General features: G+C 42.4%; 48 protein-coding genes, 4 tRNA genes and 1 riboswitch (1 of these 53 running past the window's edge). Of the genes, 8 read left to right on the forward strand and 44 right to left on the reverse strand.

What is annotated here, in order from left to right:
- Positions 1-158: 158 nt before the first annotated feature.
- The 10 genes from KQI91_RS05355 to KQI91_RS05400 form a co-directional block, all read right to left on the reverse strand.
- The gene (locus tag KQI91_RS05355; RefSeq protein ID WP_216391836.1) at positions 159-1,343 is read right to left on the reverse strand and encodes a phosphoribosylaminoimidazolecarboxamide formyltransferase; all 1,185 of its coding nucleotides are present in this window, start codon (positions 1,341-1,343) and stop codon (positions 159-161) included.
- A 13-nt stretch (positions 1,344-1,356) separates the two neighbouring features.
- Positions 1,357-2,070, reverse strand: a complete 714-nt coding sequence (locus KQI91_RS05360; protein WP_216391837.1) for an IMP cyclohydrolase — start codon at positions 2,068-2,070, stop codon at positions 1,357-1,359.
- A gap of 82 nt (positions 2,071-2,152) precedes the next feature.
- Positions 2,153-2,233, reverse strand: a riboswitch (ZMP/ZTP riboswitch).
- A 62-nt stretch (positions 2,234-2,295) separates the two neighbouring features.
- Positions 2,296-3,750 carry an IMP dehydrogenase gene (gene guaB / locus KQI91_RS05365; RefSeq protein WP_216391838.1) on the reverse strand — a complete coding sequence of 485 codons (1,455 nt, stop codon included), beginning with the start codon at positions 3,748-3,750 and terminating at the stop codon, positions 2,296-2,298.
- A gap of 68 nt (positions 3,751-3,818) precedes the next feature.
- On the reverse strand, positions 3,819-4,322 hold the full coding sequence (locus tag KQI91_RS05370) for a DUF6106 family protein (protein WP_216391839.1): 504 nt from the start codon (positions 4,320-4,322) through the stop codon (positions 3,819-3,821).
- 95 nt (positions 4,323-4,417) lie between these two features.
- The gene (groL, locus tag KQI91_RS05375; protein ID WP_216391840.1) at positions 4,418-6,043 is read right to left on the reverse strand and encodes a chaperonin GroEL; all 1,626 of its coding nucleotides are present in this window, start codon (positions 6,041-6,043) and stop codon (positions 4,418-4,420) included.
- 26 nt (positions 6,044-6,069) lie between these two features.
- Positions 6,070-6,354 carry a co-chaperone GroES gene (gene groES, locus KQI91_RS05380; RefSeq protein ID WP_216391841.1) on the reverse strand — a complete coding sequence of 95 codons (285 nt, stop codon included), beginning with the start codon at positions 6,352-6,354 and terminating at the stop codon, positions 6,070-6,072.
- A gap of 253 nt (positions 6,355-6,607) precedes the next feature.
- Positions 6,608-7,393 (reverse strand): GTP-sensing pleiotropic transcriptional regulator CodY, encoded by a 786-nt coding sequence (gene codY, locus KQI91_RS05385; protein WP_216391842.1) that lies wholly within the window; start codon positions 7,391-7,393, stop codon positions 6,608-6,610.
- Between the two features lie 130 nt (positions 7,394-7,523).
- Entirely contained in the window at positions 7,524-9,593 is a 2,070-nt protein-coding gene (topA, locus tag KQI91_RS05390; RefSeq protein ID WP_216391843.1) for a type I DNA topoisomerase, read from the reverse strand.
- Between the two features lie 59 nt (positions 9,594-9,652).
- Positions 9,653-10,561, reverse strand: a complete 909-nt coding sequence (dprA, locus tag KQI91_RS05395) for a DNA-processing protein DprA (RefSeq protein WP_216391844.1) — start codon at positions 10,559-10,561, stop codon at positions 9,653-9,655.
- 37 nt (positions 10,562-10,598) lie between these two features.
- A complete protein-coding gene (locus tag KQI91_RS05400) occupies positions 10,599-12,119 on the reverse strand; it encodes a YifB family Mg chelatase-like AAA ATPase (protein ID WP_216391845.1) in 1,521 nt (506 codons plus the stop codon).
- A gap of 166 nt (positions 12,120-12,285) precedes the next feature.
- On the opposite strand from KQI91_RS05400, the gene KQI91_RS05405 reads away from it, so the two are divergent.
- Positions 12,286-12,501 carry a helix-turn-helix domain-containing protein gene (locus KQI91_RS05405; RefSeq protein ID WP_216391846.1) on the forward strand — a complete coding sequence of 72 codons (216 nt, stop codon included), beginning with the start codon at positions 12,286-12,288 and terminating at the stop codon, positions 12,499-12,501.
- A gap of 56 nt (positions 12,502-12,557) precedes the next feature.
- On the opposite strand, the gene KQI91_RS05410 is transcribed toward KQI91_RS05405, so the two are convergent.
- The 9 genes from KQI91_RS05410 to thyA all read right to left on the reverse strand — a co-directional run bounded on the left by KQI91_RS05410 (position 12,558) and on the right by thyA (position 26,260).
- A complete protein-coding gene (locus tag KQI91_RS05410) occupies positions 12,558-13,478 on the reverse strand; it encodes a YARHG domain-containing protein (RefSeq protein ID WP_216391847.1) in 921 nt (306 codons plus the stop codon).
- A 32-nt stretch (positions 13,479-13,510) separates the two neighbouring features.
- Complete coding sequence (locus KQI91_RS05415; RefSeq protein WP_216391848.1) at positions 13,511-15,466, reverse strand: fructose-1,6-bisphosphatase; 1,956 nt, start codon at positions 15,464-15,466, stop codon at positions 13,511-13,513.
- Between the two features lie 79 nt (positions 15,467-15,545).
- Entirely contained in the window at positions 15,546-20,021 is a 4,476-nt protein-coding gene (locus KQI91_RS05420; protein ID WP_216391849.1) for a PolC-type DNA polymerase III, read from the reverse strand.
- Positions 20,022-20,035: 14 nt separating this feature from the next.
- On the reverse strand, positions 20,036-21,157 hold the full coding sequence (ispG, locus tag KQI91_RS05425; protein ID WP_330654462.1) for a flavodoxin-dependent (E)-4-hydroxy-3-methylbut-2-enyl-diphosphate synthase: 1,122 nt from the start codon (positions 21,155-21,157) through the stop codon (positions 20,036-20,038).
- 4 nt (positions 21,158-21,161) lie between these two features.
- Positions 21,162-22,334, reverse strand: coding sequence for a toxic anion resistance protein (locus KQI91_RS05430; RefSeq protein ID WP_216391851.1), 1,173 nt, complete (start codon positions 22,332-22,334; stop codon positions 21,162-21,164).
- A 48-nt stretch (positions 22,335-22,382) separates the two neighbouring features.
- Positions 22,383-23,570, reverse strand: a complete 1,188-nt coding sequence (locus KQI91_RS05435; RefSeq protein ID WP_253288370.1) for a 5-bromo-4-chloroindolyl phosphate hydrolysis family protein — start codon at positions 23,568-23,570, stop codon at positions 22,383-22,385.
- Positions 23,571-23,735: 165 nt separating this feature from the next.
- Positions 23,736-24,761: a branched-chain amino acid aminotransferase gene (locus KQI91_RS05440; protein WP_216391853.1), complete on the reverse strand. Its 1,026-nt coding sequence runs from the start codon at positions 24,759-24,761 to the stop codon at positions 23,736-23,738.
- Between the two features lie 93 nt (positions 24,762-24,854).
- The gene (locus KQI91_RS05445; protein ID WP_216391854.1) at positions 24,855-25,346 is read right to left on the reverse strand and encodes a dihydrofolate reductase; all 492 of its coding nucleotides are present in this window, start codon (positions 25,344-25,346) and stop codon (positions 24,855-24,857) included.
- A 65-nt stretch (positions 25,347-25,411) separates the two neighbouring features.
- Positions 25,412-26,260 carry a thymidylate synthase gene (thyA, locus tag KQI91_RS05450; RefSeq protein ID WP_216391855.1) on the reverse strand — a complete coding sequence of 283 codons (849 nt, stop codon included), beginning with the start codon at positions 26,258-26,260 and terminating at the stop codon, positions 25,412-25,414.
- Positions 26,261-26,383: 123 nt separating this feature from the next.
- Between thyA and KQI91_RS05455 the strand changes: the two genes are divergently transcribed.
- On the forward strand, positions 26,384-26,917 hold the full coding sequence (locus tag KQI91_RS05455) for a VanZ family protein (protein WP_216391856.1): 534 nt from the start codon (positions 26,384-26,386) through the stop codon (positions 26,915-26,917).
- Between the two features lie 57 nt (positions 26,918-26,974).
- Here KQI91_RS05455 and KQI91_RS05460 read toward each other — a convergent pair whose 3' ends face one another.
- The 3 genes from KQI91_RS05460 to KQI91_RS05470 all read right to left on the reverse strand — a co-directional run bounded on the left by KQI91_RS05460 (position 26,975) and on the right by KQI91_RS05470 (position 30,020).
- The gene (locus KQI91_RS05460) at positions 26,975-27,421 is read right to left on the reverse strand and encodes a DUF308 domain-containing protein (RefSeq protein ID WP_216391857.1); all 447 of its coding nucleotides are present in this window, start codon (positions 27,419-27,421) and stop codon (positions 26,975-26,977) included.
- A gap of 21 nt (positions 27,422-27,442) precedes the next feature.
- Positions 27,443-29,026 carry a 4-alpha-glucanotransferase gene (malQ, locus tag KQI91_RS05465; protein WP_216391858.1) on the reverse strand — a complete coding sequence of 528 codons (1,584 nt, stop codon included), beginning with the start codon at positions 29,024-29,026 and terminating at the stop codon, positions 27,443-27,445.
- A gap of 61 nt (positions 29,027-29,087) precedes the next feature.
- Positions 29,088-30,020: an alpha/beta fold hydrolase gene (locus tag KQI91_RS05470; protein WP_216391859.1), complete on the reverse strand. Its 933-nt coding sequence runs from the start codon at positions 30,018-30,020 to the stop codon at positions 29,088-29,090.
- Between the two features lie 240 nt (positions 30,021-30,260).
- Here KQI91_RS05470 and KQI91_RS05475 point away from each other — a divergent pair, with 240 nt between their 5' ends.
- A complete protein-coding gene (locus tag KQI91_RS05475) occupies positions 30,261-31,355 on the forward strand; it encodes a DUF5067 domain-containing protein (RefSeq protein ID WP_216391860.1) in 1,095 nt (364 codons plus the stop codon).
- A gap of 82 nt (positions 31,356-31,437) precedes the next feature.
- Positions 31,438-31,653, forward strand: a complete 216-nt coding sequence (locus KQI91_RS05480) for a DUF378 domain-containing protein (protein WP_216391861.1) — start codon at positions 31,438-31,440, stop codon at positions 31,651-31,653.
- Between the two features lie 6 nt (positions 31,654-31,659).
- Here the strand turns inward: KQI91_RS05480 and deoD are convergent, their stop codons facing one another.
- From deoD to KQI91_RS05500, 4 genes are all read right to left on the reverse strand, one after another.
- Positions 31,660-32,373: a purine-nucleoside phosphorylase gene (gene deoD / locus KQI91_RS05485; protein WP_216391862.1), complete on the reverse strand. Its 714-nt coding sequence runs from the start codon at positions 32,371-32,373 to the stop codon at positions 31,660-31,662.
- Positions 32,374-32,441: 68 nt separating this feature from the next.
- A tRNA-Gly gene (locus KQI91_RS05490) sits at positions 32,442-32,514 on the reverse strand.
- A gap of 5 nt (positions 32,515-32,519) precedes the next feature.
- Positions 32,520-32,590, reverse strand: a tRNA-Gly gene (locus tag KQI91_RS05495).
- A 160-nt stretch (positions 32,591-32,750) separates the two neighbouring features.
- Positions 32,751-33,683 (reverse strand): serine O-acetyltransferase, encoded by a 933-nt coding sequence (locus tag KQI91_RS05500; RefSeq protein ID WP_216391863.1) that lies wholly within the window; start codon positions 33,681-33,683, stop codon positions 32,751-32,753.
- Positions 33,684-33,880: 197 nt separating this feature from the next.
- Here KQI91_RS05500 and KQI91_RS05505 point away from each other — a divergent pair.
- Together KQI91_RS05505 and KQI91_RS05510 are read left to right on the forward strand one after the other, a co-directional pair.
- Positions 33,881-33,968, forward strand: a tRNA-Ser gene (locus KQI91_RS05505).
- A gap of 73 nt (positions 33,969-34,041) precedes the next feature.
- A tRNA-Trp gene (locus KQI91_RS05510) sits at positions 34,042-34,112 on the forward strand.
- A gap of 121 nt (positions 34,113-34,233) precedes the next feature.
- On the opposite strand, the gene KQI91_RS05515 is transcribed toward KQI91_RS05510, so the two are convergent.
- The 9 genes from KQI91_RS05515 to ltrA all read right to left on the reverse strand — a co-directional run bounded on the left by KQI91_RS05515 (position 34,234) and on the right by ltrA (position 44,078).
- Entirely contained in the window at positions 34,234-34,710 is a 477-nt protein-coding gene (locus KQI91_RS05515) for a pyridoxamine 5'-phosphate oxidase family protein (protein WP_216391864.1), read from the reverse strand.
- Positions 34,711-34,751: 41 nt separating this feature from the next.
- Positions 34,752-35,369, reverse strand: coding sequence for a flavodoxin family protein (locus KQI91_RS05520; protein ID WP_216391911.1), 618 nt, complete (start codon positions 35,367-35,369; stop codon positions 34,752-34,754).
- Positions 35,370-35,452: 83 nt separating this feature from the next.
- Positions 35,453-36,145 (reverse strand): nicotinamide riboside transporter PnuC, encoded by a 693-nt coding sequence (gene pnuC, locus KQI91_RS05525; protein WP_216391865.1) that lies wholly within the window; start codon positions 36,143-36,145, stop codon positions 35,453-35,455.
- A gap of 90 nt (positions 36,146-36,235) precedes the next feature.
- Positions 36,236-37,057: a MerR family transcriptional regulator gene (locus tag KQI91_RS05530; RefSeq protein WP_216391866.1), complete on the reverse strand. Its 822-nt coding sequence runs from the start codon at positions 37,055-37,057 to the stop codon at positions 36,236-36,238.
- 4 nt (positions 37,058-37,061) lie between these two features.
- A complete protein-coding gene (locus KQI91_RS05535; RefSeq protein ID WP_216391867.1) occupies positions 37,062-38,420 on the reverse strand; it encodes an MATE family efflux transporter in 1,359 nt (452 codons plus the stop codon).
- Between the two features lie 148 nt (positions 38,421-38,568).
- Positions 38,569-39,747 (reverse strand): cation:proton antiporter, encoded by a 1,179-nt coding sequence (locus KQI91_RS05540; protein ID WP_216391868.1) that lies wholly within the window; start codon positions 39,745-39,747, stop codon positions 38,569-38,571.
- A gap of 180 nt (positions 39,748-39,927) precedes the next feature.
- The gene (locus KQI91_RS05545; RefSeq protein ID WP_216391869.1) at positions 39,928-41,520 is read right to left on the reverse strand and encodes an AAA family ATPase; all 1,593 of its coding nucleotides are present in this window, start codon (positions 41,518-41,520) and stop codon (positions 39,928-39,930) included.
- 123 nt (positions 41,521-41,643) lie between these two features.
- The gene (locus KQI91_RS05550; RefSeq protein ID WP_216391870.1) at positions 41,644-42,390 is read right to left on the reverse strand and encodes a class I SAM-dependent methyltransferase; all 747 of its coding nucleotides are present in this window, start codon (positions 42,388-42,390) and stop codon (positions 41,644-41,646) included.
- A gap of 371 nt (positions 42,391-42,761) precedes the next feature.
- On the reverse strand, positions 42,762-44,078 hold the full coding sequence (ltrA, locus tag KQI91_RS05555; RefSeq protein ID WP_216391871.1) for a group II intron reverse transcriptase/maturase: 1,317 nt from the start codon (positions 44,076-44,078) through the stop codon (positions 42,762-42,764).
- A gap of 660 nt (positions 44,079-44,738) precedes the next feature.
- Between ltrA and KQI91_RS05560 the strand changes: the two genes are divergently transcribed.
- Positions 44,739-45,020, forward strand: a complete 282-nt coding sequence (locus tag KQI91_RS05560) for a DUF6061 family protein (RefSeq protein WP_216391872.1) — start codon at positions 44,739-44,741, stop codon at positions 45,018-45,020.
- On the opposite strand, the gene KQI91_RS05565 is transcribed toward KQI91_RS05560, so the two are convergent.
- The 9 genes from KQI91_RS05565 to KQI91_RS05605 form a co-directional block, all read right to left on the reverse strand.
- Positions 45,017-45,781, reverse strand: a complete 765-nt coding sequence (locus KQI91_RS05565) for an SDR family NAD(P)-dependent oxidoreductase (RefSeq protein ID WP_216391873.1) — start codon at positions 45,779-45,781, stop codon at positions 45,017-45,019. The genes KQI91_RS05560 and KQI91_RS05565 overlap by 4 nt on opposite strands.
- A gap of 8 nt (positions 45,782-45,789) precedes the next feature.
- Positions 45,790-46,548 (reverse strand): EFR1 family ferrodoxin, encoded by a 759-nt coding sequence (locus KQI91_RS05570; RefSeq protein ID WP_216391874.1) that lies wholly within the window; start codon positions 46,546-46,548, stop codon positions 45,790-45,792.
- Positions 46,545-47,135, reverse strand: a complete 591-nt coding sequence (locus KQI91_RS05575) for a TetR/AcrR family transcriptional regulator (RefSeq protein ID WP_216391875.1) — start codon at positions 47,133-47,135, stop codon at positions 46,545-46,547. Before KQI91_RS05575 ends, KQI91_RS05570 begins: the two co-directional genes overlap by 4 nt.
- 190 nt (positions 47,136-47,325) lie before the next feature.
- Positions 47,326-47,859: a methylated-DNA--[protein]-cysteine S-methyltransferase gene (locus KQI91_RS05580; protein WP_216391912.1), complete on the reverse strand. Its 534-nt coding sequence runs from the start codon at positions 47,857-47,859 to the stop codon at positions 47,326-47,328.
- A gap of 311 nt (positions 47,860-48,170) precedes the next feature.
- Complete coding sequence (locus tag KQI91_RS05585) at positions 48,171-49,862, reverse strand: AAA family ATPase (RefSeq protein WP_216391876.1); 1,692 nt, start codon at positions 49,860-49,862, stop codon at positions 48,171-48,173.
- 411 nt (positions 49,863-50,273) lie between these two features.
- Entirely contained in the window at positions 50,274-52,025 is a 1,752-nt protein-coding gene (locus tag KQI91_RS05590) for an ABC transporter ATP-binding protein (protein ID WP_216391913.1), read from the reverse strand.
- On the reverse strand, positions 52,025-53,818 hold the full coding sequence (locus KQI91_RS05595; RefSeq protein ID WP_216391877.1) for an ABC transporter ATP-binding protein: 1,794 nt from the start codon (positions 53,816-53,818) through the stop codon (positions 52,025-52,027). The genes KQI91_RS05590 and KQI91_RS05595 overlap by 1 nt, the downstream gene beginning before the upstream one ends.
- Before the next feature lie 80 nt (positions 53,819-53,898).
- Positions 53,899-54,666 (reverse strand): hypothetical protein, encoded by a 768-nt coding sequence (locus KQI91_RS05600; RefSeq protein WP_253288372.1) that lies wholly within the window; start codon positions 54,664-54,666, stop codon positions 53,899-53,901.
- 192 nt (positions 54,667-54,858) lie between these two features.
- On the reverse strand, positions 54,859-56,922 hold the full coding sequence (locus KQI91_RS05605) for a hypothetical protein (RefSeq protein ID WP_216391878.1): 2,064 nt from the start codon (positions 56,920-56,922) through the stop codon (positions 54,859-54,861).
- A gap of 171 nt (positions 56,923-57,093) precedes the next feature.
- On the opposite strand from KQI91_RS05605, the gene KQI91_RS05610 reads away from it, so the two are divergent.
- Positions 57,094-57,671 carry the 5' portion of a LytR/AlgR family response regulator transcription factor gene (locus KQI91_RS05610; protein ID WP_216391879.1) on the forward strand. It continues 139 nt past the right edge of the window, so 578 of the gene's 717 nt are visible here — the first part of the coding sequence; it begins with the start codon at positions 57,094-57,096; the stop codon falls past the right edge of the window.

Consider the following 57,671-nt stretch of genomic DNA (forward strand, 5'->3'; position numbering starts at 1 on the left):
TTGTATTGTCTGAAAATAGGCGAACAATCTCCAAAACAAAAAAAGTAGGCAGAGATAGGAATTCCAATATCTCTGCCTAAAAAGGAACACCACGCCAATGCCTTAACTAAATGACATTGACTATTTTCCCCCCTTTTGTATATATTTCTGTTCAGTTTTTAGTGGTGGAACAGGCGAATTCCGGTAAATGCCATCGCCATTCCATATTTATTACAGGTTTCGATCACAGCATCATCTCTGACGGATCCTCCCGGCTGTGCAATAAATTTTACTCCACTCTTATGCGCTCTCTCAATGTTATCACTGAACGGGAAGAACGCATCAGATCCAAGCGTTACATCTGTCAGCTGATCCAGCCATGCACGTTTTTCTTCTCTGGTAAATACCTGCGGTTTCTCAGTAAATACATTCTCCCACGCGCCATCAGCCAGTACATCCATATATTCTTCCCCAATATAAACATCAATCGCATTGTCTCTTTCTGCACGACTGATCGTATCTTTAAACGGAAGGTTCAGAACCTTCGGGCTCTGACGCAGGAACCAGTTATCTGCTTTCTGTCCGGCAAGTCTTGTACAATGTACACGGGACTGCTGACCTGCCCCAACGCCGATTGCCTGGCCATCTTTAACGAAACATACAGAATTGGACTGTGTATACTTCAGAATGATCAGAGAAACCTTCAAATCTCTCTTAGCTTCTTCTGTGAGCTCCTTATTCTCTGTAACGATATTGGAGATCAGTTCATCATTGATCGCAAGCTCCTGCCGTCCCTGTTCAAAGGTTACTCCAAATACCTGTTTGTGTTCCAGTGGAGCCGGTACATAATCCGGATCGATTTCAATCACATTGTAGTTGCCCTTTTTCTTCTGTTTCAGAATCTCGAGTGCTTCTTCTGTATATCCCGGTGCAATTACACCGTCAGATACTTCTCTTTTGATCAGCATCGCTGTATCTTTGTCGCAGACATCAGAAAGAGAGATAAAATCACCAAAAGAAGACATTCTGTCTGCACCTCTGGCTCTTGCATAAGCACATGCAAGCGGTGAAAACTCTTTCCAGTTCATGTCATCTACCCAGTAGATCTTTGCCAGCGTCTCTGTAAGCGGAAGTCCTACTGCAGCACCTGCCGGTGAAACATGCTTGAAGGAAGTAGCTGCCGGAAGACCGGTTGCTTTTTTGAGATCACAAACCAACTGCCAGCCATTGAATGCATCAAGAAAATTGATATATCCAGGTTTGCCAGACAATACTTTAATTGGAAGATCCTGACCTTCTTCCATATAAATTCTGGAAGGTTTCTGATTTGGATTACATCCGTATTTTAACTGTAATTCTTTCATCTTTACACGCTCCTTACTGATTTTTGTTTACGATTTTTGTATTGTAAGTTCCAGTTGCGATGTCAATATAACGCACAAACAGTGAAACTTTGTTATCTGCATTCAGACTGTTCCAGAGAAGCTCTGTAAAAGCCTCCATATCATCTGGAATGTCCACCAGTTTTGGCTCTCCCTCAAAACTCGGAAGCGGATTTCCATCACATTTATATGTATGAATAAAACGTCCCTCGCCTGCAACTGCTTTTTCATATGCATAAGTATATCTCAGACAGGAATCCGGGTTCCCATTATCACTTTTGAGAATCGACATAGCATAACTGTAATTTCCATTTTCAATATGCATAACGCCGGAAATCCTTGGTGTATAATTCGGTCCATCCGGTTCAAATTCGCGGGATCTTAAGGACTGCTCAAAAGTAAGCTGTCTGTCCAAGCCTTCATAGATTGTATCTGTCTGATCCCCATTTGTCACGATCGTCTTATTTCCCAATACACGTACTGGTGCATAAATGATCAGGCTCGGATCTGTCAGTTTGGAAGGATCAAATGCCTGTGTGCGGATTCCTTCGCCTTCTGTAACAAATACACGATTTCTGCTGTTCTCGCTTCTTCCCATAATGAAATATGCTGCAACTGCTTTCGTTCCGTCTGCAGAACGTCCGATAATGATTCCTCTGCCCGGATAAGAATTGTTTTTCAGTTCATTTTCCAGTGAAATTTTTTCCATGATCATTCTCCTTTTTGTACGTAATAGAATCGGATGTGCTACCTCGATTTTAAATCGAAAAAACCGCCTGGGTAGTCTGTTTCCAGGCTGCCCAGGCGGTCGGCATGTTCTCTTACTGCACTCCCTGTAGTTCACTCTACTTCCGCCAGTCATGCAGTCGTTGTAATTATAATATACTAAATTATTTTATTTCGCAAGAACAAAAATAAATACAAAGGATAGATTTTATTCATCTACGCTGTAGTTCGGTGCTTCTTTCGTAATATGAATATCATGTGGATGAGACTCTTTCAGAGAAGCCGCTGAAATCTTGATAAATCTGCCGGTTGTCTTCAGCATCTCGATTGTTTCTGCTCCACAGTATCCCATACCGGAACGAAGGCCACCCATCAACTGGAATACGGTATCTTCTACATGTCCCTTGTAAGCAACTCGTCCTTCTACACCTTCCGGAACAAGTTTCTTTGCATTTTCCTGGAAATAGCGGTCCTTGCTGCCGTTTTCCATTGCTGCAATAGATCCCATACCACGGTATACTTTGTATTTACGTCCCTGATACAGTTCGAATGTTCCCGGGCTTTCATCACATCCGGCAAACATGCTTCCCATCATGCAGACATTAGCTCCCGCTGCAATTGCCTTGGTGATATCTCCGGAATATTTGATACCTCCATCTGCAATAATCGGGATTCCATAACGGTTTGCCACCTCATAGCAATCCATAACAGCTGTAATCTGCGGAACACCAATACCAGCTACCACACGTGTGGTACAGATGGAACCAGGTCCGATACCAACTTTAACTGCATCAACACCTGCATCGATCAGAGCCTTTGTAGCTGCTCCGGTCGCAACGTTTCCTGCAATCACCTGCAGATCCGGATATGCATCCTTGATCTGACGTACTGCACGGAGAATATTTTCAGAATGTCCGTGTGCAGAGTCAATTACTATAACATCAACATTTGCCTTCACAAGCGCCTCAACACGTGCCAGCACATTGGCAGTAATACCAACAGCAGCACCACAGAGCAGACGTCCCTGTGCGTCTTTAGCTGCAAGAGGATATTTGATCTGTTTCTCGATATCTTTGATCGTAATCAGACCCTTTAAATTAAAATCATCATCTACAATGGGTAATTTTTCTTTACGGGATTTGGCAAGAATTTTCTTTGCCTCTTCAAGTGTGATTCCCTCTTTGGCTGTGATCAGTCCCTCAGAAGTCATGCACTCTCTGATTTTCTTTGAAAAATCTGTTTCAAATTTCAGGTCACGGTTAGTGATAATACCAACAAGCTTTTTGCCTTCTGTAATCGGCACACCTGAGATACGGAATTTTGCCATCAGATTGTTGGCATCTTCCAGTGTATGATCTGCGGATAAAAAGAATGGATCTGTGATAACACCGTTCTCAGAACGTTTTACTTTATCTACTTCCTCAGCCTGTGCTTCGATGGACATGTTCTTGTGAATGATTCCGATACCACCCTGTCTTGCCATGGCAATCGCCATTCTGTGTTCTGTAACGGTGTCCATTCCTGCGCTCATCATAGGAATGTTCAGCTTGATTTTTTTCGTTAAGTGTGTTGTAACATCTACCTGATTCGGAATTACCTTTGAATATGCCGGAACTAACAGAACGTCATCAAAAGTAATGCCTTCACCAATGATAGTACCCATTGCATTTCCTCCCTTGTATTATGTTATTTTGATTTTGATTCAAAGTGTAACAAAAATAACTTACAGTGTCAATCCAAAAAAACTTTGCTCGGAGCTGAATTTTTGATAGCCTGTGCCATCTGTTCATCCGGTTCAATGATAACTCTGCGATTCTCTCCGCCACTCTTGATAATAACAGCAAAACGTTTGTGGTCCGGATTTCCAGAAGAATAATCTAAGGTTTTCATTCGGTCATTTCCATTGTAATAAGCCATTCTCTGCGAATCCAGAGGTGCAACCAGATCTGCTTCGCTGAGATTCATGGACATTACTTTTTTACGCTTGGATTTTGCCATGACCATATCAATGTCAAATTCTCCATTTACAAAAAGATACTCATACTCCAGGTCTGTTCTCGGAATCACAAAATAACATGCTACTCCAAGTGCAACTGCAACAATCAAAAGAAGCGGATTCATAAAAAGTCCTGCAAAAGCTGCCAGAACAGTCAGTACGATCATGCCGTATTTTACAACAGCATCTTTTGAAGTTGCCTCCTTCTTAACCAGCAATTCTGAATAAAGGTCACTCATATACACGCTCTCCTTAATATATTATTTGTTTTTAATTCTATCACAAAAAGGGATCAGCGTCTATGACGCCAATCCCTTAATTTGTGAAACTGTATTTACATCATGCCGCCCATTCCTGGTGCACCTGCCGGCATAGCCGGAGTATCTTCTTTGATTGTGGCAACTACAGATTCTGTAGTCAGAAGTGTGGATGCAACACTTGTAGCATTCTGAAGAGCACTTCTTGTAACCTTAACCGGATCAAGGATACCTGCTCCTACCATGTCTACATATCTTTCGTTCAGAGCATCAAAGCCGATTCCTGGCTCAGACTCTCTTACTTTGTTGATGATGACAGAGCCTTCCAGTCCTGCATTTGCAGAGATGTGGAATAACGGAGCTTCCAGAGCTTTGAGGATAACATTTGCACCGGTCTTCTCATCGCCTTCCAGAGTTGCAACCAGTTCAGCAACTTTCTTGGAAGCGTGGATATAAGCAGATCCGCCACCTGCGATGATTCCTTCTTCTACTGCTGCTCTTGTAGCTGCAAGAGCATCTTCCAGACGAAGTTTTGCTTCTTTCATTTCAGTTTCAGTTGCAGCTCCAACACGGATAACAGCTACGCCGCCTGCCAGTTTTGCAAGTCTTTCCTGTAATTTTTCTTTGTCGAATTCGGATTTTGTCTCTTCGATCTGTCCACGGATCTGTGCAACACGGTCTTCGATTGCTTTCTTGTCTCCAAGTCCGTCAACGATAACTGTGTTTTCTTTTGCAACTTTGACAGATTTTGCACGTCCAAGCTGCTGCATGGTAGCTTCTTTGAGATCCAGGCCAAGTTCATCAGAGATTACCTGTCCACCTGTCAGAATAGCGATATCCTGAAGCATTTCTTTTCTTCTGTCACCATATCCAGGAGCTTTGACAGCTACTACCTGGAAGGTTCCTCTTAATTTGTTTACGATCAGAGTTGTCAGAGCTTCACCCTCTACATCCTCAGCGATGATGAGAAGTTTGGCACCTGCCTGAACAACCTGCTCCAGTAACGGAAGGATTTCCTGAATGTTGCTGATCTTCTTGTCAGTGATCAGGATATATGGATCTTCCAGATTTGCTTCCATTTTTTCCATGTCTGTGGACATGTATGCGGAAATGTATCCACGGTCAAACTGCATACCTTCTACCAGGTCAAGTTCTGTATGCATGGTTTTGGATTCTTCTACAGTGATAACACCGTCGTTGGAAACTTTTTCCATTGCGTCTGCAACAAGCTGACCAACTTCTTCATCACTTGCAGAGATTGCAGCAACGTTTGCAATCTGAGCTTTGCCACTGATCTTCTGGCTCATCTCTTTGATAGCTTCTACTGCTGTATCAGTAGCTTTTTTCATTCCTTTTCTGAGAATGATCGGGTTAGCGCCTGCTGCCAGGTTTTTCATTCCTTCGTGAACCATTGCCTGTGCAAGGACAGTTGCTGTTGTAGTACCATCACCAGCTACATCGTTTGTCTTGGAAGCAACTTCTTTGATGAGCTGTGCGCCCATGTTTTCGAATCCGTCTTCCAGTTCGATTTCTTTTGCGATCGTCACACCATCGTTTGTGATGAGCGGAGCACCAAACTGTTTGTCAAGTACTACGTTTCTTCCTTTTGGTCCGATCGTTACTCTTACTGTATCTGCAAGTTTGTTTACACCAGCTTCAAGTGCAGCTCTTGCTTCTGCGCCAAATTTAATTTCTTTTGCCATGATGAATGTCCTCCTGAAATAATAAATTATTCAACGATTGCCAGAATATCGCTCTGTTTTACGATAATGTATTCTTCGCCGTCAAGTTTTACTTCTGTTCCTGCGTATTTGGAGTAGATAACTTTGTTTCCTACTTCAACTTCCATTTTGACTTCTTTACCATCAACAACTCCGCCAGGTCCTACAGCGATCACTTCTGCCTGCTGTGGTTTTTCCTGTGCCTGACCCGGAAGTACAATACCGGATTTTGTTGTTTCTTCTGCTTCTAACTGTTTTAATACAACTCTGTCGCCTAAAGGTACTAATTTCATGATCTATTTCCTCCTTTATTGTTGCCTTTCTTTGAATTACTAGCACTCATTTCGTATGAGTGCTAATCACTGTCCCTATATTATTGAAATTCATGATTTTCTGCAACTCTTTTCACAGTTATATATTGCTACATTTTATGTTTTTATCTCTTATTATCTCTTATTTACTCTTATTTTCTCATTTTATTATTTTTAGTAAATTTATGCAAAGAAAAAGCCCTCTCCCTCAGGAAAAGGCTTTTCATTATCAAGTTTAAGATTTCTTATTTCTCTGCGCCTTGATTTCTTCCAGTTCATCAAAGATCACTTCGTTTAGTACTTTGATATACGTTCCCTTCATACCGGAAGAACGTGACTCGATGACTCCTGCACTCTCAAACTTCCGGAGTGCATTAACAATCACGGATCTGGTAATACCAACACGGTCTGCAATTTTACTTGCAACCAGAATTCCCTCTTCTCCGTCAAGTTCATCAAAAATATGGATGATCGCTTCCAGCTCTGAGAAGGACAGTGTGTTAAAGGCAGACTTTACGACCTGCTGTTTACGGTCTTCTTCCGCATTTTCTTCATGAACTGCTCTCATCATTTCCAGTCCGACTACGGTCGTGCCATATTCACTGACGATAATGTCCTCAATATCATACGGCTTATCATTGCGATACATAAAGACTGTTCCAAGTCTCTCTCCTGCAATGTCGATCGGGTTGATGATTCCCTGACAGTTGCTGTTTACATGCTCAAATCCAAGTGTCTGAAGATTTACATTTTCCTTTGTAGACAAAACGCCCAGGAAACGTTCATTCAATAAGGAATCCACATGTCCACCCACATTGTCCTCGATCAGTTCCGTGATCTCTTCTACGCCCGGACATAAGCTGATTCCAAGTACCTTGCCTTTTTTGCTCAGCACCAGAATATTGGAACTTAATGTGTCCATCAATACCTGACAGATATCATTAAATACAACCTTGCTGGAACTGCTGTTGTGCAAAAGTTTATTAATTTTTCTGGTTTTATCCAACAACTGAACGCTCATTACGGCCTCCTTCTCTTGTTTTTTCGTTGTTTTCACTCTTATGGTATAATAGTACACGTTTTGCGACGAAAATACAAGATATTTTTATAACTTTTTCGATTTTGTCTGCATTTTCAGAAAATTCGTATATTTACTCTTCTTTCGCTTTTGGCTCTACATAACCGCAAGTTGTCTCACTGCAGACAAGCTTATTTCCTTTTTCGACCATATATTTGCCACAAACCGGACATTTCTTGGCTGATGGTTTCTGCCAGGACATAAAATCACACTCCGGATTGTCAATGCAGCCATAATATTTGCGTCCCTTCTGAGTCTTTTTCAGAACAATATCCTTACCACATTTTGGACATGCCACACCAATTTTTTCATAATAAGGTTTGGTATTCCGGCATTCCGGAAATCCCGGGCAGGCAAGGAATCTTCCGTGAGGCCCGTACTTGATCACCATATTGCGTCCACAGACATCACAGATCTCATCTGTTACTTCATCCTGAATTTCAACTTTCTCCAGTTCCTGCTCTGCAGCATCCACATCTTTTTTGAGATCCGGATAGAAATTTCTGACAACTGTCTTCCACTGTACAGTGCCTTCTTCCACGCAGTCAAGCAACCCTTCCATCATCGCTGTGAAACGAACATCCACAATGCTCGGAAATGCCTGCTTCATAATATTGTTAACCACTTCACCAAGCTCTGTCACATAAAGATTCTTCTGTTCCTTTGAAACATATCGACGACTGATAATCGTCGTGATCGTCGGTGCATAAGTACTCGGACGGCCAATCCCCTGCTCTTCCAGAGCTTTTACCAGAGAAGCCTCTGTGTAATGTGCCGGCGGCTGAGTGAAATGCTGTTCCGGCTTAAGCTCTGTAAGCTGCAGTTTCATGCCCTTTTCCAGGCTGTGGCTAAGAACATTTCCCTTCTGGTTGTCTTCCTCCTGCATATATACAGACATAAAACCGTCAAATACGATCTTGGATGCCGCCACTGTAAAGGTATACTCTCCGGCTCCGATCTTTACAGAAGTCGTTTCATATCTGGCCGCTGACATTCTGCTGGCAGTAAATCTTTTCCAGATCAGCTGATACAGGCGGAACTGGTCTCTGGAAAGAGACTCTTTGATCATGGCAGGTGTTCTGGTAATGTCTGTCGGACGGATTGCCTCATGCGCATCCTGAATCTTCTGTTCCTTCTTTACTGTCTTGCCACTGGTGGAAACATAATTCTCTCCATACTGTTCCCCGATATATGCTCTTGCTGCTTCATCTGCTTCCTGTGAGATTCGCGTAGAATCCGTACGCAGATAACTGATCACACCAACAGTACCGCTGCCTTTGATGTCAATACCTTCATACAGCTGCTGCGCAAGACGCATCGTCTTCTGTGTAGAAAAATTAAGTGTTTTTGCAGCTTCCTGCTGCAGTGTACTGGTCGTAAACGGGAGCGGTGCATTTTTAATACGTTCACCCTTTTTTACTTCTGTGATCTCATACTCTGCATTTTCCAGATTTTTGAGAAGTTCATCCATCTCTGCCTTATTATGAATCGGAATCTTCTTGTCCGTTCCATAAAACTTGGCCTGAAGCGGTTTCTTCTCTCCTTTTATACGAAATTCACCATCCAGACTCCAGTATTCTTCCGGAATAAAAGAATTGATCTCATCTTCTCTGTCACAGATGATGCGAAGTGCGACCGACTGTACTCGTCCTGCACTTAAGCCTCGTTTTACCTTCACCCAGAGAAGAGGGCTGATCGTATATCCTACCATACGGTCAAGCATTCTTCGTGCCTGCTGTGCATCTACCAGATTCATATCCAGATCTCGCGGCTGTTTGATTGAACTCTTGACAGCCGTCTTGGTAATCTCATTGAAGGAAATTCTGCGCATCTTTGCCGGATCTTCTTTTAAAGCCTGCATCAGATGCCAGGAAATTGCCTCTCCCTCACGGTCAGGGTCCGTTGCGAGATAAATCTTATCTGCTTTTTTTGCTGCTTTACGCAGATTGGCAAGCAGTTCACCCTTGCCCCTGATCGTAATATATTTTGGTTCAAAATCATGCTCTACGTCAATGCCGAACTGACTCTTCGGAAAATCACGTACATGTCCGTTTGACGCCTGCACATCATAATTACTCCCAAGAAATTTTTTAATGGTTTTTACTTTTGCAGGTGATTCCACTATCACCAGATATTTCGCCATGCTATCTCTCCTACTTCTCCAACTACTTGTTAACTTTCCCGGGAGTCATCATTTCCATGCTATGTTGCTTTTATATAATAGTGTCTTCCAACTTCCCGGGCTAACCCCGATAATTTTAATTCCAGTAGCAGCGTTCCTGTTTTTTCTGCAGAAAGCCCTGTTTTCTGGATCAAAAATTCCATAGATTTTGGTTGCAAATCGAGACAACTATACACCAATTTTAAATCTGTTGCAAGTCCTAACTCATTTTTTGTCTTTCTTTTAACGATTTTTTCACAATCTATTCCCAGCTCGCGCAAAAGAATTTCCGGTGCGTATGCTATTCCCGCTCCATCATAGATCAGCCGGTGACACCCCATACTCAGTTCCTCTGTGACTGGTCCTGGTATCGCAAAAACCGGCTTTCCCTGATCCAGTGCCCATTGTGCCGTGATCAGAGATCCGCTTTTTTCCCGTGCCTCCACAATCAGAACCAGATCTGCCATTCCACTGATGATTCTGTTTCTTGCTGGAAAGAAATAATTTCGCGCCCGCACTCCCGGCTTCTGTTCACTGAGAATCCCGCCTCCGCTGCGCAGAATTCTCTGATATAAATTTCTGTTTCCGGCAGGATAACAGATATCCACTCCATTTCCAAGTATGGCCCAGGTTCCTCCAATTCCTTCCAGTCCGCCGCGATGCGCTTCCGTGTCGATTCCATATGCCATGCCACTTAAAATCTGTACGCCCTCTTCACTCAGACGTTTCGCATATCGAAATGCCTGCATACGTCCATAAGGACTGGAAGCTCTGGCTCCCACGATTGCAACAGCAGGACGTTTTGGATCTGGCATGCTTCCCTTTATATAAAGTTTTTGTGGCATATTTTCATAAGGTTGAAGTTTTTCCGGATATCCCATGTTTCCAGCCGAAACTTCCCAGATTGGGAAAGCCTGCTTTTTCTGTATGAAATTCTGTGTTTCTTCCATATATAAATATCTCTCCTGTATCCGTTTTATACCTGATTCAATTCCAGTATTTTTTGTCAAATGCCCGATAAGATAATGCTTCCCCTATGTGATCCCGATGAATTGTTTCTGAAGCATCCATATCTGCAATCGTCCGTGCCACTTTCAGGATACGATGGTATGCCCTTGCACTGAACGGCATCTGCCGAAATGCCATCTTAAGAAGCCGGACTGCACTTTCTTCCAGCTGACAGTAAGTATCTATCTGACTGCCTTTTAATTCTCCGTTGAACTGAATTTCTTCCATACGATATCGTTCCCTCTGAATCGACTGTGCACAATCCACACGTTTCCGAATCTCTGCGGTAGTTTCGCCTTTTTTTCCATTGCTCAGTCCCTCAAAATCAACCGGAGCTACATCCGCACACAAATCCAGTCTGTCCAGAAGCGGCTGGCTGATCTTTCCCAGATAATGCATAACCTGTCCCTGTGTACAGCGGCACCGATTCATATCCGGATAATGTCCACAGGGACACGGGTTCATTGCTGCACATAACATAAAATCAGCCGGAAAATCATATGTTCCATATACCCTCGAAATGCGAATCACTTTGTCCTCCAGTGGCTGCCTCAGAATTTCCAGACTTCTTCGTGAAAACTCCGGCATCTCATCCAAAAACAGAACGCCTCTGTGCGCCAGTGTAATCTCTCCCGGTCTCGGATTGCGCCCTCCGCCTGCCAGTGCCTGTGCCGAACAGGTATGATGCGGACTTCGAAACGGACGAACTCGAATCAGTGGATCACCTGGTGCCAGCAAGCCCGCAATACTGTATATCTTTGTCAGTTCAAGACCTTCTTCAAATGTCAGCTCCGGCATAATTCCCGGAATCCTTCTTGCTATCATTGTTTTACCTGCTCCCGGCGGACCGATCATAAGCAGATTGTGAAAACCGCTGACTGCAATTTCTACTGCTCTTTTGAGGCTTTTCTGACCACGAATATCACTGAAATCCAGTTTTTCATTTTCCGGCTGTACAGATAGCTCTTCTGATTCTGCATTGTAGGACGCAGGTTCACGCACAAAGCGGATCATATCTCTAAGGTTTTTTACACCAATCACTTTCATATCCGGAATCAGCCTGGCTTCTCTTAAATTTTCAAAAGGAACGACACAGAAACGACATTTTTCTTCCCGTGCCCTGATGATCATCGGAAGAATACCGGAAATCGCATGTATCTCCCCATTCAGACTGATCTCTCCTGCCATCATAACCCGTTCCAGCTGTTCCGGTCTCAGAATATCCGAGGCCGCCAGGACTGCCGCCGCCAAAGGCAGATCAAACCCTGCCCCTTCTTTTTTTATATCTGCCGGAGCAAAATTTACCGTTATCTTCTTGGGCGGAAGTGCTATTCCATTGTTTTTGAGTGCTGTGCGCACCCGATCCTGAGCTTCCCTTACCTGTGCAGATGGAAATCCAACCATAATAAACGCCGGCAAGCCGTCGCTGACATCTGCTTCCACCTTGATCGGATGTACATCCATTCCTAAAATTGCTGCCGATAGTACACTTGCAAACATAAAACTCCTCCTGTATGCACCTGCACCCCGATCTGCATAGCTATATATAGTTTTGTTGTATTGGGAATAAAAAAGAAATGACTTTTATTATAGTCCATTTTGCTCCTAATTGCAATAGCACATTTCGGACTGTTCTATAATTGCAGAAAATAAAGGAGGTGAAGGCATGAAATTTCAGCGAATTCAGGATCTTCGTATAGATTCAGACCTGTCACAAAAACAGATCGGTGAAATTCTTCATATCAGTCAGCGTTCCTATTCTCACTATGAAACAGGCTCTCGGAACATTCCGGTTGAAATGTTGATCCGCCTGGCTGACTACTATGATACCACCATCGACTATCTGGTTGGCAGAACCGACAATAAAGCACCAATCAAATAGAAACTACAGGGACGAAGTTATTGAACATTTTGATCATCAACTTCGTCCCTGTTACTTTACTGGCTCGCCTTCTGTTCTTCCCACTGAGCGATTTTGGAAATATTGGCAAGTTCATATTCATTAAAAATTTCATTCTGCTGCGCATCAAAAACATCCGGATCAACCGTTCCCTGATACCAGGACTTGCTATTAAAATAATCCGAAATATAATCTGTCACAAACTTCCGTCCATGTCGTGCATAAATCTCATTTTTTGCAAGTTCCAGCTGTTCCGCACTGTAGACCGAAATTTCTTCATCCGTCAGATAACGACTGCTGCTCTCCGGGAAGAAATACTCTCCTGTCTCAGCCGTATTCTGAGCCTGCTCTGCCGGCGTCGGTGTCGCTGTCGGATCCGGCTGTGCCTGTGTCTGTGTTCTGGTCATAATGCAACTGACATTCGGATATACTGCTGACACAGGCTCTGCTGTGCTCACACGCAGATACAGTTGTCCATTATCAAATGTCAGATTTCCGGATGCCATATTTCCTGCACTGTCGCCAAATGAAAATGCTGCTGCTGTTCCAGCTACCTCTGCCGTCACATCTGCACTGACTGCCTGCGTCTGTCCGGCATCCGTCTGATAAAAACTAAATGTTACACTTTCCTGACTGATATCATAAATATTGATCGTAACAAGCCCGTCTTTGCTGTACCAGTAATTCCAGAAATCATCTGGATTGAAGCTTACCTTTTCTTTTGGAATCGGTGTTGGTGTTGCAGTAGGTCTTGGTGTCGGACTTGGAGACGGTGTTGCAGAAACTCCTGTCGGCGCAGCTGTCGGCAGATTTTCCAATGCCTCCAGTGCTTCCTTTTTGGCCCGGTCTTTCCGCTCACTCTCCCGAAAACCAGCCAGAAGAAGAACTGCCGCTCCAAATATGATAAATAAAGAAATCAGGATCATCAGCAGTACTTTCAGTCTGTTTTTTCTTTTCATTCGTTCACCTCTGTAATTGCCTTTGTTGCCATTTATTTCTTTTCTTTTATAATACCTTTGCGGTATGCATCAAGTAACTGTCGCAGTTCCTCAATACGTTCACGCAAAGCCCGCCCGGTATCGGTATCTCCTACCAGACGACGTTTGGATGTATAATGCACGGATACTCTGTTTGAGACAATATCGCTTTCTTTGGAAACCGCCTCCTCTTTAGATGTAAACGGTTCATGCGCCGTAAGAACCAGTCCATACGAGTTATAGATCAGCGTATAACCGGCTATACCTGTCACTTTCTGATATGCTTTACAGAAACCGCCATCAATGACGATCACCTTTCCATTGCATTTTACCGGACTTTCTCCATCTCCCTGATGTACCGGAACATGTCCATTGATAATATGTCCGGTTTCCGGATTCAATCCAAATTCATGAAGCATGCCATTCACCACTTCTTCATTTTCCAGAAGATGATAATAAGCACCCTTTGTTTCTTTGTGTGTATTTTTATCTGCAATAAAATATCTCTCAAATGTGGTCATTTTATCCTTGCCAAATAATGGAGATGACGGGCTCGCCCAGATAAACCACAGGATGTCTCTGCCCTTACGCTGCTCTTCGCTGTCTACCGCATAAAAAGCTCTTCTTACATAGGACTCCAGAACATCATAGAGTTCTCTTCCCTTGTAAGTCTTTCCATAAATCTGGATTTCTTTCAGACTTCCGTCTTCATTCAGCGGGATGCATCCATGGAACAGCAGATTTCCATTATAAATTTTATAAAGACCACCTTTATCCAACAGGAGACGCATATGATTCTGAAGTTTTTCACAGTTGCGAAAAGCGGTTTCCAGTCGTTCTATCACGTCCTTTTCTCCCGGAGTCAGCTCATACGGATGCTTCCAGTCTATTGTCGGAAAAGCTGTATCCAGCAGCGGATACTCCTTTCCATCTGCCAGTACGACTGTTCCCTTTTCCGGATTGATCCGATGGAGCAGACAACGATCCTCCATATGGAACTCCCTGTGCCTGCGCAGAAGCTGTCCTTCCAGTTTAAACTGAATGATTGCGATCGCCTTGTGCATTTTCTGCCCGAGTTCTTTTTCAAGTGCATTATAATTAGAAGTTCCCTTCATCTCAAATGCCGCACATGGATCATCTTTGTAGACTTCCATGGCAAACGTAGCCAACGGAAGCATATTGATCCCATATCCATCTTCCAGAATATCCAGATTACCATATCGAATACTGTTACGCAGAACAGTTGCTATACAGGCTCTCTGTCCGACTGCCGCTCCCATCCAGACTACGTCGTGATTTCCCCACTGAATATCCAGCGAATGATACTGCATCAGACGATCCATAATAAAATGCGGTCCCGGACCACGGTCAAAGATATCCCCAAGAATATGCAGATGGTCAACAACCAGTCGCTGAATCAGTTCTGCAAGTGCAATGATAAAATTTTCTGCACGCCCGATTTCAATGATCGTATTAACAATAGAATCATAATACGCTTCTTTGTCCAGAACTTCTGCCTTTTCTGTGATCAGTTCTTCGATCACATAGGCATAGTCCGGCGGCAGTGCCTTACGTACTTTAGATCGGGTATATTTAGATGCAGTTGTCTTGCACACTTCAATCAGGCGGTATAAAGTAATTTTGTACCAGTTCTCCATATCCTCTTCTGTCTTTTTGACAAGCTGGATTTTTTCTTTTGGGTAGTAGATCAATGTTGCCAGCGCTCGTTTGTCATTGTTACTCAGTGTATGTCCAAACACATCATCTATCTTCTTGCGCACCGCACCGGATCCATTGCGGAGCACATGTGAAAACGCTTCATATTCTCCATGCAGATCCGACATAAAATGTTCTGTTCCTTTTGGAAGGTTCAGAATAGACTGCAGGTTAATGATTTCTGTTGACGCCTTTCCAATCGTCGGATACAGCTCTGCAAGTCTTTGTAAATACCTTAACTCCTCTTTTTTCATAGTCCTCTCCTTTTTGTTATGGTAACACAAATAGATATTTCCTCAGTAATTATTATTTTTTGCTGCTTGCTTTTCCTGGTCAGGCAATCACATCATCAAAAAGTGAAAACTGATTCGACTGAGGAATATCTCCGAAAATCCCAAGATCATCCATTAAATCAATCACTGTCTTGCTGACTTTTGTTCTGTCGCGGAAATCATCCTTTGATAAAAATTTGCCCTGCTTTGCCGCATCAACTACCGCCTCTGCTGCCTTGTCCCCCATTCCGTCAATACAGTTCAGTGCCGGCATCAGTTTGCCGTCAATGATCTGAAAACGATTTGCCTTGGCACGGTAAAGATCGATCGGCATAAATTCCAGACCACGTGCATACATTTCCTGCACAATTCTCATATCTTTGATCGTATCCTGTTCTTTCTTAGATGCAGCATCTCCTTTTTTGCGAAGCTCTGCAAGATAAAAGTCCAGACGGTCACGCCCCATACACATCGTCTCATAGGAAAATGCGGTCGCACGGATACTGAAAAATGCCGCGTAATATGCCAGCGGTTTGAACACCTTGAACCAGGCGATACGCCATGCCATCATAACGTATGCCGCCGCATGTGCTTTAGGGAACATATACTTGATCTTTTTGCAGGACCAGATATACCACTCGGGAACATTGTGCTCACGCATGGTAGTCTCCCACTCATCGCGAAGACCTTTACCCTTACGTACAGCCTCCATGATCGTAAAGGCAAGGCTGCTTTCCACACCCATGCTGATCAGGTAGATCATAATATCATCTCGCGTACAGATCGCTGTGGAAATTGTTGCTTTTCCCTCTTCGATCAATGTCTGCGCATTGCCCAGCCATACGTCCGTACCATGCGACAGTCCCGCAATACGGACAAGATCTGAAAAATATTTTGGTTTTGTATCAATAAGCATCTGCATGGCAAAATCTGTACCAAACTCCGGCACACCCAGGCATCCCAGTTTGCAGCCCCCAATATCCTCTGGTTTGATTCCCAATGCATCCGTACTTGCAAATAAAGACATAACTTCTTTGCTGTCCAAAGGCACATCGCGGGCACTTAGCCCGGTCAGATCCTCCAACATACGGATCATGGTCGGATCATCGTGTCCGAGAATATCCAGTTTCAAAAGGTTTCCATCAATGGAATGATAGTCAAAATGGGTCGTAATGATATCACTGTTTTCGTCATTTGCCGGATGCTGGACCGGCGTAAATTTTTCAATCTCCACACCAACCGGAAGAACAATGATTCCTCCCGGATGCTGCCCGGTCGTTCGCCGGATGCCCGTACATCCCTGTACGATACGATTGATCTCACAGTAACGTTTGTGCTGTCCGCGCTCTTCATAATAATTCTTAACATAGCCGAATGCTGTTTTTTCTGCAAGCGTACCGATCGTTCCTGCCTTAAAGGTCTGTCCTTTTCCAAAGATAACCTCTGTATAACGATGGGCATTTGCCTGATATTCACCAGAAAAGTTCAGGTCAATATCCGGCTCTTTATCCCCCTTAAATCCAAGGAATGTTTCAAAAGGAATGTCAAATCCCTCTTTGTTCATCTTTGCTCCGCACTTCGGGCATACTTTATCCGGCATATCGCATCCTGCCATGCCACCGAATTTTTTAACTTCCGGCGAATCAAAATCGCTGTATTTACACTCCGGACACAGATAATGTGGCGGCAGTGGATTTACTTCCGTAATACCGGACATAGTTGCTGCCAGCGAAGAACCTACGGAGCCTCGGGAACCAACCAGATATCCATCTTCGTTTGACTTCCAGACCAGCTTCTGTGCAATGATATACATAACCGCGTATCCATTGGAAATAATTGAGTGCAGTTCCTTATTCAGTCGGTCTTCTACAATTTTTGGAAGTTCTTCCCCATACATTTCGTGTGCACGGTTAAAGCAGATATCCTTCAGATCCTGATCCGAATTCTCAATGACCGGAGGAAATTTGTCCGGATGGATCGGAGAAATTTTCTCGATCATATCTGCAATCTTATTGGTATTGGTAATAACAACTTCTTCTGCCTTTTCACTTCCCAGATAGGAAAATTCCTCCAGCATCTCCTCTGTTGTGCGCAGATACAAAGGTGCCTGATTATCCGCATCCGAAAACCCGTTTCCTGCCATAATGATCCGTCGATAGATTTCATCCTGCGGATCCATAAAATGTACGTCACAGGTAGCAACAACCGGCTTCTTAAACTGGTCTCCCAGCTTCACGATTTTTTTATTGATCTCAATCAGATCCTCATTAGATTTTACACGGTCATTTTTTTCATCTGCGATCATAAACGCATTATTACCAAGCGGCTGTATCTCCAGATAATCATAAAAATTGACCAGTCTGGCAATTTCCGGTTCCGGAGCATTGCGCAAAAGTGCCTGATACAGTTCTCCTGCTTCACAGGCACTTCCGATCAGAAGTCCGTCTCTGTGTTCAAGAAAAAGGCTTTTGGGCACACGTGGACGCCGCCTGTAATATTTAAGATGAGACTGGCTGACCAGTTTGTACAGATTGACGCGCCCTGTCTCATTTCTTGCCAGAATGATTGCATGATAAGTTGGGAGTTTCTTAATCGTATTTACTGATACATTTCCATGTTGATTTAATGCATCCATATCAAAGATATCCCGTTCTTTCAGCATTTCAACAAAACGTACAAAAATTTCTGCCGTACAGGCCGCATCATCTACTGCTCTGTGGTGATGATCCAGTGACACTCCAACCGCTTTTGCAACCGTATCCAGTTTAAATCGGTTCAATGCCGGCAGAAGGAAACGTGCCATACCTACTGTATCCACGTATGTATATTCCTGTGCCAGTCCCTGTCTTCTGCAGTTTTCAATGATAAAGCTCATATCAAAGTCCGCATTATGAGCCACCATAACTGCTCCTTTGCAAAATTCAAGAAACTGAGGAAGAATCGTCTCAATCTCCGGTGCATCCATGACCATGGAATCATTAATGCTGGTCAACTGCTCAATCCTGTATGGAATCGGAACCTTCGGATTAACAAACGTAGAAAAACGATCTGTGATCACGCCATTTTCTACTTTTACCGCGCCAATCTCGATGATCTGACAGGTCAATGGAGAGAATCCTGTTGTCTCGATGTCAAATACAACAAATGTCCCATCTATGGACTGCCCCTGACTGTTAGTTACAATCCCCTTCGTATCATCTACAAGGTAAGCCTCCATGCCATACAGAACTTTGAAGTCAGAATCTTTCGGCACACATCCTCCCCATGCATCAAAACAGTGATTTGCCTCCGGGAATGCCTGTACAACACCGTGGTCAGTGATTGCAATTGCTTTGTGTCCCCATTCATAAGCACGCTTTACCAGATCTTTCGCCGTAGTAACACCATCCATATCACTCATTTTGGTATGGCAGTGCAGTTCCACACGTTTCTGCGGACTGGTGTCCATTCTGGTACTGCGAAAATCTGCAATCTTCTTGATTCCGGAAATCGATCCGATCGTCAGTTCGCTGTCAAAACGGTCAATTGTTGTGACTCCCTTAAATTTGAGGAATGCCCCTTTTTTTATTGATTCGGTGATCTCCGGCACCTGCTCATTACGCAGGAACATTTTGATCACAATAGAATCTGTAAAGTCTGTTACCGGAAAGATCAGAATCGTCTTCTCATTTCGAATCTCCCTGGCTTCCACATCCATGACCTGACCACGGATAATAACTTCTCCCATCTCACCGGTAATGGACTCCAGGTCGATCGTATCTCCCTCAAAGTCTCTTCCATAGACAACATCCGGATTACTGTCCTTACGAAATCCACCATGGAACTCTCCACGCTGTCCTTTTTTTTCGAAAGTTTTTGCTTTTTGTTCCGTTTTGCCCTTTGAGTCTGCTTTTGCGCCATTCTTTTTATCCGCAGCTACCTCCTCTGGCTTTTCTTCCTGCACCGGTTCTGATGTCAGTTTGGCATGTTTCAGTACATTTGCAACTTCCTGTCGAATCTGCAATGCTGCATTCCTTCGGTATTTACTTTCTTCTGCTTCTACAAACTGCAGATTGATCTTAAGATTCATACCACAACGTTCACAGAATACCTTTTCCAGATATTCCATCAGAATCCCACTTTTTTCTCTGGAAATCACCGAATCCGGCAAAGTCAGAGCCATCTGGTCTTCTGACGGAAAAACAATCCGTGCACGTTTGAAAAGGTTATACTCCAGCATATTAAAATTTTTCAGCTCCACTTCCATGCTGGAACGATAAACCTCCAGAAAATTGGACGGTGAATACTGTTTTGACAAATGAAATCTCTCGATCACAGTCACCTGCATTTCCAATCCGGAAAAACATTGTCTCTCAATCTGATCCTCCAATGCCATAATGTATTTTTTGTGGATCCAGCGATCACTGTGGATATAAACCCAAAGCCTCGTTTTCGCCGGATTACAGGAAACTCTTGATACCGTTACCATCTCCAGCCATTCTCGCAGCTGGTCTTTTACTTTCAAATTGGGAAATACATCGAAAAATTCTTTTTCCACGTTTTATGCCTTTCTTATCTTTCCCAGTGAAGCAGTTCTTCTCGCAAAGTATCCAGAAGCTGATCTTCCGGAACTTTCTTGACAATTTCACCTTTCTTGATCAAAAGTCCGACTCCAACTCCACCGGCAATTCCAATATCCGCTTCTTTTGCCTCACCTGGTCCGTTTACTACGCATCCCATAACAGCTACTTTTATATCCAACGGAATATCCTGTACCATAGCCTCTACTTTATTCGCAAGACCGATCAGATCAATGCGGGTACGTCCACAAGTCGGACAGGATACCACTTCCACGCCGCCTTTGCGAAGTCCAAGTGTTTTGAGAATACGCTTTGCTGATTTGATTTCTTCCAGAGGTGCACCAGTCAGAGAGACTCGAATCGTATCACCGATTCCCTGTGAAAGAATGATGCCAAGTCCTACTGCTGATTTGATATTTCCGGAATACAGTGTACCTGCTTCCGTAATTCCTACATGGAGTGGATGATCTGTTTTTTCGGCGATCAGTTCATGCGCCTTGGCACACATCATAACATCTGAAGATTTAATACTGATCACAAGATTGTCGTAACCCATCTCTTCGATGATACGCACTTTGTCCAATGCACTTTCTACCAGTCCCTCAGCCGTTACTCCGTGATATTTTTCTACAAGTTCTTTTTCAAGAGAACCGCTGTTGACACCTACACGAATCGGAATATTACGCTCTTTTGCCACATCTACCACAGCCTGGATGCGTTCTGTACTTCCAATGTTTCCAGGATTAATGCGAATCTTGTCTGCCCCATTTTCCATTGCGGCAATAGCCAGACGATAATCAAAGTGGATATCCGCCACCAGCGGAATATGAATCTGTTTCTTGATCTCTTTAAGTGCCTGTGCTGCTTCCATAGTCGGCACAGCGCAGCGGATAATATCACATCCAGCAGCCTCCAGCTCCAGAATCTGCTTAACCGTTGCCTCTGCGTCTTCTGTTTTTGTATTAGTCATTGACTGAATCAGAATCGGATTTCCGCCTCCGATTTTTTTATTTCCTATCTGTACAACCTTTGTATGATCACGATACATTTCTTTCTCTCCTTTTTGTGAAAAAGCGGAGCTGTCGTTGTTTCCATAACAGCCCCTTTCCTTTATATCCTCAGTGCTGAATTTCCAGCAGCTTAGCTTTCAGTTCATTTTCCATGCGAAGCATTTCCGTCTCAGCAGTCTGGCGTTTCTCTCTGCCTTCTTTCTGAATCTTCATGACATCATCCAGCGTCTGGATCAGATCTGCATTTGTTTTCTGCAGAGTTTCCATATCTACAATGCCACGTTCAGATTCTTTTGCTGTTTCCACTGATGCCATATGAAGTTTTTCTGCATTTTTGCGAAGCAACTCATTTGTCAGATCTGACACCTGACTCTGTGCCTGTGCTGCCTCTGTAGAATGTGCAATGCCAAGAGCCAGCACCATCTGACTCTTCCACAGAGGAATCGTATTGACCAGTGTTGTCTGAATTTTTTCTGCCATCATAGTATCGTTATTCTGTACCAGTCGAATCTGCGGTGCTGTCTGCAGTGAGATCATTCTGGTCAGTTCCAGGTCATGCAGTTTTTTCTCAAAACGTGCACACTTGCTGTCCAGATCCTTTGCAGCCTGTGCATCCTCCGGAAGCCCGGTCATGCGTGCTTTTTCTTCCAGTTCTTTAAGTTTCCCGCCACGTGTCTGTTCCAGGCTCTGCTTTCCTGCCTGAATATACATGGAAAGCTCTTTGAAATACAGAAGGTTCTGCTCATACATTTTATCCATCATCGCAGAATCTTTCAACAGACGAACCTGATGTTTCTGCAGGGCATCTGCAATTTTCTCTACATTTGCCTCTGCCTTGTCATATCTGTTTTTCAGGTTCTCTACTTTATTGGCCTGCTTTTTAAAAAATCCAAACAGGCCTTTTTCCTCTTCCGCATCAAACCCTTTGAGTTCACCGACAACTCCGGAAAGAAGTTCCCCTACTTCTCCCAGGTCCTGTGCCCTTACATTCTTCAAGGCTTCATCAGAAAAATCAGCCATCTTCTTCTGTGTTCCTGCCCCATACTGCAGCACCTGTGTCACATTTTCCACATCAATCTTTGCTGCAAATTCATCTACCATCTGCTGTTCCTGTAGTGTCAGAACCGTCTGTGCCATCTTTTTCTGTACCGGATCCATTTCCGGTGCGGTCTCCATCAGCTGTCCCTGTACATCCGGTTTCTTTTCCGGCTGCTGTACAAAATCCGGCTCCAGTGTCAGAGATGGCATTCCTGTTTCTGCCTGTTTCATTTCGTCACCCATATCATTCTCCTTATTGTGTTCTGTGCCCCGTGCACTCTTTGTATCTCTTTATTTTTTACTGAAATCGCTTCCGGTAAGTCCTTCCTGCGCAAGCATAGTATGAAGCACAGAAATATCACTGGAAACATCCCATGCCGTATCCTGAAAAACAGAATCCAGAAGTCGCGCAAATGCATCATTCAGCGTATCCAGTGTATCTTCTATCTCTTTTTTGGATGCACGGATCGTCTCGCCCTGGATCGGCTGACTGTCCATATCCTCATAAGCATCCAAAAGCTTGACTGTCATCGGAAGATAATAGTCCATCATCCTCTTGAGATCCGGAATGATTTCCGGATGTTCTTCTGCCCTCTGGAAAATCTGATCCACAATCTGTTCCATCTTTGCAATCTTTGCAGAAATTTCCTCACCGGGAATTGCATCATTGCTCGCATGAATCTTCTGGATGTAAGCTTCTCCTTTGTCCAACACTTCCTGTACTTCCGGACTGATTCGATTGTGTTTCTCACTCTCCTGCTGGTGCTTACGCTGTTCCTCCTCAGTCCTCTGTTCCAATGCCTCTTGAGTTTGTGCATACTGTCGGTATGTTTCTGTACTTGTGATCAGACAGGTTTCTTTCTGGTCTGTCTTTCCCTCCAGAAACCATCCTTTTTGGATCATATAATGAATGTCTTTTTTGACAAATTTCACATTACGTCCCACAGCACCTGCCAGATGTTCAAAATCACAATAAGTTCGGTCACCAAGTGCTTTTACATATTTCTTAAAGCGTTTCAGTCTGCCAAGCCCTTTACATCCGCCACCGACCATACCAAGGCCTGCAAGAGTACCAATCAGTGTCACTGCCGTCGAGCTGATTCCTCCATGTCCGGTCACTGCCTGCAAAATCTGTACAGTCAGCAGCCCCATTGCCATACTTCCGGATAAAATCCCGCCAAATACAACAAGAAGGATATCCTTTACTTTTTCTCCGCCGGTATTTCCATAAAGTTCCGGATGTGTCTCCTGTACCCTCTGCACTTCCGGAGGCTGTCCTTGTTTCTTACCGCCCCGTACAGACTCCGGATGTTCCTTTTGATATTGTTTCAGAGTATTATTGACCATTCTGGTGATCGACTGGTTCAACTCCTGATAATTGCTTGTTTTTACAGCATTTTCTATTGTCGACTGAACCTCACGGACCTTTTGTTCCACAAAGCTCAGATCCGGGCCATTGTCATAAGATTTTTTGTCCATTCCATCCTCCTGTAAACTATTTCTTATTATAACGAAATACAGACAAAAAAACAAGGCACAGGACATATGCCTGCACCTTGTCTTGTAATATAAATGGTAGATCCTGCATCCACTGATGAGCATGCCCATATGGATCCAGATCTTTTGACCCTGCTATCACACAAATTATTCGATTACTTTGATCCAGCCTTCCGGAGCCTCGATGCGTCCCATCTGGATTCCGGTAAGTGTTTCGTAAAGTTTCTTTGTTGTCGGTCCCATCTCTTCCATTCCGCTTGGGAAACAAATCTCTTTATCATGATCCACAATCTTGCCAACAGGAGAGATAACTGCTGCTGTTCCGCAAAGTCCACACTCTGCAAAGTCTTTTACTTCATCCAGATATACTTCTCGTTCTTCTACTTTCAGTCCAAGATAATGCTCTGCAACATAGATCAGAGAACGACGGGTAATAGATGGAAGAATGCTGTTGGACTTCGGTGTTACAACTGTATTATCTTTTGTAACAAAAATAAAGTTTGCTCCACCGGTTTCTTCTACTTTTGTTCTTGTAGCAGAATCCAGATACATGTTTTCATCATAACCCTGACGATGTGCATCCATGATTGCATGAAGGCTCATTGCGTAGTTCAGACCAGCTTTGATGTGTCCTGTTCCATGCGGTGCAGCACGGTCAAAATCTGTAACACGGATCGTAATCGGTTTAGCGCCGCCTTTGAAGTACGGTCCAACAGGTGTAGTCAGGATACGGAACTGATATTCATCGGCTGGTTTAACACCGATTACCGGATTGCTTCCGAACATATATGGACGTACATACAGAGTTGCACCTGAACCATATGGTGGCACATACGCTTCATTTGCTTTAATTGTCTGTACAACAGCTTCTACAAAACGGTCTTCCGGGAATACAGGCATTTCCAGTCTTCTTGCAGAATTTGCAAGACGCTCTGCGTTGAGGTCAGGACGGAAAGTAACAATATGTCCGTCTTCGGTTGTATATGCTTTCATTCCTTCAAATACAGTCTGTGCATACTGGAATACGCAGGCACATTCATTCAGCGTAACATTCGGGTCCGTAGTCAGCTGTCCCTCATCCCATTTGCCATCTTTAAAATTGGCAACATAACGATAATCTGTCGGGATATAGCCAAATCCGATGCTGCCCCAGTCAATGTTCTTTTTTTCCATAATATATCTTCCTCCATTCGTATGGATATCTTTTCTACTCATTTTAGCACTTTATCGTGGTGACTTCAATGCAAAATTCACAGAGAACCGTATTTATTTCACTCTCTCATATTTCACAAAAGAATATTCCAGATCAAAATAGGTCTGTTCTTCACTTTCAGCCGTCACCTTCCATTCCGGCATCTCATCCAGATTCGGAAAATAACTGTCCGCTTCGTATCCAAAATCAATCTTCGTCACATGTGCAGTATCGCAGTATGGAAGAAGCTGTTTGTACACGCTGTCTCCACCGATGCAGTATACTTCTTCAGACGGATATTTCTTAATTTCCTCAAGAAGTTCTTCTATAGTATGCACAATGATCGCATCTTTGACATTATATTCTTTGTTGCCTGTCAGAACAATGTTAGTTCTGTTTTTCAGTGGAAGTCCATTCGGAAAACTTTCCAGAGTTTTTCTCCCCATTACAACAACTTTTCCTGTCGTTTCCTGTCGAAACATTTTCATATCCGCCGGAATACTTACCAGAAGTTTGTTATCTTTGCCAATTGCCCAGTTTTTGTCTGCTGCTACTATAATGTTCATACTTAAATTTCCTCTTCCCTATTGTCTATAGTAATATATTCTCCGTTACATTTCTTCTGGAAAAATCAGATCGCGATCGGAATATTTTTAATCTGCGGCCAGGTCTGATAATTCTCTACGATCAGATCATCTGTTGTAAAATCATAGAAATTTCTGACTTCCGGATTCAGTTTCACAGTCGGTGCCGGATACGGAGTACGACTGATCAGTTCTTTGATAACCGGAACATGGCGGTCATAAATATGGCAGTCTGCAATAACATGTACCAATTCTCCCGCTTCCATATCGCAGACCTGTGCAATCATCATTAAAAGGATCGAATACTGGCAGACATTCCAGTTATTTGCAGCAAGAATGTCCTGTGAACGCTGATTCAGAACCGCATTCAAAGTAAGTTTCTCTTTCCCCGGTTCCTTTGTCACGTTAAATGTCATCGAATATGCGCACGGATAAAGGTTCATTTCATGGAGGTCCTGATGCACATAGATATTGGTCATAATACGGCGACTATACGGATTATTCTTCAGATCATACAATACACGGTCTACCTGATCCATCATACCTTCTTTGTACTGATGTTTCACCTGAAGCTGATAACCATATGCCTTACCTATCGAACCATTTTCATCTGCCCAGCTGTCCCAGATATGGCTGTGCAGATCTTTGATATTATTTGATTTTTTCTGCCAGATCCAGAGAATCTCATCCATCGCACTCTTTAATGCGGTTTTCCGAAGTGTCAGTGCCGGAAACTCTTTGCGGAGATCATAACGGTTCACCACCCCAAAACGTTTGATCGTATACGCAGAAGTACCATCTTCCCATACCGGTCGTACCTTTTCCCCCTCTGTACTGGTGCCATTTTCTATAACATCTTTGCACATATTAATAAACGTAACATCTGCCAAACTCATCTGTATCTTCTCCTTATAACTTTATATACCTTTTGTAATGTCTTTCTTTTCCTACAGTGTTATCAGTATAACATATCTTCCTCTCTGTTGACAATCGTTTCCCCCTTTGCTATATTTAATGCCATGAAAATACTGATTACTTTATTAAAACCATTATCTTTTATACCTGCATTGCTTATGATGTATCTGATTTTTTCATTTTCAGCCCAGACCGGGGAGGTGTCCGGGGAATTAAGTTACAAAGTCAGCTACAAAATCGTAGAAATCAAAGATGAGATTCTGCACGAAAATAAAGGATATGAGGAACTCGACTACGAAGCAAACGCGATACAGTTTTATGTACGCAAGGCAGCCCATATGACTGAATATTTTCTTCTGGCTGTGGCTGTTTCTTTCCCGCTTTATGTCTATCGAGTAAGAGGTTTCTGGCTGTTTCTTCTTGCCGGAATCTTTTGCGTGGCATTTGCAGGACTCGATGAATACCATCAGTCTTTTGTCGCAGGCCGCGGACCATCCGTCCGGGATGTTTGCATTGACAGTTCCGGTGCTCTGATCGGAATCATACTGGTTCAGTTATTCTGCTGGTCTACTTTACATAATCCTTCTTCATCTGGCAAAAAGAAAAAATCGCGCAACAAAAAACGCCGCAGATCTTAAATGATCTGAGGCGTTTTCTGTTTTCTTATACGTTATTCTTTCCGAATGATCCTGTTTTTATTTTTCAGATTTCAATTCATCCTGTTCGTCCGAACTTTCTGATACTTCTGCATCTTCCAGATTTGACGCCAGTCTTGCACGTTCAGCAATACTCATGCTTTTCTTTTCTTGCTGTGGTTCAGGCTCTGCAGCCTTCTGCTCCATCATAGCAGCTTCCATGGCACGTTTTTCTTTATCTCGTTTGATAAAATTCTTTCCGCCGATGAACAGCATTACCGCACCGACAAGCAAAAATCCTATGCCGGCTGCAAAAAATCCCCAGTTTCCGCCATCCACTCCGTCAATCACATTTTTACACAGCTGGTAGCCTGTATACAGAAGATAACAGCCTGCCAGGATCATCAGAATATAGCTTCTGGTCGGTGTCGTGTTCTGCGGTGCATTTTCCTGTGAAGTCTGCACCTCTGTTTCCTGCTGTTCCGGATTTTTATTCTGTTCTTCCATCCGATGTCTCCTCTCACACGTTTATCCGACTATCTTAGCATTTTTGTTGTCATTCTTCAATTCTTTTACGTCTGTTTCTGTGGTTTCTTTGATTTCTTTTTCAGTTTTTTCCACGGGTTCTTTTGCAAGACGGCCATAGATTCTGGTAACTTCTCTCATATTATAAATCGTAATCTCATTAAGCTGTCCTGCAGTCATTCTCCACTTCCAGTTATCACCCAGTGTAGATGGTGCATTCATACGTGCTTCATTTCCAAGGCATAAGTAATCCTGAATCGGGATGATTGCAAGGTCTGCCACACTTGCCAGTGCCGTACGGATCAGTGCCCATACGCAGTCATTGACCGGCTGTTCATAACAGTTAATATACTCTCTTACAAATTTCAGATCATGCCCCTGAAGATTTTCCAGCCATCCTTTGGTTGTTTCATTATCATGCGTTCCTGTGTAAACAACACAATTATGTTCATATTTATATGGAAGATAACTGCTATCCTCGCTTCCATCAAATGCAAACTGAAGGACTTTCATTCCCGGATATCCACTCTCCTTGAGCATTTCCAGAACGCTCTTGGTAAGAAAGCCAAGATCTTCCGCAATCACACGAAGTTTTCCAATCTTTTTATCCAATGTATGGAAAAGATCCAGTCCTGGTCCCTTTTCCCATTCACCGTTCTCTGCAGTTTTATCGCCATATGGAATTGCATAATATTCATCAAATCCACGGAAATGATCAATCCTTACCACATCATAAAGTTCCAGGCAATGAGTCATTCGCTGTACCCACCAGCCATAATCATTCTTTTTCAGCTTTTTCCAGTCATATAATGGATTTCCCCAAAGCTGTCCTGTAGCCGAAAAAGCGTCCGGCGGACAACCTGCGACTGCCTTTGGATTATAATCCTCATCAAACTGCAGCATCTCCGGATTTGCCCACGCATCAGAACTGTCCAATGCCACATAGATTGGCACATCTCCAATGATCTGAATGCCTTTATCATTTGCATATGCTTTCAGTTTTCTCCACTGTGTAGTAAAACAGTACTGCTGAAAACTGTAAAATCCAATTTCTTCTGCAAGTTCCTTTTCTGCTTCTTTTACGGCTTTGGAATGACGATCTTTCAGTTCCTCCGGCCAGTCGATCCAGCAGATTCCCTTCTGGTCATTTTTGATTGCCATAAACAGGCAGTAATCCTTCAGCCAGTCTTTTTCTTCTTTCAGGAACTCTGCATATTCCGGATCATTTTTTAAATCTGCTTTTTCATATGCTTTGCGTAAAAGTTTATATCTGGACAGATACATCTTTTCATAATCTACATAGGCTTCGCTTCCACCCCAGTCACAGGCTTCACAGTCCTCTTTCGTAAGAAGCCCCTTTTTGATCAGTTCTTCCAGATCAATAAAATATGGGTTTCCGGCAAACGTAGAAACTGACTGATACGGAGAATCGCCATATCCTGTCGGTCCTAACGGAAGTATCTGCCAATACTGCTGCCCTGCTTTTTCAAGCTGGTCTACAAACTCATAGGCCTCCTTTGAAAAGCATCCGATTCCATACTTTGACGGAATACTGGATATTCCCATCAAAATGCCACTTGCTCTCATTTTATCTCCTCCAAATCTGGTAATTTTTCACAAAAATGATTATACCAGATTTGATACATTTTTAAAATCCTTTTTTCTTCATATATATCATTACATCACGCCAGACTTTTTCCTTGCCTTTTTCATTCAGAATTTCATGGCGCATTCCCGGATATAATTTTCCTTTTACATCCAGATACCCAGCCCTGCGCATAGCATGAACAGCCCCCGCAAATTTGCGTACATTTCCAAGGCACGGATCTTCTGCACCACTGATAAAAAGTACCGGCATCTTCGGACTGGTACATTTCCATTTATGTATATCGTATGCTTTCTTCATCAGATCAAACAGTGCGATATAAGCATCATCTGTAAAAGTAAATCCGCACAGATCCGACTTTGCATATGCCTCATAGACCGCCGGATCCGAACAGATCCATGCATTTTTATTTTTTTCTCCCTTAAACTTCAGCGCATACGTTCCCAAAGACATAGCTTCCAGAATCTTGCTCTTATGATGCGCCCCCAGAATTTTTCCCTGTACCTGTGCGATCACTTTACCCAAAGGCCTTGCCTTATTTTCACTTGGAGACCCACATACGATCAGCATATCCATACAGTCATCATGCTCTGCTGCAAATGCCCTCACTGCAAGAGATCCCATACTATGTCCAAACAAAATCAGCGGAAGTTCCGGAAAATGACGTTTGATTTCTGCATTTACCGTCAAAATATCTCTGAGCATGGCATCCGCTCCGCCACCATACATATATCCCAGATCTTTTTTGTCTGATACACTTTTTCCATGTCCTCTGTGATCATGAATCACTGTTATGTAGCCTTTTTCTGTCAGATATTCCATAAACGGAAGATATCGTTCTTTGTGTTCACTCATTCCATGCACCAGCTGAACAATTGCACGAGGCTGCACTTTTTCATCTGGTATCAGACACAGCACCGATATTTCAAGTGCATCTGCCTCTGAAAGAAAACTTCCTTCGTATTTTTTTGCCATACAAAATTCCTCCATCCATCCGGCTGCCATTCTCCCCTCTGAATCACAGCCGTTTTTCTTTTGTTTTGCTGCATATAATTCATAGGCTTATTGTAGAGTCATGAAATAACCTTGTCAAGTAACGTCGCATTCTGTTATAATAGTTCTGTTTCAACAAGTTACTGTTCGCTTTGTTTACAGTAACCCAACAACATCATTACGATCTTCAGTCGTAATCTGACAACTTCATAAGGAGGAAGTATGGATACTAACAATCAGGAAGTATACGAGGAACAGTCCACTGCTCCCAGACGTAAAAAGAAGAAAAAAGGACTGATCATTTTTCTTGTCATCCTTGTTCTTGCTATAGCCGGCGGTACCGGTTTTTACTTTATGCAACGTCAGAAACCAATTTCCGCTACAGAAGATTTTCTGGAAAATATGCGTGCCATGAATTTTGACGGCATGAAAAATCTTCTGCAAAGCAGTGACATGTCCGCTCTTGACAATGCAGATATCACCAGTGATGCCTACGCTTCTTTTTTCAAAAAAATCAATGAAAAGATGAGCTACAAAATCACCAAAACAAGTTTTCATATCCAGAATGGAACCGCATCTGTAACTGCACACATTAACTATATCGATGGTGCAGATATTTATAAAGAAACTATTACAGAATTTCTGAAACAGATCGTTTCCACCGCCTTCTCCGGAACAACACTTACCGAAGAAGAAACTCAGGAAAAACTGGCAGCTCTTCTCGAAGAAAAATCCGGCAGTGTAGAAGATAAGTTTACAGAAACAGATATCACTTATCCACTGATCGAGGCTGATGGCAAATGGAAGATTGTTGCTCTTGATGCAGAAACTGTAAAAGTCATGTCTGCCAACTTCACAAATGTGCAGGATGAGATCAACCAGTCTCTGGCCGATATGAACGATTCCGAAAACACAGATACCAAAGCAACTGTCACTCCCGCAGAAACTACCAGCATCGATATGGACAACGATCATTTTTCCCTTCGTCTGAAGGAATTCCGTGTCACACAGGCAATTGATGATTCTGACTGTCTGCTGCTGTACTGCGATTATACCAACAACAGCAGTTCTTCATCCAGTGCATTGGTAGACGTACAGCTTTCTGCCAAACAAAATGGCGAAAAGCTTTCACCGGCAGTTCCAAAAGAAGACGAACCGGCTATTGACAACTATATTGCCGAAGTAGAACCTGGCAGTACCGTTACTGTCTGCTATGCATTCTCTCTGAGTGACAAATCTGACGTCACATTGGAAGCATCCGAAGCCTTTGCATTCGGTGGTGGCAATGTCACTTCTCAGACAATTAAATTACAATAAAAAATATTCGCGACAGATCTGATCTGCCGCGAATATTTTTTTGTTATCCCGCCATACTAGCACTATGAAAGGATGGTGACTTATGGGAAATAAATTTTTACAATACTTTTCACTGACAATCGCCGTGATCGGTGCCATTAACTGGGGATTAATTGGTTTTTTCAATCTGAATCTCGTCGCGCTTCTCTTTGGAAGCATGAGCTGGCTCTCCAGAATCATCTACGGTCTGGTTGGTCTTTGCGGTCTTTACCTTCTCACCTTTTATGGTCTGGTGGAACAGGACAAAACAACCGCATGATCCTGATCAGCAGGACTCCAGTGCTACCTTCATCATATTCTCAAAAGACTCCTGTCTTGCCAGTGATGACAATTCTTCATGCGTCACAAAAGAGTCTGAAATAGTCAGAAGGCAGGCTGCATTTTTACCAAGGAGCTTCGCATTGTGAAACAGTGCGAAGCTTTCCATTTCTATACACTCACATCCATATTTCTGATTGATTTCTCTGAAATCTTCCATATGTTCTTCCGGATAGAAAACATCGCAGGAATGAACACGTGCTGTCTTGACCGGAATCTGCAGCCGTTTTGCCGTCGCAATGATCTTGTCATTCAGGGCACTGGATGGATACAAAACATCATCCTGACATCCATTCTGTACTTTTGCAAAGCTGGAACGACTCCATACACTGTCCGCAAGAACAACATCCAGTACTGCAAGATGTTCTGTATAAGAACCTGCCGATCCGATACGGATAATATTTTCTACATCATAAAACTTATACAACTCATAAGAATAAATACCTATTGACGGCATTCCCATCCCACTTGCCATAACAGTAAGTTCTTTGCCTTTGTATGTTCCGGTGTAGGCATACATATTTCTGACCTGGTTGACCAATCTGGCATCCTCTAAAAAATGTTCTGCCACATATTTGGCACGAAGAGGATCTCCCGGCATCAGAACATTTTTTGCGATTTCACCTTTTTGAGCTTCAATATGAGGGGTTGGTACTGGCATCTTTCATTCCTCCTGTCTTTTTTATTTATAAGACGAAAAAAGGACTCTGAAAACTCAGAGTCCTTAAGAGCGATAGACGGGGCTCGAACCCGCGGTCTCGACCTTGGCAAGGTCGCGCGTTACCAACTACGCCACTATCGCATAAGAGCGGGTGATGGGAATCGAACCCACGTATCCAGCTTGGAAGGCTGGTGTTCTACCATTGAACTACACCCGCATATCGCTGTTCTTGCGTTGCGTTTGTGTTTCGCTCGCTTCAACGATATTGAGTATATCTTATAACTCATAGTTTGTCAACAGGTTTTTTTAATTTTTTTAAAAATTTTTATTTTGTATTTTTTCCTGTTATTTTGTATAGTTTTGACAGTTTCAAATATTTAATCCTGCCAGTCCCATACATCGGTCTTGGATACTGCATTGCGTGGTTTCTTGATCACAAGTTCCGGACTCTTCGCACTTACTTTGGTATTTGCAGGAATGGATTCTGTAATAAACGTATTACCACCGATAATCGTGTTCTCTCCAATCACAGTCTCACCGCCAAGCACAGAAGAATTAGAATAAATCGTGACATTATCCTTGATCGTAGGATGACGTTTTACATTTGCAAGCTGCTGTCCCTGTCTTGTAGAAAGTGCTCCCAGAGTCACACCCTGATACAGTTTTACGTTACGTCCAATTTCTGTTGTCTCACCAATTACCACACCCGTACCATGGTCAATAAAGAAATAATCTCCAATCACAGCACCTGGGTTGATATCGATTCCTGTCTTACCATGTGCATACTCTGTCATAATTCTCGGAATGTACGGAACTTCTTCTTTATATAAAATATGTGCCAGACGATATACATAAATTGCAAACAGTCCTGGATAGGAGGAAATGATCTCTTCCTTGCTTTTTGCCGCCGGGTCGCCGTCGAAACCTGCCTGCACATCCTTCAGAAGACGCTGCTGCACATCTGGCAGCTGTGCAAAGAATCCGGCACAGATACGGTCTGCCTCTTCCCGTGCCCCCTCCTGCTCAAGTTCCGGATCTGCATACAGAAGTGCGATCTCGATCTGTTCTTTAAGGCTGTCATAAAGATCGTTCAGGCGATATCCTGCAAAATACTCTGGAAACACCTTCGCTGCCGAATCATTCCAGAAGTATCCTGGAAAAATAACTGACCGAAGCTGCTTGACAACATCAATAACTGCTGCCCTGCTTGGAAGCTCACGGTTATTCTTTGGCATAAATAACTCTTCGTTTTTATAATTCTCGGTCAAAGCTTCAGTTGCTTTGAGAATTACATCTTTTTTTCTGTTCATGGTTTAACCTCTTTCCGCAATTTCTGCAAAGATGCTAATACGTAACGTATAACTACTCTGCGGATTTCTTTCCTTATATCATATTATAGGATTGTTTTCGCGTCAACAAAAGATTCTCTTCCCGGCAAAAAAAGAATTGACCTTTCCGCGATCTGACTATATAATGGAACATGGTCAGAGCAATCTGTTTCAGATCCGGAGATGTACCCAAGTGGCTGAAGGGTCCGCACTCGAAATGCGGTAGGTCGGGCAACCGGCGCGAGGGTTCAAATCCCTCCATCTCCGCTATTGACAAACAGAATATTATCTGCTATAATTCATTTTGTTGCAGATAAAGTTGCAATTATTTCAATAATATAGGGGATTGGTCAAATGGTATGATAGGGGTCTCCAAAACCTTTGGTGGGAGTTCGATTCTCTCATCCCCTGCTCTTAGGAACGCTGAAAAGCCTTATAAATCAAGGGTTTTCAGCGTTTTTGATTTTCCGTAAATTACAAAGAGTATTAATCAGGGTATCAAAACTGGTACCCCGATTGCTTTTTGTTTCATTTATCTTTCCTGTATCTCTTTACCACTGATATGCTCAATCTCTATCGCAAAGAGCTGCACGGCCTTTCCTGAACGTTCGATTTCTTCGTCGATCAGCTGTTCATTTGGATAGTATTTCCTGGCGATTTTCTTAAGAATCTCTGTTGCTTCTGTGCCCTCTTTCAACAGATGGCATCTGCCAAATACAACCGCGCTCTGCACAAACGGTGCCCATGCTTCTTCTCTGATCGTTTCATTTCCATAAACAGTGAAGCATACTTTGTCGTCAGCTCGCAGGGCATCGACTTTATGTCCAACGCGTGCTCCGTGAAAATATATTTTCTCAGCATTTCTGTCATAGAAATAATTGACAGGAACTGCATAAGGATATCCATCATCTCCATTTACCGCAAGAACACCACGCCTGCTGCATTGCAGAAGTTCCTTCGCGGCATCAATATCCATTTCTTTTTTCTTTCTTCGAATCGGTCTGAACATTGCTTTCCTCTCCATTTCTGCACAAATTTTATAATGACTTTTTATCGAATAAAATGTGTTGCTACTCTTTCTTCTTTCTCCGGAAGACCAAACTTTTCTTTGCCAAGTGCAATGCTCTTCATCAGGAATGTCATATTTGCGGCAAGTGTGCGCATGGTCTGTTTTCCTTCTTCATCCCGCTCTGCTTCTCCTGGTGTTCTTCCATGGATGCTGTTCCAGTACTGGCTGGATGCGACCGGCATGCCGGAAATGGTGAAATATTTATTGAGTTCATCAAAGGTCGCTGAACATCCACCTCGTCTTGCACAGGCAATGCTTGCACCGACTTTCATGGTCTTGTCAAAATGACTGCTGTAAAACAGACGGTCAAGACAGGCGATCAGGGTTGCGTTTGCAGATGCGTAATAAACCGGGCTGGCGATCACAAGGCCGTCTGCCTCTTCAAATTTCGGTGCAAGTTCATTCACCACATCGTCAAACACGCATTTGCCTTTTTCATAGCAGGAATTGCACGCCACACAGCCGCGGATAGCTTTGTTTCCCACTGTAACGATTTCCGTTTCTACTCCGTTTTCTTTAAAAACTTTCTCCATTTCTCTGAGTGCAATAGAGGTGTTTCCATTTGCCTTCGGGCTTCCGTTGATCATAAGTACTTTCATAGTAGATTCTTCTGTTGATATTTTGCTCATAACATTCTCCTTTTCGTTTGCTAAGATAAGTATAATTGCATATGCCGTAAATATCAAATATTTATATCCGGCAAAATCATAGCTTCTCTTTTTTTCCAACTGACAAATCCATATAAATCATTGATGAAAAAAATCATAAAATTAAACGCTACTGGCACATACGCTGGATTTTTTAAGGATGCCAGTATCCACAAAACAATCAGTATAATATCATTCGACGCATATCCCAGTGCATAATAAGAAGATCGCAGAAGTGTCAATGCTGATGCGAGAAAACTGGTTGTAATAGATATTGTACTGAATACAATGTTTGGCGTATTTAATGCCCGAAGTATAAAATAAAATATCAGTGTTGTCGCCACACCAAAAATCACAAGTCCGGCAATATGTTTCGAGGTCAGCTTCTGAATTGCAACACTGCTCCCGTTTTCAGATGAATTCTTTGCCCATGTGATAATTGACCATACTGACATTGGCAGAGACATTCCAAGGTAAGTGATCATCTCACCCCAATAGTGAAAACGCCATGAAATAACCGCATATAAAATGCAAAATATGGTCATTAAGATTTGCGACCAGACATTGCCTTTGGCAGCAAAAATTAATGCTGTAACTCCGATGCAGGTAGCTGCTAAAGTGAGCAGGTCAATATTTCCAGTCATTATATTGGAAATAATCACCGCCAATAATGAGCCAAGCCACAATGCCCATTCTTTTTTTGTCAGAGTCTTTATTGAATTGCACATAATTACACCTCATTTCTTTCCCAAAACGCCAAAAGATGGTACTCCGGAATTTTCACGGAATACCATCCTGCCCATTGGGAATCTTTTTAATCATTTTACAGGAATACAGATTTCTGTCACAAATTTTTCCGGATCATTTGTGATGCCGTAGTCAATAAGTGTGATCTCACGGGAAAATCCGACAATCTGCATCTGATGTTTTTTTATATAATTCAGTAGTTTCTTATACTGTCCCGGAGCTTCTGCATGACTGCCCCGGAAGCACAGACGGACACATAATGATTCCTCCACAGGCATTGTCTCTCCATCATAGATGTCTTCATCGTCCAGTATCAGAAAGATGCCGTCATATTTTTGGTATTCCGCTGACTGTAAATGCTCTGGCGAAATTCCAAGTCCGACCTTGCCAAGAAATACGACTGCCTCTGCCTGTGACTGATCCAACTTTCTGATAGGAGCTTCCATATCCTGGGAGTCTTCTATTTTCAGCGGAGCATCCATCCATACGATCCGGCTTGCCGGAAGCTGTACTAATGTCACAGTATCCAACGGCATATTCTGTGCCTCTGCCAAACCATTTAAACGATGATTTATTTTTTGCTCAATGCGCTTTAATTCCTGTTGTTTTTCCAGAACAATCTTTTTTTGCTGCATCAGCTTTTCTTCAATGTTACTTATGTCCCTGTTTTTCAGAAAATCCTCTATTTCAGTCAATGGCATATCCAAGGCTCTTAAATATCGGATCGTATTAAGTACCTCAAACTGTTCTGTTCCGTAATAACGATACCCTGTATCTGGAGAAGTATATTCCGGATGAAGAAGTCCAACATTTTCATAATGCCGCAGGCTGCTGACACTGATATGAAAAAGTTTCGATACTTTGCCTATGGAAAACAGCCCTTTTTTGTCCATATCATCACGCTCCCTTCCTACTTATCGGTTCTTTATGATACATCAACCCAAATGCGATCACACAGATCAGCACCGATAACAACGAACCTGCTGCTGTCGCCAGTCCCATCGGAAACAATGTTGTCTGAAATATCCGTGATGTCAGATAAACTCCCGGGATACGGACCAGTACGATTGCCAGAATATTGTGCAAAAATGACAGTCCGGATTTTCCGCAGGCACAGAAATAACCACTGAAGCTAAAGTGAATACCTGCAAAAATACAGTCAAAGATGTAGCCTCTCAAATACTGACTGCCAAGCCGTATCACATCTGCTCCATCTGATGTATTCCCATCTGTAAATAAAGAAACAATCGGTCCGGCAGTAAACTGTATTGTAATCACTGCCAGTATTCCAAATCCAACTGCGATCATAACCGCATACCGCAGGGTTTCCATGGCACGTTCCCTTTTTCCTGCCCCGATATTCTGTGCTCCAAGAGCCGAAACTGTAGATAACATAGAGGACGGAACCAGAAACAGAAAGCTCATGATTTTCTCTACAATGCCTACAGCCGCTGCGTCATTTAGCCCTCTCTGGTTTGCAATGATCGTTATCACAATAAAAGCAACCTGAATCAGACCGTCCTGCACAGCGATCGGAATGCCAATAGAAAGAATTTTTCCCATCACCGGTCGATGCGGTTTGAAATCTGTCTTAATAAGCACAACGCTTTTCCTTTTTATAATAACGATCAGAGATACCAGTACGCTGATTGCCTGAGAAATGGTTGTTCCAAGTGCCGCACCAGCAGGGCCAAGCCTGAACACACCCATAAAAATGTAATCCAGCACGATATTTGCCACACATGCCACAGCAATAAAATACATAGGGCTCCTGCTGTCTCCCATACCTCTGAAAATAGAGCTGATGATGTTATATGCTGTAATAAACGGAATACCAATAAAACAGATCGTCAGATATGTGACCGTACCATTTACAGCCTCCGAAGGTGTAGACATTGCTGCTACGATCGGGTGTACCAGGGTAAGCAGCAATGCCATCCCCACGATAGCAACTCCCATAAACAGAACAACCGTGTTTCCGATAGCTTTGGATGCCTGTTTTTTATTATTCGCTCCAATTGCCTGGGCGATACTTACCGTTGTACCCATAGCAAGACCTACGATCATAACTGTGATCATATGCATAATCTGTGAGCCGACAGATACCGCAGTAGTACTTGCCACACCGTCATATTGTCCAATGATGAACAAATCAGCCATCCCATAGAGTGTCTGCAAAAAATAGGAAAGCAGGTACGGAAGGGAAAACAAAATTACATTTTTGAAAACACTTCCTGTCGTAAGATTTTTTTCCATAAAAATTTCCTCTTTCTTATCTGATATAAACATATCATAAACTCTATAACAGTTGTAGAGTCAACAGGAAATTTTAAAAGTATCAAATTATCTTTTTATATTTCTTATGAATCTCAGTTGAATATTCAGAATAGTTACTTTTCATCAACTAATTTCGCTGTAACCATTTCTTATACGACAGGTCAATGGCAAACGCCCCTAACGGTGCGGTAAGTACTATCGCAAGAACCGCCACTGAAAGTACCAGATCTCCACAGGAAAGCCCTAATGCAAGCGGTATTCCTCCAATTGCAGCCTGAACAGTTGCTTTCGGTGTGTATGCTATCATTGCAAACAATCGCTCTTTTCCTTTAAGACTTGTTCCTAACAGGCATACAAATACGCCAAGCATTCTAAATACCAATGCGCCAATAATAACAATCAGAGCCTTGGCTCCAACTTTTCCAAGGTATCCAATGTTTACAGTTGCTCCTACAAGCACAAACAAAAAGACTTCTGCCGCAACCCATAACTTTCCATATTTTACAGAAAGTCTTTTCGCAACAACTTCTCGCTTTTTCTGTAATCCTATACCAATAAACATAATAGCGATCAATGCTGAAAATGTAATTGCTGTTGTCAGTTTGTCTTCTATTACCACAAGCAAAAATGAAATACTCAAAATAATAAGCACCTTTGACGTATCCCGGATATGCACCTTCTCAAAGAAATAAGCCAGCAGAACTCCAAGTAACAGTCCGATCACAATTCCCAGGAATATTGAGATCGGAATATTTACAAACTTAAGTAGGGAAGCTCCTTCGCCCTGCATCATTCCAACAAATGTAGAAAACAGAACAATAACATACACATCATCAACGGATGCTCCTGCAAGAATCAATTGTGGAATTCCTTCGTTTACTCCATAGCCTTCATCCATAAGCCTGACCATCCTGGGAACAACAACAGCCGGTGAAACCGCTGCAAGTACCGCACCCATAACAGCCGCCTCCAATACGGTCAATCCCATCAACTTTGGTGCCAGTAGAATCATGCCGATCAGTTCAAAAGACGCAGGTACAAAACACATAAGAACTGCGGGTCGTCCAATTTTTTTAAGTCCGGATAAATCCAGTCCCAGACCCGCTCTTGTGAGGATAATGATCAATGCTATTTTACGAAGTTCTGCAGATATTCCAAGAATACTGCCATCCAATAGATTAAGTCCATATGGACCCAAAATAATACCGGTAATTAACATTCCAAGCAAACTCGGTAATTTGATTTTCTGGCATATCCATCCCATGAACATTCCCAAAATAAGAATCAGCGAAATACTTAATAACATAATTTTCCTCCTTCTATACGCAGAAAAAGCTGACACTTTCTGCGTTCGTTTAATCGCAGAAGTCATCAGCTTTCATAAAGCCGGAAAATTGTTAAAGTTTTTCCATGCTTCTGGATTTGCATTAAATGCAATTTCTCTTGCATACTTTGGCATAAAAATTTCCCTTACGGATTTTTATTTCTATTTTTCCAGAACCTCAATCGCACATTCATGCTTTTTCGTTTTCTTATTGTAATTAATACCAACAAGCAATATCTTTCCTCGATATTCTTTTAATACATTTCCATAATTCTTTTCTTTAATCTGATCCAATGCGCCAGAAACACTCTTGTCCCATTTTAGTTCAATTACTACTGCTGGTTTATCCAAATGTTTCTTTCTAGGAATCATACATACATCTGCAAATCCCCTGCCTGATGGCATCTCTCGAACTATTGTGTAGAATTCCCGTGCAAAATAAAACGCAAGATTAATTGTACAACTAAGTGAGTTTTCATCATTATATTGAAGAATCGAAACTTCTTCATGTGCCTTTTCAATTCCCGATGCAACAGCTTCTTCATCCAATGACCATAATGCTTCTAATAATCTGCGGGACGATTCCACTGACTCTGCTACGCCATACCAGTTCATCGTACTAATTGCATTCACATATTCCTGTGAGACTTCTTTGTTTGGAATTTTCACAGTTTCATTTATACTGTCATAAGTCAGATATCCTAAATGTACCAGCAATGTCAATACATCATCCTTCGTAGCAAACGTAGTCATATCATTACTGAATGTTCCAACATTAACTGAAACAGCTTCCCCTGCAAGCATTCTAATTACAGAATCTTTCAGCCCATCCATATTCATTTGAATATAGATTTTTAATGCTTCATAGGTCTCCGTCTGATTCCAGTAAGTTCCAAACTTATGCCGCATCATAGCTTCTACAACAGATTTAGGATTATAGATGGAATAAGATTCATTTCCAGTCTGACGGTGCATAATCAAGTGATATCCATCATACCAGGTTTCCGCTTCCTCAAAACTCATTCCATATTTTTCACATAAATCCAATGTTTCCTTCTCTGTAAAGCCAAAATATTCTGCCAACTCCCCCGGATCTGTCATTGAATATTCAGTAAACATATTTAAAGCCGAATGAGAACCATATTTTTTTATAGGCAAGATTCCTGTCATATACGCCAATGCGACATAATCTTTATCTTTCAACCATACCCGAAGAAAATCCAGATATTTTTTCTGTGCATTATAATCTTGCTGATATTCTCTGAACAAACAATCCCACTCATCAATCAAAATAACAAACGAACATCTTGTTTTACTATAAATATCTTTCATTACCTGAATCAGATTATCTTCATCACGAAAACGTACATTATCAAAATGATCCTTCAAATCAAATATCACATATTTCTGTAGCATAGCAAGCATCTCATCCATGCTATGTGTCATACTGAGAAATTCCTGCATATTTACCTTAAGTACATCATACTGATTCCGATGCGTCTGATAGGAAGCTGACTGGCTGATTTTAAGCGAATCAAACAGCTCTGAAGAATCTTCTCCACGCTCATAATATGCTGCCAGCATATCTGCGGCCATTGACTTCCCAAAACGTCTCGGTCGGCTGACACAAAGAAATTTCTGACGAGTATTAAGAACTGCATTTGTTTTATCAATCAAGCCTGTTTTGTCTACATAAATTTCAGAATTCAAGCTTTCCCGAAACCCTTTGTTTCCCGGATTCAGATAACTGCTCATGCAACTTCCTCCCTGTCAAATCTTTTATGATTTTTATTATACTGAATTTCATTAACAACCACAAGGAAAATGCAAATTAAGAACCTTCATTTGATAAATTTAATTGTTCTTGCAAACTGGAGGTTAAATATGTGCGATTGCTCTCAATCTGCGGTAATCGGCAATCCATTCATCACCATTCCAAAGATACTCTTTTGTTAAATCCTCAACTTTTTTTATGATTTCTTCCTGCGTTTTTTCCGACATCAATTCCAAATCAGATGCAAAAAATTGTCTTATCCAATTTGCTAATCCTCTCTCATGATCTTTTAATGGTGTCGTTCTATTGTAATCATAAATTTTATCAATCATAAAGTTGTTCTTTTTCAGCAAGCCAGAAAAAGTATCTACAGTTGGGAAGTTGAACTTAGGTTTATATTTATATTCAAAATCCTGGCAAACACTCATAAAGGCATTCTCAATGGTAGCAATATTGCCATTTGCACCAAATTCACAAATCAATAATCCATTTGGCTTCAACACTTTATAAACTTGCTTTAACAAGGTATCATGGTCAGCTATCCAATGAAAAACCGCATTTGAGAAAACAACATCAAACTGCTTCTCAAATGGCAAATCGAGTGCATCACAAACCACAAATTGCATATTGGAATATTGTTTTTTCGCCTTTGCTATCATACTTGCAGAGCTGTCCACGCCAATAATTGTATCTGCGAAATTCGACAGTTGTGCAGTAAGCATTCCTGTCCCGCACCCCAAATCCAAAATGCTTTGATTTTTATTTTCAGGCACAAACTCTAAAAGTCCTTTTCCGTATTCTGCGACAAAATCATGCTTATTATCATACAACACTGCATTCCAATCGCCCATACATTCACCTCCACAAATTCCGATTGTTCTACTTCTTTTCAATGAGCCACCTTCTTGCCCTTCGGATAAGAAGTATCCCTCGCTTTCAGCTCGGTTAATTCTCCTCAAGCCATTGAAAACACTGGATTTATCGCAGGTGAGCTTTCCCTTATTGTTTTCCTTGTGTTATATCGTCCCACCAGTGTTTACGAACTCTGATAAGGGCAAATACAAGGGTGCAGGACATCCGGTGGATGTCCGCTTTGCACCGACCGAAGCGGCAGCGGAGACCAAGAAAATCTCTAGTAGATATGGGGATTACTCCCCATACCCCTACACAAAACCGTACGTGCGCTATTAACGCATACGGCTTTTCACTTTATATTCATACTTTATCTATAAAACAAACTTACCTTAATACTCGGTTCTAATAATGGGAATGTTCGAAGCAGTCCATTAAAGAAAGTATCCAACGTATAACTTCTTTTCTGACTTCTCCGATTCATCCATTTATACAATAACCATTTGGTCTGCACAAGAAAGTTCTTCACTTCTCTCGTATTGTCGGTCACTCCATAATACTGGTAATGTCCACGCAATTTTGCATTTACTGTTTTTAATATCAATTCCAATGGCATTGTCCTATGTGTCTTTATCCATTCTTTCATTGCTTTAATTTTACTGCGGAATTTCTTTTTGCTGGTCTTTACCCTACAACGGAAAAACTCTCTCTTTCCGTCCATTCCGCAATAAAACGTGAAACCAAGAAAATCAAAGGTATCTGGTTTTCTCTCCCCTCTTGCTTTTCTGTTGTGCCTGGCAAACCTCCCGAATTCCAATATCTTTGTCTTTTCTTCTGCCAGTTCCAATCCGTATTTAGCAAAGCGTTCTTCCAGTCTCTGCTTAAATATTTCAGCTTCATACTGGTTCTGAAAACAACAGACAAAATCATCACAGTATCGGATGAGATAACATTCTCCTTCACACTGTCTCTTTACGATTACATCAAACCAGTTATCCAATACATAATGCAGATATATATTTGCTAGTATCGGACTTGCCCCGTTTCCCTGTGGGGTTCCTCGTTCGCTGTCAAGGTATTTGCCATTTTCCATGATTCCAGCTTTCAGAAATTTCTCTATAATCTCAAGAAATTTCCGGTCTGCTATATCATGCGCCAACATCTTCATCAGCCATTCATGGTCTACATTGTCAAAGAATCCTCTGATATCTGCTTCTACCACATAGTTTGTCTTTCGATACTGTACCCTCTCTATGATTTCCCTTACTGCCTGATGGCAGTTCCTGTTCGGACGGAATCCAAAGCTCTCATTATAGAACTTCGGTTCATAAATCTGTTCCAGTATCTGTGCAATCGCATTCTCCACCAGTTTATCTTCGTAACAGGAGATTCCCAGTGGCCGCATTTTGCCTTTTGTTTCCTTCGGAATATAGACACGCCTTGTTGGATTTGGACGGTAGCTTCCGCTTTTCATCCGTTTCACAAGATTCGTGAGATTTTCCTCCAGATTCTTTTCGTAATCTTCTTTGGTCACCTTATCAATTCCATACGCTTTCTTCCTGTCTATAGTTTTATGGATTGCTCTCAGCGTATCCTCATTGATGTAGGATGCAAGATTCTGAACCTTTCTGTCAGTTCTGTTTGCTTTCGCGATATTATACTGTATTCCAAGTAACTCATTCACCATGTTTATCAGCTCTCTTTTGTCTGCATAGTTCTTTTGTTCTTGAAGCTATAAAGTGCACAGCCCTTTTCTCCATCTGCTTTCACAGACTTCTGCGATAATATGGCTGTGTCGGACTTCCTGCCACTTATTTGGATTCCTAACGCATTTCTTTGTTTTGGTTTCCATATCTTTTTTTCAGGAAATGACAGGATCTCAGCTGTTCCGATAACATACTTATCATCAACCTCGCCAAGTTCTCAGACTGGGGGATGCCATTATAACCTTGCCTTATCGGTCATAGTGGTGTTGTCTGCTGTGAATATGAGCACATCGACCATTTCCAACCTCATACTAATTTCCCAGCTCAATCACTCCACTTTCGTTTCGGCTCTGTTGCTCCCTGTCCTACGCTTAAACCTAATGTTGCCATTTTGGTTCCAAGGACTCGGTACAGGCGGTTGGCCAGACCTTACCTGATAGGATTTTCCTACTGTATGATTATCAGCTTACCAAAGCTTACAAAATTTCTTCTGCTCGCTAGGGGAAATCAGCTATGCTGATTTCACAGCTCGCACCATATAAAACAGTATAACACAAAATGAAATTGACATGGTGAACTGATTGAAATGCTTCTGATTTTTGTAACTGATGATTGATTGAATGATAAGGAGATAGGATACGATGAGAACAATATTTGCAAAATACAATCCACAACGCAATAGCATTGATGTTTATACCAGTACAAGTTACATGCTTCGCATTGACTGTTGGGAAGCAGAAAAGAATTTAAAGACTACACCCGGATCAGATTGTGCATTAAATGCACTTGCCATTGATGAACCGCTTGAATATGCAAGGTTATATCTTGATGGAATTTTGCAGATGTGGGTGGATGCGGAAGATTTTCTGTATTATTTACCATCTGGAAAACTTTTGCAAACCAAAAATCATTGCTTCCTTTAATAAAATTTTTTTACCACTTTCATCATCCATAATGATGGAAAAAACTTACTTACAACTCGATAGGATTTATAAAACATCCCCGGTGTATAAGCACCTTTTCCTTTTTCTGCTTTTTCCAATGCTTTAGCAGTGATTTCTGACATATCCAGAAACGGAAGCTTATTGATTTTCTGGCTTTGCCGTCCCTGTCCTTTCGGATTCATTTCTGTATCCATATTTCCAGGACAAAGAAGAAGTACATTGATATCTTTATCCAACAACTCCTCACGAAGTGCTTTACCAAAATAATAAACATATTTCTTTGTTGCACTATATACTGTCTGATTTGGAACCGGTACAAATGAAGATACCGAGCATGTAATAATTGTGTAGCTACCTTTTTGCATATAAGGAAGCATGATTCTCTGAATCAACGTCATTCCCTTGATATTAACGGAAATCATATCTAAAATATCTTCCTGCCTCATATCAGCAAATTTACCTGATTTTTCATATCCGGCATTATTGATCAGCAATTTTACCTGCGGTTTTTCATTTTCCATTTTTTTGATCATTTTATCATAGGAAGATTCCTCAATTAAATCCACCTCTATTGCAACCACTTTTTTATTCTTGTATTTTCCGGCAAGTTTATCTAATCGTTCTTTTCTTCTTGCCAAAATCCAGTATTCATCCATCTGCGGATACCTGTTTACAACTGCTTCTAAAAACTTTACTCCAAGACCTGATGACGCTCCTGTAATGACTGCTATATCTGCCATATTTCTTCCTAAATTCTTGTGTAAGGATTTTTATACTGTCCATGTCTGTCAGTTTTTCCATTGCCATAGCTGATTGCGAATTTCGGGCATCTGTGAAGACAGCCAAGACACATTTCACATTCTTCCGCCTTCCAGACAGGATCCCCTTCTTCCATCCGTATTGCTCCGACAGGACACTTTTTTGCACACAAACCGCAGCCAACACATACCTCTTTGTTTACGGACAGATTTTTTGTTTTTCTTTCTGTAGCATACATATAAGCTGCGGGAATTGCTGTTATCCACTTTGGTAATTTTCTGTCTATAAAATCACCTTTTCTTTTTGAAATTATATTGTCGATAACAAGTTCCAACTGCTTTTTTCCGTCACTCAGCCACTTATCAACTCTATTCTTATCCGTAAGGTCAAACACCGGAGTCCATGTATCAGGCATGATCACACTATAATACGCATCAAACTTCTGTCCATGATGAGCCATAATGTCCTTCGCCATGCTTCCAGCCTTACCTGTTGTTGTCCCATAGCTGGCAAGGAAAAAAGTATATCCGCAATTTTCTGTTCTGAGTTTGTCCAGATAGTCTGCAACAATCCGTGGAAGACGCCAGAAATAAGTCGGCACTACAATTCCAAGTATTGTTTCATCGAAAAAAATATACTTGTCCTCACGGATGCAGTCTACGATAGACATGCATGTTTCGTTTGTTTTCTCTGCAATCTGTTCTGAAATATATTTTCCGTTTCCAGTTGCACTGAAATACAAAATCATTTTTTATGAGCCTCCTTTTCCACACTGCCAAGAAGAAATCGGACTGCCTGTAATGCCTCCTCTTTGCTTAGCTGTTCCTTTGTAAAAAAACATTTTTCAAGTAGCATTTCAAGCGTAGCGGCATAGTAGTCAACCATAACATCTTCACGCACAGGAAAATCTTTCGTTCCGGGACATTTCCTTATTACCTGCCCTATCTGCTTTTTTATAAAAGCACGCAGAGAAGCCATACATCTTCCTTCCAGACCGTTTTTTAATAAAATCCGGTAAATCTGTGGTCTGTACTGATCAAGATATCCATACAACAGAGAAAATATCTGCTCTGTGTTTTGTTCCCCCTGAACATTCAGATATTTTTCTATATCCATATCTTTCATAATTGCAATCCAGCAATAATCCATCAGATCATAAATGTCATCAAAATAATTATAAAATGTTGACCTTGGATAATTGCATAGACCACAAATTTTCTGGACAGAAATTTCCTCTAACGGCATATCTGCCAGCATCACTATCATTTTTTCTGAAAAGTCTGCTAATGTCCTTTTCGCAAATCTGCTTGTTTTACCTGATAAATTAACTTTCATGTAAATTACTCCAGTTGAATATTTATGTACAGATGTCCATCTGCTTATAATTTACCAACCGTATGATTAAAAATCAATCTTCAATTATCGCCTCTCGTCCACACATGGACATTTTTGTAAAAATGTCCATAAAAATGCCAGTGCACATTTAACGTACACTGGCATTATGATTTTGCATATTCAATTTTCTCTACAGTGCTGTCTCTTTCTTTGGTACAAATAAACGGCTCATATCCGCATGTTCCAACTCAAGCAGTGCAATTTTCTTATTAATTCCTCCGGCATATCCTGTCAGGCTGCCGTTTGTGCCAACTACACGATGACAGGGAATGATGATGGAAATTTCATTATGTCCGACCGCACCGCCAACTGCCTGTGCCGACATACGGGAAGTGTTTTTCATCTCGCCCATTTTGCGGGCAATCTCTCCATATGTAATCGTCTGTCCATATGGAATTTGTAGTAAAATCTTCCACACAGCCTGCCTGAATGCAGATCCTGCTGGATGAAGTGGTGGTGTAAATTCCGGTTCTTTCCCGGAAAAATAGATGTCCAGCCATTTTTTTGTCTCTGTGAGAATCTCTGTTTCCTGTGGAATATGCTGATTCGGAAGCGTGTTTGCAAAATATTTCTGCCCTTCAAACCACAGACCGGTAAGTCCAACTTCATCTGCCGCCAGCAAAATATCTCCCAGTGGAGATACATAGGTACAGGTATAAATCATAATTTTGTTATTCCTTTCATTCATAATTGACTCCGTCGCACGAAGTACAGTAGAAAACTCTTTAGTAGATATGGGGATTACTCCCCATACCCCTACACAAAACCGTACGTGCGCTATTAACGCATACGGCTTTTCACTTTATATTTTCATACTTTATCTATAAAACAAACTTACCTTAATACTCGGTTCTAATAATGGGAATGTTCGAAGCAGTCCATTAAAAATGGCTGTGGCAATTTCACCTACCATATCTGTTATTTTAAGGTTCGAATTCCTGTTTCACTCTCCTTCGTTTTTTACAATATAAATGACTAAAGTTTTTTTACAAGACATCGCTTTTTATAGAATGCTATGCCATATTTTAGAATGTGATCTGGTGTAATTCCCTGTTCCAGAAATTCTTCTTCATACCTTTTATCTGTAATTTGTGCAAGTGCTTCTTCACAGGCTTTTTCCAGATTGCCGTCCTCTGCGTATTTCAGTTCAATTACAATGCCAGTTTCCCCATTTTCGTTTTCTGCCAGGATATCACTATATCCATCTCCGGATTCTTTGTTGGAAGAAACGCTCCAGCTTTCTTTGCAGCTTAAAATTCCAAGTAGTACACCGTGGTAAAAATTTTCTTTCAGTTTCTTTTTTACAAAGGTATCTCGTATACTGATGGTTTTTCTCAGATATTCATTCAGTAATTTCTGTATCTTTTCTTCCTGTCCGTGTTCCAATGCCTGGCAAAATTCTTGTAATCTGGCACTATTTTGGGGAACACTTTCTTTAAATAAATTCATGATCTGAATTGTAAAAATCTTCCGGATTTCCATATTTGGAATCACCAACGAAAATGTATTTTCCTCTGGTTTTCCCCTTTTCGTTAGATATCCTGTAGTATACAATACGCTCCACATGTTCTCTATGGAACTATACATCTCTTTATAAGTCAGTTCCTGATAAATTTCTTTTACAATCGCCTCACCAGCAATTAATTTCTCAATCTCACGTCTGGCTGCTCCGTTATCAGACTTTTGTATAAAACGCTTTACTGCTTCGTTACTGCTTGTATTAATCCAATAGTTTCCCGGCTTCGCTTCTGGATCTGACAATAATGTATCACAGTAGTTCATCACATCCCAGGGACAATATACCTCCTTATTGCCAAATTCATATCCATCATACCAGTCTTTCATTTCCTGATAATGCCGGGAAAGTCCGTAATATTCCAGGATTTCCCTGACCTCATGATCTGTGAATCCAAAATATTCATCGAACTGTACTTCTGTTACTGACAATACCTTCAGATTATTCAGGCCAGTAAAAATACTTTCCTTTGAAATCCGCATGCATCCGGTCAATACTGCAAATTTAAGACTGTCATTGGTTTTCAGCGCATACTCAAATAAATTTCGGATAAACAGCACCATTCGGTCATAATATCCTCTTTCGAATGCCTTTGCTAACGGCACATCATATTCATCAATCAGCAATATCACTTTGCTTCCATGATGTTTTTCAAGAAGCTCGGACAGTATTTTCAAGCTGCTGCACAAAAGGGCTTCACTCATATTACTCTCAAGCAGTTGTCGGTATGTTTCTTTATCATATTCGGTAAGTCTTTCGCTTTCCAGAAGATACTGAAATTGCCTGGTCTCTGCACAAATAACCTGTACCGCCATAGCGCAGGATTTCTCATAATTCTCTGCATTGATTCCTTTCAGCGAAATGGATATCACCGGAAATTTCCCCATATAGTTTTCGCAAAGAGAGGTTTCTTTGGCAATTGCTGTGTTTTGGAAAAGTTCTTTATTTTCTCCTACTTCAAAAAAGTGCTTCAACATACTCATATTCAAGGACTTTCCAAATCTTCTTGGTCTGGTAAAAAGATTCACTTTCGCCCAATGCTCCAACAATTCCCTGATCAGATTCGTTTTATCTACATAATAGAATTCTTCTGTCTGTAATTCTGCAAAATTTTCAATGCCGATTGGAAGTTTCTTTTTGTGTGATTGCATCTGAGCACCCCCTTTTTATATTGCATGTATGCAATTATTTTCATCTACTTCATTATAACATCATCCCAGTTAATTAGAAAAGTAATTTTTATCTGTCTCCTGTATTGGCATAATTTGCTATCGGTTTTGTTCGGTTTGCTGTATAATTAGGGTGGTTCTGCCACTAATTCTTACACCATATACAGGAGATTACTGTCACTACCTCTGCGTTATTCTGATACTGTGATGTCAAATTCTGGCACTTGGGTATTGTTTCAAATTCCTGTATGTTTGAATTTGCTGTTTCTATGCAAAAAGACCTCGATATCTGGTTTTCGCCAGACTACCAAGGTCAATTTAGGGTTTTGGCAGATTATTCAGTTGGTTGAGCAATTTGTCTTTTTATAGAATATTTCGTTTTACCTGTTCACATTACTTCGCCGCCAGTTTCCACTGTGCAGACTCTGTCTGGAGTTTCACAAGTCTTGCGTATAAGCCGTTTTTCTTCATCAGTTCATCGTGATTTCCGTTCTCGGCTACGACTCCGCCATCAAGGACGATGATCTGGTCGGCATTCTCGACTGTTCTCATTCTGTGTGCGATCACGAGGACGGTCTTGCCTTTGACCAGTCTGGAAATCGCTTTCTGAATTTCCGTTTCATTATCTACATCCAAAGATGCCGTTGCTTCGTCCATAAGGATCACCGGTGCATCTTTGAGGAGGACACGGGCAATGGACAGGCGCTGGCATTCGCCGCCGGAAAGGGTGGAACCATTTTCTCCGATCACGGTCTGATAACCTTCCGGTAATTTCATGATAAACTCATGACAGCGTGCCGCTTTTGCAGCCTCGATCACTTCTTCATCCGTAGCATTCTTTCGTCCTACGCGGATGTTTTCCATGACCGTATTATTGAACAGTACCACATTCTGGAATACCACAGAAAAATCTTTCATCATCGCAACAGAATCGATCGGTGTGATATCTGTTCCACCCAAAGTGATCTTGCCGCCATCCACATCATAAAAACCTGCTGCCAGATTCGCCACTGTACTCTTACCACCGCCAGATGGTCCGACAAGTGCTGTCACCTGTCCCTGCTTTGCAGTAAAGGAAACATCCCGAAGAACCGGTTTTCCTGGTTCATAAGCAAATCTTACATGTTCAAATGTAATGTCATATCCATTCGTCTGATACTCTTTCTGCTTCTCCTCTTCCTTATAATTCTGGATAGCTTTCAGCCGATTCACCTGCAGATCTACTGCAAACAGTTCTGCCATATTCGCCATCGCACCAGAAAGCGGGTCATACAGTCTGGATGCCGCGATCAGAAAAAGGATATACGAAAACAATGTCGTCTGACCATTCAGCATCAGCTGGTTTCCCACCACGATAACAGTGGCAAGTCCCAGACGCAGAAACATCTGTCCTGTCGTGACCAGACTCGCACTCACCATTTCCGAGGAAATCTGTGCTTTCTCCGCACTGTCCATTTTTTCGTCCAGTTTCTTAAGATAGTCTTCTTCCAGATTGCAGGCCTTGATATCCTGAACCGTTTCCAGACATTCCTGGATTCCGTCTGCCAGGGCCAGTTTTGCATTGATATGTTTCTGTCCCATTTTGCCCTGTAGTTTCCGTGACAAAAGAACAATTGCAAATGCTGCCGGAGCCACCCAGAGCAGGGCCAATCCCATCCGCCAGTCATAGACCAGAAGTGCGATACATACGATCGCAGTTGATATAATGGAGCCCCAGAACTGAGGGACTGTATGGGAAAATGCATGCTCAAATCCGGAGCAGTCTCCCATGATTGTGTTTGTCAGATCTGTAAGATCATGTTCCTGAAAGAAACGTAACGGCATTGTTCTTAATTTTTCTGCCAGTGTGATCCTGCGGCGTTCACTTTCTTCGTAGGTTCCCATATAGGTAATGGTGTACTGTTTATAGTGCATCAGAAAGATCACTGCCAGGATCACGATTCCAAGCACTGTATACAGAAAGACATTCACTCCCTGCTCTCCATCTCCGAGAAGCGGGGCAAGCAGTGCGTTCAATACGCAGGCGAGAAGTGCAACCGGAAGCATCAGGCTTATGTACGCCAGCACGGAATACAGGATTCCTTTGAACAGATCTTTTGCGCCCTGTTCGCTCAAGGCATATTTTTGCTGAAGATGTTTCATTATCATTCTGCCTCCTTTCCGACTTTCCACTGGATTGAAGTCTGGTAATCCTTCCACATGGACGCATATTTTCCGTTTTCGGCAAGCAATGTGTCGTGTGTGCCTCTTTCGATGATCTTTCCTTCCTCAAATACCAGGATTAAATCTGCATTCTGAATCGTAGACAGGCGGTGTGCGATCATGAGAACGGTCTTTCCTTTTGTCAGTTCCTCAAAAGCAAGCTGGATCTGATGTTCATTTTCCGCATCTGCAAAAGCTGTCGCCTCGTCCAGAATGATGATCGGTGCATCCTTAAGGACCGCTCTCGCCAGAGCAATACGCTGATTTTCTCCACCAGACAGATAAGTGCCGCCATTTCCGACAACAGAGTCCAGACCGTCCGGCAGACGGTCGATGATCTCTCTGCACTGTGCCGTCTCCACTGCACGCATAACTTCTTCCCGTGTCGCTCCCGGTTTTGCTGCCCGGATATTTTCAAGAAGCGTGTCTTTGAACAGTTTTGTATTCTGGAACACAAATGCGATCTGATCCATCAGCGTCTGTTTGTCGATTTTTCTTACATCAACGCCGCCTGCCAAAATGCTTCCTTCTGTGACATCATAAAAACGCGGGATCAGCTTGGCAGCAGTTGATTTTCCACTTCCGGATGCTCCGACAAGGGCCACTGTTTTTCCCTGTGGAACCTCAAATGAAATATGCTCCAGTGCTTTTGTCTCTGTCCCCGGATAGCAGAAAGATACATCCTTAAATGCTATGGAAGCATCTTTTGGCTGCTGTGAATTTGCAGTTTCCGGCAGAGGCTGTTCTTTCAGCACTTCTTCAATACGTGTTACTGCACTTTTGGCCGCCATCAGCTGCTCGCCCGCAAACATGACACGGTTCATCATCGTTGTACAGATCGGAGTGAACAGACTGTAAAAAAGGAAATCAAGCAGCACATCCTGATAAGAAGCCTGTCCGCTCACGCCTGCGAGGATCATGCATGCCACCGGGATCAGCAGGATAAAAGTACCGTTCAGTGCTACATTAAATCCAGTCGGCGGAATGCGACATTTCAGCGCATATCCCGAAGCGTATTTTTCATATTCTTCGATCGCTGCGTGGAAGTTTTTGAAAGAATACACAGTCTGCTGAAAAACTTTTACTACCGGGATCCCGCGGATATATTCGACTGCTTCTTTGTTCATCGTTTCCAGTGCAGTCATATATCCTTCCATAAAATTTGCGTTATCGCCGCCCATCATCTGCTTCATGCAGCGCACACTGATCACAAGCGGGACCAGACAGCAGATTCCAAGTCTCCAGTCAAATACAAAGAGCAGCACGATCACTGCAACCGGCATGACGACTGCTCCTGTCAGGTCAGGGAGCTGATGTGCCAGGAAGTTTTCGGTCAGCCCTGCATTGTCATCGATCACTTTTCGCAGACGGCCGCTCGCATTCTGGCTGAAATAGCCAAGAGGCAGTTTCACAATGTGGTGCATGGCTGCTTTTTTCATATTTGTTGCCGTGCGGAATGCTGCCAGATGTGAACAGCAGAGTGCAATAAAATATAACAGAATGCTCAGAATGGAAAATCCGGCTGCCCACCATGCATACACGCTGCTGTGCGCCGCAAGACGGATATCTCCTGCCGTCAGCGCATTCAGCATGTCGCGGACGACAAACCAGATACAGACGAACGGAACCATTGACAGTACCGTGCTGAGTCCTGCAAGGATCATGCCGAGAACGGTAAGCCAGTGACGGTTTCCTGCATACCGGAACATTCTGGATATTTCAGAGTCTTTTTTCATAAAAAATATCCTCCTTATCATAATCGGCAGGAATCAGAAGTTTTTCCAATTCCTGCCGGATTTTTTACATTTTTCTCTTATTACTGCTCAGACAGGTTCTCTGTGCAGAAAAGCCTGATACAGTTTTCAACCATTTCCTGGTCATGATCTGTAGAAATGCCGGAGCCAAGCCAGTAAGCATAATCACCTGCATCATACTGTCCAAGTGCGTCCAGATCACTGCCGTATCGTAATTCAACATGATAGGTTGTATCATTGGTGTCTGGTGCAATACAGAAATATGTAAATTCTCCGGAGTCTGTATCATCACTCTCAAATTCATACAGACCGCGGATCTCTTCCATGCCTACATAATGATAAGTATGGGAAAACAGCTCTTTCTTGTCTGCATCATATCCTTTGATCGTGGAAGTATCACCGTCAAATTCCAGAGTATCTACATCCTGTGTAAACTCACAGTCATACACGCCATTACCGTCTGCATATTCTTTTACTGCTTCTTCTCCGTAGATCTTACCGGAAACCATGGAAGCCAGTTTCTCGTATGCTCCTTCTGCATTTTCCTCTCCGACCAGTTCTGTACAGTCATCGATCCAGAGCTGTTTGTACTGATCATCAAGGATCACCGGCCAAAGCTCCTGGTAGGTTCCTGTCAGATCTTTCATAAGCTGTTCGGCATCTGCCTCGTTGTCCGCAGTCTCGTCTGTTGTTTCTGCAGTGCTGTCTGCTGCCTCAGAAGCTGTGGCATCATCAGATGCAAAAGTTGTTACATTTCCATATCCTGCCAGCATGGAAACTGCAAGGGCAGAAGCAAATAATGTACTGAGAAATTTTTTCCGTTTCATCATAAATCCTCCTGAAATAAAAAGTGTTGCAGTTAGTATTTTCTAACCACAACACGCATTCTAAAGGATAAACTATGAAATTACAATTACCGAACAGGCTTTTTTCTATCCATTCGGACGCAAAGCTTTTTACTGAGAAAAAATATCAAAACAGTCAGGATCACACCTGACTGTTCTGACCTTTTTCTGCTTCATTTACTGCGCCGGAACAACGGATATCTTAATCTCTTTCTCATTTTCACTGAGATCAAAGGTTCCTCCATCCTGTACCAGAACATGGACTTCATACAGGACATCTTCTGACAGGCTATCCGGAATCTCACCACACTCAGTCTGGATATGCCACAGATCTTTTGGCATTTCCTTGAGAGTTCCGTCAACACCATAACCATAAAGTTTCAGTGCAGCTGCACTTCCGGACAGGCCTTTCATTCGCAGAGCCACTGTCGTGTTAGGATGTACATTTTCCACAGTTACGGTACTCAGCCAGCCGCTCACACTGCCCTGACCTCCGTCTGCCTCAAATTTTTCCTGACTGAGCACGTTTCGCATTGCCTGATCCAGATCTACTTTGCGGTAAGGCATTTCCGGCAGGTAAACGAATCTGTCCTGAAGTCGTAACAGCTCCAGATATCCGGTTGGGCAATAGAGCGCGTTTCCGCTGTTTCCCGCATACATGCCGATTGCCATATTGTTATATCCCGGCTTGCTGGAGACATCCATTGCAAACACGGTTTCTCCTGTCTCGAAATCCAGCATGATGTACTGCCACATTCCTGTTTCCAGATTCTGAACATAACCATAAATATAGCCAGTAGCTGTAGAAAGTTTCATCATGGATGTATCTGACAGATCACTTCGGCACCAGATGCTCTTCATCTCATAACCATTGTCTGTCTTTATGGTATCTACGCGCTCCACACCTGGCATGATCATTTTGTTTCCCTGACTCAGCCAGTTCACATCATAAATATTTGCGTAGCTCTGAATGGAAGAATCACTGTCCTCTTTTCCAAGATCTGCACTTCCCGCACCAAACCAGTTGCATACGATAGTGCTGACAGTTCCTTCCCCGTTGTCATATACGATCGCAGAATTTTCCACAGATACCTGGGTATCCTCCGGAAGTTCATCGATCACCGGAAGGCTTGCAACAGTTTCTCCTGTTTTCATATCAACCGCAAGAAGATTTACCGGATTCTGATTATCTGTAAACATGACCAGATCATCTGTCAGAGATGGTGAACAGCCGCTGCCCCATGCAAGACCGCCGCCTGTGGTGGCATCCCCTTCCTTGCTCTCCTTGGCACCAACGCTCTCATAAGGAGTTTCCCAGACTTTCTGTACTCCATTGTCGGCCCTGAACAGATAGCAGTTCAGATTCGTCAGGATCACCGCGCCGTCTTTGGAGGATGCAATGCCATTTTCTGCGCCTTCGCCCGGAGTCAGTTCATATACAAACACAGAATCTGTCAGATCTGCTTCCTCTCCATTCAGGATCGCATCAATGGCACTGCGGGAAATATAACCGACTGCGCCCTGCTGCTTCCGGTCAGGATAAATACGAAATCCTCCGGTAGCAAACCATAAGTTTCCATCATAGTCAAACACTACGGACAGAAGGTTCTGGTCCAGTGTTTTTCCAAGGGCTGTTTCTGCTGCTGCTTTAATGTCAATATCCAGGACTTTTTCAAATTCCGGCAGTACATTTCCGTTTTCATCGGTCGCCTTGAGCATCAACACATGATTGTTGCTGGTCGGGCACACGATCCTGTTGCTCTCATCCACAAAGGAATAGGAACTCTGGATCACATAGCTGCCTCCATCATGCTCCTTTGGAGAAAAATATCCCTCTGTCTGTGTCTCATCTGCATTGATATCACGGATCGCAAGACCGCCAAGAAGCGGAACCGCCGCATGTCCATAAGAATCAAAAAAGATTGCCGGAGATGCATTTGCGTTTACTTTCTCATACGAAACATTGATCTCCGAATAAATATCAACCGGCAGTACCTCATCCGTGCTGTCTGTGTTGTAGCAGTCATGATGGATATTGGCATCGCTTTTTGCCATATAGGGATTCTCAGCAACCACCTTAGGGGAAAGTGCTTTTATCGGGAGCTGAGATGTTTTTTCTGTTCCAGCCGCTGTCTGGGTTTCTTCCGTCTGCGTTTCTTCTGCGTGGAGAATGTTTACTGTAAAGTCAGAGGTAACCATAAGCATAGCTGCAAGCATCGCAAGTATTATTCTTTTTTTCATTCTCATTGTCCTCCTGGTAAAAAAACTTGTTAACTTCATTATAAAAAAATCCTGTCGCTTTACAATACAATTGGCACGAAACGGGGAAAAATAGCACGAATTGTCAATTCCTCCATGCATATCGTATATTATGTGCTATACTGTTTTCAGACAGACAGGAGGAAAACACTTATGAGAATTGCGATTGTAGATGATATTGCCAGCGAGCGGACGCTTCTGCATACCCGGCTGGAACAGCAGCTTGTGAAACGTGGTGTCCATGCTGACCTGACAGAATTTGAAAATGGAGAATCCTTTCTGAAAGCCGCAAAGGAACGGCCTTTTGCAGTCTTGTTTCTGGATATTTACATGGACGGGGCAAACGGTGTCGAGATTGCCAGAGAGCTTCGGAAATCTGATCCGGACTGTCTTCTGATCTTTACGACTACATCCACAGACCACGCACTGGAGGGCTTCAAAGTCCGGGCTCTGCACTATCTTGTAAAGCCTTATAGTGAAAAAGATATTTCCGATCTGATCGATGAGATTCTTTCCCGCATTCCAGTTTCCGGAAAGTACATAGATATAAAGGTAAACGGAAGCAACATACAGGTTCCTTTCCGCAGTATCATATATGCGGAACATTTTTCCCATATGATCCATGTCCACACATCAAAAGCCGGAGAACTTGTTACCAGACAGTCCTTTGAAGCTTTTCATGCTCTTCTCAAAATGGATCCACGGTTTTATCAGTGCAACAGGGGAATTGT

The organism is Blautia sp. MSJ-19 (assembly GCF_018918125.1).
In the GTDB taxonomy this organism is placed as follows: Bacteria; Bacillota; Clostridia; order Lachnospirales; family Lachnospiraceae; genus Blautia_A.

Bases quoted from the DNA above. Each gene is read 5' to 3' on its own strand.
- KQI91_RS05355 (WP_216391836.1), bottom strand. From the start codon at position 1,343: ATGAAAGAATTACAGTTAAAATACGGATGTAATCCAAATCAGAAACCT.
- KQI91_RS05360 (WP_216391837.1), bottom strand. From the start codon at position 2,070: ATGGAAAAAATTTCACTGGAAAATGAACTGAAAAACAATTCTTATCCG.
- guaB (WP_216391838.1), bottom strand. From the start codon at position 3,750: ATGGGTACTATCATTGGTGAAGGCATTACTTTTGATGACGTTCTGTTA.
- KQI91_RS05370 (WP_216391839.1), bottom strand. From the start codon at position 4,322: ATGAGTGACCTTTATTCAGAATTGCTGGTTAAGAAGGAGGCAACTTCA.
- groL (WP_216391840.1), bottom strand. From the start codon at position 6,043: ATGGCAAAAGAAATTAAATTTGGCGCAGAAGCAAGAGCTGCACTTGAA.
- groES (WP_216391841.1), bottom strand. From the start codon at position 6,354: ATGAAATTAGTACCTTTAGGCGACAGAGTTGTATTAAAACAGTTAGAA.
- codY (WP_216391842.1), bottom strand. From the start codon at position 7,393: ATGAGCGTTCAGTTGTTGGATAAAACCAGAAAAATTAATAAACTTTTG.
- topA (WP_216391843.1), bottom strand. From the start codon at position 9,593: ATGGCGAAATATCTGGTGATAGTGGAATCACCTGCAAAAGTAAAAACC.
- dprA (WP_216391844.1), bottom strand. From the start codon at position 10,561: ATGGAAGAAACACAGAATTTCATACAGAAAAAGCAGGCTTTCCCAATC.
- KQI91_RS05400 (WP_216391845.1), bottom strand. From the start codon at position 12,119: ATGTTTGCAAGTGTACTATCGGCAGCAATTTTAGGAATGGATGTACAT.
- KQI91_RS05405 (WP_216391846.1), top strand. From the start codon at position 12,286: ATGAAATTTCAGCGAATTCAGGATCTTCGTATAGATTCAGACCTGTCA.
- KQI91_RS05410 (WP_216391847.1), bottom strand. From the start codon at position 13,478: ATGAAAAGAAAAAACAGACTGAAAGTACTGCTGATGATCCTGATTTCT.
- KQI91_RS05415 (WP_216391848.1), bottom strand. From the start codon at position 15,466: ATGAAAAAAGAGGAGTTAAGGTATTTACAAAGACTTGCAGAGCTGTAT.
- KQI91_RS05430 (WP_216391851.1), bottom strand. From the start codon at position 22,334: ATGGGTGACGAAATGAAACAGGCAGAAACAGGAATGCCATCTCTGACA.
- KQI91_RS05435 (WP_253288370.1), bottom strand. From the start codon at position 23,570: ATGGACAAAAAATCTTATGACAATGGCCCGGATCTGAGCTTTGTGGAA.
- KQI91_RS05440 (WP_216391853.1), bottom strand. From the start codon at position 24,761: ATGGAAAAAAAGAACATTGACTGGGGCAGCATCGGATTTGGCTATATC.
- KQI91_RS05445 (WP_216391854.1), bottom strand. From the start codon at position 25,346: ATGAACATTATAGTAGCAGCAGACAAAAACTGGGCAATTGGCAAAGAT.
- thyA (WP_216391855.1), bottom strand. From the start codon at position 26,260: ATGAGTTTGGCAGATGTTACGTTTATTAATATGTGCAAAGATGTTATA.
- KQI91_RS05455 (WP_216391856.1), top strand. From the start codon at position 26,384: ATGAAAATACTGATTACTTTATTAAAACCATTATCTTTTATACCTGCA.
- KQI91_RS05460 (WP_216391857.1), bottom strand. From the start codon at position 27,421: ATGGAAGAACAGAATAAAAATCCGGAACAGCAGGAAACAGAGGTGCAG.
- malQ (WP_216391858.1), bottom strand. From the start codon at position 29,026: ATGAGAGCAAGTGGCATTTTGATGGGAATATCCAGTATTCCGTCAAAG.
- KQI91_RS05470 (WP_216391859.1), bottom strand. From the start codon at position 30,020: ATGGCAAAAAAATACGAAGGAAGTTTTCTTTCAGAGGCAGATGCACTT.
- KQI91_RS05475 (WP_216391860.1), top strand. From the start codon at position 30,261: ATGGATACTAACAATCAGGAAGTATACGAGGAACAGTCCACTGCTCCC.
- KQI91_RS05480 (WP_216391861.1), top strand. From the start codon at position 31,438: ATGGGAAATAAATTTTTACAATACTTTTCACTGACAATCGCCGTGATC.
- deoD (WP_216391862.1), bottom strand. From the start codon at position 32,373: ATGCCAGTACCAACCCCTCATATTGAAGCTCAAAAAGGTGAAATCGCA.
- KQI91_RS05500 (WP_216391863.1), bottom strand. From the start codon at position 33,683: ATGAACAGAAAAAAAGATGTAATTCTCAAAGCAACTGAAGCTTTGACC.
- KQI91_RS05515 (WP_216391864.1), bottom strand. From the start codon at position 34,710: ATGTTCAGACCGATTCGAAGAAAGAAAAAAGAAATGGATATTGATGCC.
- KQI91_RS05520 (WP_216391911.1), bottom strand. From the start codon at position 35,369: ATGAAAGTACTTATGATCAACGGAAGCCCGAAGGCAAATGGAAACACC.
- pnuC (WP_216391865.1), bottom strand. From the start codon at position 36,145: ATGTGCAATTCAATAAAGACTCTGACAAAAAAAGAATGGGCATTGTGG.
- KQI91_RS05530 (WP_216391866.1), bottom strand. From the start codon at position 37,057: ATGGACAAAAAAGGGCTGTTTTCCATAGGCAAAGTATCGAAACTTTTT.
- KQI91_RS05535 (WP_216391867.1), bottom strand. From the start codon at position 38,420: ATGGAAAAAAATCTTACGACAGGAAGTGTTTTCAAAAATGTAATTTTG.
- KQI91_RS05540 (WP_216391868.1), bottom strand. From the start codon at position 39,747: ATGTTATTAAGTATTTCGCTGATTCTTATTTTGGGAATGTTCATGGGA.
- KQI91_RS05545 (WP_216391869.1), bottom strand. From the start codon at position 41,520: ATGAGCAGTTATCTGAATCCGGGAAACAAAGGGTTTCGGGAAAGCTTG.
- KQI91_RS05550 (WP_216391870.1), bottom strand. From the start codon at position 42,390: ATGGGCGATTGGAATGCAGTGTTGTATGATAATAAGCATGATTTTGTC.
- ltrA (WP_216391871.1), bottom strand. From the start codon at position 44,078: ATGGTGAATGAGTTACTTGGAATACAGTATAATATCGCGAAAGCAAAC.
- KQI91_RS05560 (WP_216391872.1), top strand. From the start codon at position 44,739: ATGAGAACAATATTTGCAAAATACAATCCACAACGCAATAGCATTGAT.
- KQI91_RS05565 (WP_216391873.1), bottom strand. From the start codon at position 45,781: ATGGCAGATATAGCAGTCATTACAGGAGCGTCATCAGGTCTTGGAGTA.
- KQI91_RS05570 (WP_216391874.1), bottom strand. From the start codon at position 46,548: ATGATTTTGTATTTCAGTGCAACTGGAAACGGAAAATATATTTCAGAA.
- KQI91_RS05575 (WP_216391875.1), bottom strand. From the start codon at position 47,135: ATGAAAGTTAATTTATCAGGTAAAACAAGCAGATTTGCGAAAAGGACA.
- KQI91_RS05580 (WP_216391912.1), bottom strand. From the start codon at position 47,859: ATGATTTATACCTGTACCTATGTATCTCCACTGGGAGATATTTTGCTG.
- KQI91_RS05585 (WP_216391876.1), bottom strand. From the start codon at position 49,862: ATGCAATCACACAAAAAGAAACTTCCAATCGGCATTGAAAATTTTGCA.
- KQI91_RS05595 (WP_216391877.1), bottom strand. From the start codon at position 53,818: ATGAAAAAAGACTCTGAAATATCCAGAATGTTCCGGTATGCAGGAAAC.
- KQI91_RS05600 (WP_253288372.1), bottom strand. From the start codon at position 54,666: ATGATGAAACGGAAAAAATTTCTCAGTACATTATTTGCTTCTGCCCTT.
- KQI91_RS05605 (WP_216391878.1), bottom strand. From the start codon at position 56,922: ATGAAAAAAAGAATAATACTTGCGATGCTTGCAGCTATGCTTATGGTT.